Annotated in this window: 53 protein-coding genes and 1 pseudogene (1 of these 54 cut by a window edge); 25 read left to right on the top strand and 29 right to left on the bottom strand. The window is 70.1% G+C overall.

Annotation, left to right across the window (positions count from 1 at the left end):
* Positions 1–196: 196 nt before the first annotated feature.
* A complete protein-coding gene (locus ACFYTQ_RS35155; RefSeq protein WP_387370241.1) occupies positions 197–982 on the top strand; it encodes a phosphotransferase in 786 nt (261 codons plus the stop codon).
* An 897-nt stretch (positions 983–1,879) separates the two neighbouring features.
* Here the strand turns inward: ACFYTQ_RS35155 and ACFYTQ_RS35150 are convergent.
* Positions 1,880–2,386, bottom strand: coding sequence for a DUF2599 domain-containing protein (locus ACFYTQ_RS35150; RefSeq protein ID WP_387370238.1), 507 nt, complete (start codon positions 2,384–2,386; stop codon positions 1,880–1,882).
* Positions 2,387–2,527: 141 nt separating this feature from the next.
* Between ACFYTQ_RS35150 and ACFYTQ_RS35145 the strand changes: the two genes are divergently transcribed.
* Together ACFYTQ_RS35145 and ACFYTQ_RS35140 are read left to right on the top strand one after the other, a co-directional pair.
* Entirely contained in the window at positions 2,528–3,619 is a 1,092-nt protein-coding gene (locus ACFYTQ_RS35145) for a TerD family protein (RefSeq protein ID WP_387370236.1), read from the top strand.
* A 161-nt stretch (positions 3,620–3,780) separates the two neighbouring features.
* Entirely contained in the window at positions 3,781–4,260 is a 480-nt protein-coding gene (locus tag ACFYTQ_RS35140; protein WP_387370234.1) for a hypothetical protein, read from the top strand.
* 261 nt (positions 4,261–4,521) lie between these two features.
* Here ACFYTQ_RS35140 and ACFYTQ_RS35135 read toward each other — a convergent pair whose 3' ends face one another.
* From ACFYTQ_RS35135 to ACFYTQ_RS35125, 3 genes are all read right to left on the bottom strand, one after another.
* Complete coding sequence (locus tag ACFYTQ_RS35135; RefSeq protein WP_387370232.1) at positions 4,522–5,019, bottom strand: HAD domain-containing protein; 498 nt, start codon at positions 5,017–5,019, stop codon at positions 4,522–4,524.
* Positions 5,020–5,374: 355 nt separating this feature from the next.
* A complete protein-coding gene (locus tag ACFYTQ_RS35130; protein ID WP_387370229.1) occupies positions 5,375–7,090 on the bottom strand; it encodes a GMC oxidoreductase in 1,716 nt (571 codons plus the stop codon).
* A 79-nt stretch (positions 7,091–7,169) separates the two neighbouring features.
* Positions 7,170–9,191, bottom strand: a complete 2,022-nt coding sequence (locus ACFYTQ_RS35125; RefSeq protein ID WP_387370248.1) for a CocE/NonD family hydrolase — start codon at positions 9,189–9,191, stop codon at positions 7,170–7,172.
* 158 nt (positions 9,192–9,349) lie between these two features.
* On the opposite strand from ACFYTQ_RS35125, the gene ACFYTQ_RS35120 reads away from it, so the two are divergent.
* From ACFYTQ_RS35120 to ACFYTQ_RS35105, 4 genes are all read left to right on the top strand, one after another.
* Complete coding sequence (locus ACFYTQ_RS35120) at positions 9,350–10,063, top strand: TetR/AcrR family transcriptional regulator (protein WP_387370226.1); 714 nt, start codon at positions 9,350–9,352, stop codon at positions 10,061–10,063.
* Positions 10,064–10,793: 730 nt separating this feature from the next.
* Positions 10,794–12,344 (top strand): LCP family protein, encoded by a 1,551-nt coding sequence (locus ACFYTQ_RS35115; protein ID WP_387370223.1) that lies wholly within the window; start codon positions 10,794–10,796, stop codon positions 12,342–12,344.
* A gap of 48 nt (positions 12,345–12,392) precedes the next feature.
* The gene (gene lexA / locus ACFYTQ_RS35110; protein WP_387370221.1) at positions 12,393–13,049 is read left to right on the top strand and encodes a transcriptional repressor LexA; all 657 of its coding nucleotides are present in this window, start codon (positions 12,393–12,395) and stop codon (positions 13,047–13,049) included.
* 68 nt (positions 13,050–13,117) lie between these two features.
* The gene (locus ACFYTQ_RS35105; RefSeq protein ID WP_387370219.1) at positions 13,118–13,675 is read left to right on the top strand and encodes a hypothetical protein; all 558 of its coding nucleotides are present in this window, start codon (positions 13,118–13,120) and stop codon (positions 13,673–13,675) included.
* 113 nt (positions 13,676–13,788) lie between these two features.
* Here the strand turns inward: ACFYTQ_RS35105 and ACFYTQ_RS35100 are convergent, their stop codons facing one another.
* Positions 13,789–14,574, bottom strand: a complete 786-nt coding sequence (locus ACFYTQ_RS35100) for a class I SAM-dependent methyltransferase (protein ID WP_387370217.1) — start codon at positions 14,572–14,574, stop codon at positions 13,789–13,791.
* Between the two features lie 66 nt (positions 14,575–14,640).
* Here ACFYTQ_RS35100 and ACFYTQ_RS35095 point away from each other — a divergent pair, with 66 nt between their 5' ends.
* Entirely contained in the window at positions 14,641–15,228 is a 588-nt protein-coding gene (locus ACFYTQ_RS35095) for a TetR family transcriptional regulator (protein WP_387370214.1), read from the top strand.
* 449 nt (positions 15,229–15,677) lie between these two features.
* Here ACFYTQ_RS35095 and pip read toward each other — a convergent pair whose 3' ends face one another.
* On the bottom strand, positions 15,678–16,667 hold the full coding sequence (gene pip / locus ACFYTQ_RS35090; protein WP_387370212.1) for a prolyl aminopeptidase: 990 nt from the start codon (positions 16,665–16,667) through the stop codon (positions 15,678–15,680).
* Here pip and ACFYTQ_RS35085 point away from each other — a divergent pair.
* Together ACFYTQ_RS35085 and ACFYTQ_RS35080 are read left to right on the top strand one after the other, a co-directional pair.
* A complete protein-coding gene (locus ACFYTQ_RS35085; RefSeq protein WP_387370209.1) occupies positions 16,657–16,845 on the top strand; it encodes a hypothetical protein in 189 nt (62 codons plus the stop codon). The genes pip and ACFYTQ_RS35085 overlap by 11 nt on opposite strands.
* 213 nt (positions 16,846–17,058) lie before the next feature.
* Positions 17,059–17,370, top strand: coding sequence for an EthD family reductase (locus ACFYTQ_RS35080; protein WP_387370206.1), 312 nt, complete (start codon positions 17,059–17,061; stop codon positions 17,368–17,370).
* A gap of 8 nt (positions 17,371–17,378) precedes the next feature.
* Here ACFYTQ_RS35080 and ligD read toward each other — a convergent pair whose 3' ends face one another.
* The 5 genes from ligD to ACFYTQ_RS35055 all read right to left on the bottom strand — a co-directional run bounded on the left by ligD (position 17,379) and on the right by ACFYTQ_RS35055 (position 23,337).
* A complete protein-coding gene (ligD, locus tag ACFYTQ_RS35075; RefSeq protein ID WP_387370245.1) occupies positions 17,379–18,323 on the bottom strand; it encodes a non-homologous end-joining DNA ligase in 945 nt (314 codons plus the stop codon).
* 28 nt (positions 18,324–18,351) lie between these two features.
* Positions 18,352–19,680, bottom strand: coding sequence for a family 1 glycosylhydrolase (locus ACFYTQ_RS35070; protein ID WP_387370205.1), 1,329 nt, complete (start codon positions 19,678–19,680; stop codon positions 18,352–18,354).
* 258 nt (positions 19,681–19,938) lie between these two features.
* On the bottom strand, positions 19,939–20,790 hold the full coding sequence (locus ACFYTQ_RS35065) for an AraC family transcriptional regulator (protein WP_387370202.1): 852 nt from the start codon (positions 20,788–20,790) through the stop codon (positions 19,939–19,941).
* Positions 20,791–20,835: 45 nt separating this feature from the next.
* Positions 20,836–22,821 carry an ArnT family glycosyltransferase gene (locus ACFYTQ_RS35060; RefSeq protein WP_387370200.1) on the bottom strand — a complete coding sequence of 662 codons (1,986 nt, stop codon included), beginning with the start codon at positions 22,819–22,821 and terminating at the stop codon, positions 20,836–20,838.
* A gap of 69 nt (positions 22,822–22,890) precedes the next feature.
* Positions 22,891–23,337, bottom strand: coding sequence for a hypothetical protein (locus tag ACFYTQ_RS35055; protein ID WP_387370197.1), 447 nt, complete (start codon positions 23,335–23,337; stop codon positions 22,891–22,893).
* A gap of 156 nt (positions 23,338–23,493) precedes the next feature.
* Between ACFYTQ_RS35055 and ACFYTQ_RS35050 the strand changes: the two genes are divergently transcribed.
* Entirely contained in the window at positions 23,494–25,725 is a 2,232-nt protein-coding gene (locus ACFYTQ_RS35050; protein ID WP_387370195.1) for an MMPL family transporter, read from the top strand.
* Positions 25,726–25,998: 273 nt separating this feature from the next.
* A complete protein-coding gene (locus ACFYTQ_RS35045) occupies positions 25,999–26,271 on the top strand; it encodes a hypothetical protein (RefSeq protein WP_387370193.1) in 273 nt (90 codons plus the stop codon).
* 1 nt (position 26,272) lies between these two features.
* Here the strand turns inward: ACFYTQ_RS35045 and ACFYTQ_RS35040 are convergent.
* A pseudogene (locus ACFYTQ_RS35040) lies at positions 26,273–26,899 on the bottom strand (UdgX family uracil-DNA binding protein); the annotation flags it as partial.
* A 97-nt stretch (positions 26,900–26,996) separates the two neighbouring features.
* Here ACFYTQ_RS35040 and ACFYTQ_RS35035 point away from each other — a divergent pair.
* The 4 genes from ACFYTQ_RS35035 to ACFYTQ_RS35020 all read left to right on the top strand — a co-directional run bounded on the left by ACFYTQ_RS35035 (position 26,997) and on the right by ACFYTQ_RS35020 (position 29,544).
* Positions 26,997–27,560, top strand: a complete 564-nt coding sequence (locus ACFYTQ_RS35035) for a type 1 glutamine amidotransferase domain-containing protein (RefSeq protein WP_387370190.1) — start codon at positions 26,997–26,999, stop codon at positions 27,558–27,560.
* A gap of 115 nt (positions 27,561–27,675) precedes the next feature.
* Positions 27,676–28,113 carry a MarR family winged helix-turn-helix transcriptional regulator gene (locus tag ACFYTQ_RS35030; RefSeq protein ID WP_387370188.1) on the top strand — a complete coding sequence of 146 codons (438 nt, stop codon included), beginning with the start codon at positions 27,676–27,678 and terminating at the stop codon, positions 28,111–28,113.
* Between the two features lie 10 nt (positions 28,114–28,123).
* Positions 28,124–28,546, top strand: a complete 423-nt coding sequence (locus ACFYTQ_RS35025) for an organic hydroperoxide resistance protein (RefSeq protein ID WP_387370186.1) — start codon at positions 28,124–28,126, stop codon at positions 28,544–28,546.
* A gap of 5 nt (positions 28,547–28,551) precedes the next feature.
* Complete coding sequence (locus ACFYTQ_RS35020) at positions 28,552–29,544, top strand: zinc-binding dehydrogenase (RefSeq protein WP_387370183.1); 993 nt, start codon at positions 28,552–28,554, stop codon at positions 29,542–29,544.
* A gap of 5 nt (positions 29,545–29,549) precedes the next feature.
* Here ACFYTQ_RS35020 and ACFYTQ_RS35015 read toward each other — a convergent pair whose 3' ends face one another.
* Complete coding sequence (locus ACFYTQ_RS35015) at positions 29,550–30,320, bottom strand: VOC family protein (RefSeq protein WP_387370181.1); 771 nt, start codon at positions 30,318–30,320, stop codon at positions 29,550–29,552.
* A gap of 148 nt (positions 30,321–30,468) precedes the next feature.
* Between ACFYTQ_RS35015 and ACFYTQ_RS35010 the strand changes: the two genes are divergently transcribed.
* Positions 30,469–31,662 carry an NADH:flavin oxidoreductase gene (locus ACFYTQ_RS35010; RefSeq protein ID WP_387370179.1) on the top strand — a complete coding sequence of 398 codons (1,194 nt, stop codon included), beginning with the start codon at positions 30,469–30,471 and terminating at the stop codon, positions 31,660–31,662.
* Positions 31,663–31,705: 43 nt separating this feature from the next.
* On the opposite strand, the gene ACFYTQ_RS35005 is transcribed toward ACFYTQ_RS35010, so the two are convergent.
* The 3 genes from ACFYTQ_RS35005 to ACFYTQ_RS34995 form a co-directional block, all read right to left on the bottom strand.
* Positions 31,706–33,031, bottom strand: coding sequence for a bifunctional o-acetylhomoserine/o-acetylserine sulfhydrylase (locus ACFYTQ_RS35005; RefSeq protein WP_387370177.1), 1,326 nt, complete (start codon positions 33,029–33,031; stop codon positions 31,706–31,708).
* A gap of 170 nt (positions 33,032–33,201) precedes the next feature.
* Positions 33,202–33,744, bottom strand: coding sequence for a TerD family protein (locus ACFYTQ_RS35000; RefSeq protein ID WP_387370175.1), 543 nt, complete (start codon positions 33,742–33,744; stop codon positions 33,202–33,204).
* Positions 33,745–33,934: 190 nt separating this feature from the next.
* The gene (locus ACFYTQ_RS34995; protein WP_387370172.1) at positions 33,935–35,257 is read right to left on the bottom strand and encodes a glycoside hydrolase family 1 protein; all 1,323 of its coding nucleotides are present in this window, start codon (positions 35,255–35,257) and stop codon (positions 33,935–33,937) included.
* 129 nt (positions 35,258–35,386) lie between these two features.
* On the opposite strand from ACFYTQ_RS34995, the gene ACFYTQ_RS34990 reads away from it, so the two are divergent.
* The gene (locus ACFYTQ_RS34990; protein ID WP_387370170.1) at positions 35,387–36,847 is read left to right on the top strand and encodes an AMP nucleosidase; all 1,461 of its coding nucleotides are present in this window, start codon (positions 35,387–35,389) and stop codon (positions 36,845–36,847) included.
* A 12-nt stretch (positions 36,848–36,859) separates the two neighbouring features.
* Here the strand turns inward: ACFYTQ_RS34990 and ACFYTQ_RS34985 are convergent, their stop codons facing one another.
* Complete coding sequence (locus ACFYTQ_RS34985; RefSeq protein WP_387370168.1) at positions 36,860–37,810, bottom strand: GlxA family transcriptional regulator; 951 nt, start codon at positions 37,808–37,810, stop codon at positions 36,860–36,862.
* A 185-nt stretch (positions 37,811–37,995) separates the two neighbouring features.
* Between ACFYTQ_RS34985 and ACFYTQ_RS34980 the strand changes: the two genes are divergently transcribed.
* The 4 genes from ACFYTQ_RS34980 (at position 37,996) to ACFYTQ_RS34965 (ending at position 40,499) form a co-directional block, all read left to right on the top strand.
* Entirely contained in the window at positions 37,996–38,460 is a 465-nt protein-coding gene (locus ACFYTQ_RS34980; protein WP_387370166.1) for a hypothetical protein, read from the top strand.
* A gap of 3 nt (positions 38,461–38,463) precedes the next feature.
* The gene (locus ACFYTQ_RS34975) at positions 38,464–38,736 is read left to right on the top strand and encodes a hypothetical protein (RefSeq protein ID WP_387370164.1); all 273 of its coding nucleotides are present in this window, start codon (positions 38,464–38,466) and stop codon (positions 38,734–38,736) included.
* Between the two features lie 8 nt (positions 38,737–38,744).
* Complete coding sequence (locus ACFYTQ_RS34970) at positions 38,745–39,407, top strand: GNAT family N-acetyltransferase (protein WP_387370163.1); 663 nt, start codon at positions 38,745–38,747, stop codon at positions 39,405–39,407.
* 99 nt (positions 39,408–39,506) lie between these two features.
* Positions 39,507–40,499 (top strand): fused (3R)-hydroxyacyl-ACP dehydratase subunits HadA/HadB, encoded by a 993-nt coding sequence (locus ACFYTQ_RS34965; protein ID WP_387370243.1) that lies wholly within the window; start codon positions 39,507–39,509, stop codon positions 40,497–40,499.
* A gap of 9 nt (positions 40,500–40,508) precedes the next feature.
* On the opposite strand, the gene ACFYTQ_RS34960 is transcribed toward ACFYTQ_RS34965, so the two are convergent.
* From ACFYTQ_RS34960 to ACFYTQ_RS34915, 10 genes are all read right to left on the bottom strand, one after another.
* Positions 40,509–41,711 (bottom strand): site-specific integrase, encoded by a 1,203-nt coding sequence (locus ACFYTQ_RS34960; RefSeq protein ID WP_387370161.1) that lies wholly within the window; start codon positions 41,709–41,711, stop codon positions 40,509–40,511.
* Between the two features lie 85 nt (positions 41,712–41,796).
* Positions 41,797–42,699 (bottom strand): pentapeptide repeat-containing protein, encoded by a 903-nt coding sequence (locus ACFYTQ_RS34955; RefSeq protein ID WP_387370159.1) that lies wholly within the window; start codon positions 42,697–42,699, stop codon positions 41,797–41,799.
* 28 nt (positions 42,700–42,727) lie between these two features.
* Positions 42,728–43,210, bottom strand: coding sequence for a hypothetical protein (locus ACFYTQ_RS34950; protein ID WP_387370157.1), 483 nt, complete (start codon positions 43,208–43,210; stop codon positions 42,728–42,730).
* A gap of 384 nt (positions 43,211–43,594) precedes the next feature.
* The gene (locus ACFYTQ_RS34945) at positions 43,595–43,981 is read right to left on the bottom strand and encodes a peptidase inhibitor family I36 protein (protein WP_387370155.1); all 387 of its coding nucleotides are present in this window, start codon (positions 43,979–43,981) and stop codon (positions 43,595–43,597) included.
* Positions 43,982–44,444: 463 nt separating this feature from the next.
* Positions 44,445–47,201 carry an ATP-binding protein gene (locus ACFYTQ_RS34940; protein ID WP_387370153.1) on the bottom strand — a complete coding sequence of 919 codons (2,757 nt, stop codon included), beginning with the start codon at positions 47,199–47,201 and terminating at the stop codon, positions 44,445–44,447.
* Positions 47,202–47,641: 440 nt separating this feature from the next.
* Entirely contained in the window at positions 47,642–47,929 is a 288-nt protein-coding gene (locus tag ACFYTQ_RS34935) for a hypothetical protein (RefSeq protein WP_387370151.1), read from the bottom strand.
* A 116-nt stretch (positions 47,930–48,045) separates the two neighbouring features.
* Positions 48,046–48,666, bottom strand: coding sequence for a hypothetical protein (locus ACFYTQ_RS34930; protein WP_387370149.1), 621 nt, complete (start codon positions 48,664–48,666; stop codon positions 48,046–48,048).
* Positions 48,667–48,781: 115 nt separating this feature from the next.
* On the bottom strand, positions 48,782–49,231 hold the full coding sequence (locus ACFYTQ_RS34925; protein WP_387370148.1) for a DUF4440 domain-containing protein: 450 nt from the start codon (positions 49,229–49,231) through the stop codon (positions 48,782–48,784).
* A gap of 43 nt (positions 49,232–49,274) precedes the next feature.
* Positions 49,275–50,384 (bottom strand): NADH:flavin oxidoreductase, encoded by a 1,110-nt coding sequence (locus ACFYTQ_RS34920; RefSeq protein ID WP_387370146.1) that lies wholly within the window; start codon positions 50,382–50,384, stop codon positions 49,275–49,277.
* Positions 50,385–50,425: 41 nt separating this feature from the next.
* A complete protein-coding gene (locus tag ACFYTQ_RS34915; protein ID WP_387370144.1) occupies positions 50,426–51,025 on the bottom strand; it encodes an NADPH-dependent FMN reductase in 600 nt (199 codons plus the stop codon).
* A gap of 116 nt (positions 51,026–51,141) precedes the next feature.
* Between ACFYTQ_RS34915 and ACFYTQ_RS34910 the strand changes: the two genes are divergently transcribed.
* The gene (locus ACFYTQ_RS34910) at positions 51,142–51,915 is read left to right on the top strand and encodes a TetR/AcrR family transcriptional regulator (protein WP_387370142.1); all 774 of its coding nucleotides are present in this window, start codon (positions 51,142–51,144) and stop codon (positions 51,913–51,915) included.
* On the opposite strand, the gene ACFYTQ_RS34905 is transcribed toward ACFYTQ_RS34910, so the two are convergent.
* The gene (locus ACFYTQ_RS34905) at positions 51,905–53,371 is read right to left on the bottom strand and encodes a carboxylesterase/lipase family protein (protein ID WP_387370139.1); all 1,467 of its coding nucleotides are present in this window, start codon (positions 53,369–53,371) and stop codon (positions 51,905–51,907) included. The genes ACFYTQ_RS34910 and ACFYTQ_RS34905 overlap by 11 nt on opposite strands.
* Positions 53,372–53,628: 257 nt before the next feature.
* On the opposite strand from ACFYTQ_RS34905, the gene ACFYTQ_RS34900 reads away from it, so the two are divergent.
* Entirely contained in the window at positions 53,629–54,735 is a 1,107-nt protein-coding gene (locus tag ACFYTQ_RS34900; protein WP_387370136.1) for a hypothetical protein, read from the top strand.
* 68 nt (positions 54,736–54,803) lie between these two features.
* Positions 54,804–55,400, top strand: coding sequence for a dihydrofolate reductase family protein (locus ACFYTQ_RS34895; protein ID WP_387370134.1), 597 nt, complete (start codon positions 54,804–54,806; stop codon positions 55,398–55,400).
* Here the strand turns inward: ACFYTQ_RS34895 and ACFYTQ_RS34890 are convergent.
* Positions 55,373–55,840, bottom strand: partial view of a MerR family transcriptional regulator gene (locus ACFYTQ_RS34890; RefSeq protein ID WP_387370131.1) — the 3' portion only. The gene runs 291 nt beyond the window's last position; the window shows 468 of its 759 coding nt (coding positions 292–759); the start codon falls outside the window, past its right edge; it ends in the stop codon at positions 55,373–55,375. The two genes, ACFYTQ_RS34895 and ACFYTQ_RS34890, sit on opposite strands and share 28 nt — an antisense overlap.

The following is a 55,840-nucleotide window of genomic DNA, read 5'->3' as shown; positions in this document are numbered from 1 at the left end:
CCTCGACTCCTCCGACACGATGATCCCTTCCGCTGAGACAAACCGCCCCAGCTTCTCCGATCACCATCCGACCCACAAGATCTCAGACAGTCCCGGGCTGGTGCGCCTGGGGTTTGGTGTGCCTTGAGATTGGGTGGCGTGGTGTGCGGGGTTGCGTGGTGTGCCGGGGGTGGGATTCGGGGGATAACGTTCAGGGGTGGAGGTTGCGCAGGGGTGGGACAGTGTTGCGACGATTGCGGAGGGGTGGGTGTGGCGGCGGCCTCGGCGGGTGGAGGTGGGGGAGCAGTTGCGGCGGGAGAGCTTGTTCTTGCCTTGGTTGGTTTCGCGGGTGTCGGTGGCGGTGCCCGTTCCCGAGGTGGTGGGGGAGGAGCCGATCGTCGTGCGGCATCGGATGATCGTGGGGGAGGCCGTGATTGAGCCGCGGGTGGCGCATGGGGTGGCATTGGGTGCGTTTCTGCGTGAGCTGCATGATTGCTCGGTGGGCGAGGCGGAGCGGCACGGCCTTTCGGGCGCTGGGCGGACCGCGGTGGATCGGGCGGCGGCCGTGGGGCGGTTCCGGGAGGAGGTGTTGCCCTTGTTGCCCGCGGAATCGAGGTCGGCTGCCGAAGAATTGCTCGACGCGATCCCGGGGCTTCCGGCGGACACCGTGGTGCACGGCGATCTCGGGCCCGATCATGTCCTGGTCGAGGGCGACCGGCTCACCGGCGTCATCGATTTCGGGGACGCCCACGTCGGCGATTCGGCCATCGATCTGGCCTGGGCCCTGTACGGCACCCCGGCCCCGTTTCGTCACGCGCTCGCCGAGAGCTACGGCGTCACCCTCGAGGAACGCGAGCGGGCACTCCTGTGGCATCGGCTGGGTCCGTGGTTCGAGGTCGTCCACGGCCGAATGACGGCCGACGACAACCTGATTCGCGGCGGCCTCGCCGGCGTCCTCGCCCGCCTCACCACGACACGTTCAGCTCGGCGGAGTACGGAATAGCTGGGGCGCAGTGGAATTGGTCGCCGTGCTCCGCTTCCCGTGCCCGGATCGCCGTGTTGCTGCTCCGCTGGTCGCACCTCGTGCGGTGGTGCCGGTGCTTCGCTGGTCGTGCCCTGACCGCAGTGCCTGTGATTCACTGTCCGCGCCCGGACCGCGGTGTCGGTCCTCTACTGTTCATGCCTCGGATCGTGGCGCAGGTGGTCTGTAGTTCGTGCCCCGGATCGGTGCCAGTGGTCTGCTGTTCATCCCCCGGACGGCAGTGCCGGGGATTCACTGCCCGCGCCCGGGCCGCCGTGCCGGTCATTTGCTGGTCGTGCCTCGGGCCGTGGTGCCGGTGGTCTGCTGGGTCGTGCCCTGGAGCGCGGTGCCAGTGGTCTCCTGTTCGTGCCCTGGTGCCAGTGGTCTGCTGTTGCTCCTACCGTAGTGCCGATCTTCTGCTGTTCGTGCTCCGGATCGTGGAGCCGATGCTCCGCTGCCGGTGCCCCCGGACCGTGGTGCTGGTCTTCCGCTGCCTGTACCCCAGACCCGTGGTGCCGGTCCTCTGCTATTCGCGCCCCGGCTCGTAACGCCGGTACTTTGCTGCCCGCACCCCGCACCCCGCACCCCGCACCCCGCGCCCCGTACCCGTGCCGTGGTGCCGGTGCGCTGCTGTTCGTGCCTCGGATCGTGGTGCCGGTGCCCCTACGCTTCGCGCCTCGGATCGTGGTGCCGGTGGTCTGCTGCCTGTACCCCGGATCGCGGTGCCGGTCCCCTGCGCCCGCGCCCGGACCGTGGACCCCGGACCGGCATTGATGTGATCGCGAATGCTTTTGAACAGCACCGGAATTCCCGAATTGTCGACGCGAGCGCCACGATGCATCCCACCAAAGAATCCGGAACGCACAAGGCCCCGCCCCCTCACCCCCCAGCCGGATCCGGCCCACCCGGATTACACAACGCCTGCACCGTCGCCTCATACCCCACCGCGGGCCGCCACGGCTCGAGATTCCAACTCGGCTTGTTCGGCTTCACCAACCGCGCCCACTCCCAATGACACCGGAACTGGTCGTACATCCCGGGTGAGTCGGCGTCCGGGCTCGCCGCGACGACCTCGCCCCACGCCCGATCCAGCGCGGCGGGGAAGGTGTCGGCCCGCCCGGCGGCGGTCGGATAGACATAGAGGCGACGGCCGTCCGCGTCGTCGATCCACTCGGTGTGATCGATCAGCGGAACGTCGGCGTACATGTCCACCGTCGGCAATGCCGCCGCGGGCGTCGGGCTGGATGTCGGCGCGGGCGCGACCGTAATGGTCGGGCTGGGCGGGGCGGCGATCGGTTCGGCGGGGTCGTCCGAACCGCAACCGGCCGTCATCGGCATGAGGATCGCCGACGCCACCACGCCGAATCCCAGGATGCGCAGCCGCACGGAAACCCCTTCTGTCGCGGTCGTCTCGCCCGGCCACGCTACCCGGTCGGCCCGAATGCCGGGAATTCGCTTGTCCGCGAGCGGGCCACCGCGACGCCTGTCTTGACCGATATGCCGCCCGAATCGACGTACAGTAATACCGTGGCCGCTCAGCTGACCAGGGGACAGGTGGACCGACTCACCGTCGACGACGTCGTCGTGGCCGTCCGGCACGCCGAACCGGTCGACATCTCCGCCCTGCTGCTCGACGCTTCCGGGCGCGTGCGCAACGAGGCGGACCTCGTCTTCTACAACAAACCGAACGTCCCGGGCGTGCGCCTGCTGTCGGGGGAGATCCCCACCCTCGCGGTCGGGCTGCGCCAGCTCACCCCCGACATCGAGCATGTGCGCGTCGTGGTCACCCTCGACGACCGGCAGGCCCATTTCGGCGACTACCCGCCGCCCGTGGTGCGCATTGAGGACCCTTCCGGAAACCTGGTCTACGAGTACGTGATCGAGGGCCTCGGCCCCGAATCCACGGTCATCGCCTGCGATCTGGACCGGGTCGGCGCCGAATGGCAGGTGCGCATGCTCGGCCACGGTTACGCTGCGGGATTCGAGGCGTTGGTCAAGGCGCACGGCGTGCCCGTCGGCGGCCCGGCGGCGGAGTGGTCCTATCGCGGTCCGGCGATGCTCGATCCGGGGCAGGAGGTGTCGCTGCACGAGATCCGCAAGGGCGACCTGACCATGCTCAAGCTCGGGCTCGCCTGGGATCCGGTGAAGGTGCACGGCGCGCGCGGCTGGCGCGATCTGGAGATCGACCTGGACGCCTCGGCGCTGCTGTTCGTCGGCCACGCCCTCGCCGATTACGCCTTCTACCACCAACTTTCATCGCGCAACGGGGCCGTGCGGCACTCCGGCGACAACGTGACCGGTGACGGCAAGGGCGACGACGAGGTCATCACCGTGGATCTGGCGCGGCTGCCGCAGCAGGTGAGTTCGGTGGTGTTCGTGGTGACCTCCTACGCCGGGCACACTTTCGAACGGGTTCGCAACGGGTATTGGCGGCTGATCGACGGCGTCACCAATGCCGAACTGGCGCGCGGGAATCTGCGCGCGGGCGGGCAGAACACCGGCATGATCGTGGCCAAGGTTTTCCGCGACGACGCGCACTGGCGGCTGGCCGCGATCGGCGCGCCCATCGTCGCCGGGCATCCGGTGGAGGCCGTGCAGCCGGTGACGCAGTATCTGTGAGCCCTGCCGGTGGCGAGCAAAGGTTTGCCGGGCGCTGGTGTTCGGGGCGCGGTGACCCTACTATGTCCTCCGCAGGGGCGGCCCGGAAATCCGGGTCTTGTTCCGGTCGAGCGGTACCTGAATCGTGGCTGTAGCCGGAAGCGTCGACGGTAGGGGAACTGATGTCGTCACGGGCTGTGAAATGCCTTGTCTGGGAAGTGGACAACACCCTGTGGGACGGGGTCGTCTGCGACTCCAGCAGCGGTGCGCTGCGACCGGACGCGTTGCGCGCGATGCGGACGCTGGCTCGACGCGGCGTCGTGCACGCCGTCGCCAGCCGCGGTGAATGGGCCTGGACGACGGGCAAATTGCGCAAACACGGCCTCGACGAATTGTTTGCCGTGGTCGAGGTCGGGTGGGGCCGCAAATCCGCGGCGATCCACCGCATCGCCCAGCAACTCCGCGTCGACCTCGCCGCCGTCGGCTACATCGACGCCGAACCCCTCGAACGCAGCGAGGTAGCCCACGCCCTGCCCCAGGTCCGCTGCTACGCCGCCCGCCACGTGGACGTCCTCACGGCCCTCCAGGAATTCCGCGCCCCCACCACCTCCGCCCCACCCCCCACCTCGCCGATGGGCTTCTCCCACATAGCCGCCCAGTAGGAGCAGCCGCACCCCTTGTTCACCGTCGCACCCTTTGCAATGAGTGTGACGCCCAATAAAGGGTGCGGCTGAGCTGTGCATGGCAACCCAGCCGCACCCTTTATCGGGATCCGCACCCCCTGCAACGAGTGCGACGCCCAATAAGGGGTGCGGCTGGGCTGTGTTAGGCAACCCAGCCGCACCGCTTGTTCACGAACGCACACCGTGCAAGGAGTGCGGCCCGAACAGAGCAAGCGTCAATTCCTGTGGATCGCAAACGATTCAGATTGTTCGCAACCATTGATCGAGGGCTGTGAAGTCGCCGTCGTCGAGCCCGCGGAAGGACTCGACGTGGCGTAGGAACGCGCGGGCGGGATGGTGTGCGCGGACCCAATCGCGGTCGGCGTCTGTGATCTCGTCGTCGATCCATGCGAACGGGCGGCCGCCCGCCCAGTCCACCAGTGTCCGGGTCTTCCAACACAATCCGAACCATTGGTCCTCGCGTTCGTGCTCGGCGGAGGAGTCGGGCCAGCGCACGACCGGCAGCGGTGGCAGTCCGATCCGGGGCGCGATCTCGGCGTTCGCGTCGTCTTCCCATGTAGTGGCCCAGACCAACTCGCACGGCAGCGCTGCCAGTCGACGCCCCAGCTCGGGGGTGAGCCGCGACAGGCGCGCGTCCGGTACGACATCGCGCGGTCGGTGTCGAGGGTCCTCACCGAACGGGAGAAGCGGCCCATCGACATCGAGGAACAGCAGCGGGCGTTGCGATCGGCCGATCATGCCTGCTCACGTTCGGCGAGAACGCCGCGGTCGAATCGCGCTCTGGCACCTTCGGTAACCATGGTCCTCCAACGCGCTATCGCGAAAGACGATGCAAGCCAGCCGCACCCATTATCGGGATCCGCACTCCTTGCAGAGGGTGCGACGCCCAGCAAAGGGTGCGGCTGAGCTTCGTGCACCAACTCAGTCGCACCCGTTATCGGGATCCGCACCCTTTGCAGGGGGTGCGACGCCCGATAAAGGGTGCGACTGAGCTTCGTGCACCAACCCAGCCGCACCCTTTGTTGGGAGCCGCACACCCTGTAGAGGGTGCGACGGCGAATAAAGGGTGCGGCTGGGTTGGTGGCCCTGTGAATCAGGCGCTGTCGCGGGTGATTTCGACGATGGGGAGGGTGAGGGCAGCGGGGGCCGACGCGGGTACCACCGGGTGGTTCGGGGGGATGGGGGACAGGCGGCGGTAGGCGTGGGTTTGGGGTGGGCGGGTGTCGTTCTCGCCCTTGTTGGGCCAGAGGGCGGCGGCGCGTTCGGCTTGGGCGGTGATCGTGAGGGAGGGGTTGACGCCCAGGTTGGCCGAGACGGCGGCGCCGTCGACGACGCTGAGGGTCGGATAGCCGAAGACGCGGTGGTACGCGTCGATGACGCCGTGCTCGGGGTCCGTGCCGATGGGGGCGCCACCGAGGAAGTGGGCGGTCAGCGGGATATTGAAGACCTCGCCCCAGCTGCCGCCCGCGATACCGCCGATCTGATCGGCCACGCGGCGCGTGACATCGTTGCCCGCCGGAATCCACGTCGGATTCGGTTCGCCGTGGCCCTGTTTCGAGGTCAGCTTGCGCCCGAACAACCCACGCTTGGTGTAGGTGGTGATCGAGTTGTCCAGATGCTGCATGACCAGGCAGATGATGGTGCGCTCGCTCCAGTTCTTCACCGTCAGCATCGACACCAGCTTCACCGGATGCCGCAGCACCTCCAGCACGAACCGCAGCCACCGCGGGATCCGGCCGCCGCCGTCGACCATCAACGTCTGCAACAGGCCCATCGCGTTCGAACCCTTGCCGTAGCGCACCGGCTCGATATGGGTGTCCTCGGTCGGATGGATCGACGAGGTGATCGCCACGCCCCGGGTGAAGTCCCGGCTGGGGTCCACCCGCCGGGTCGCCGCCCCGACGATCGACTCCGAATTGGTGCGGGTGAGCTGACCCAGCCGCGGCGACAACCCGGGCAGAATCCCCTTGTCCCGCATGGCGAACAGCAACTGCTGCGTGCCCCGCGTCCCCGCCGCGAGCACCACGTGCCCGGCCGTGTAGGACTTCGGCGCCTTGCGCACCCACGCCCCGGTGCGCTGGGTGTCGACCTGCCAGCAACCGTCCGGCAGCGGCCGCACCGCATTCACCGTCGTCAACGGAATCACCTGCGCCCCAGCCTTTTCCGCGAGATACAGGTAGTTCTTCACCAGCGTGTTCTTCGCGCCGTGGCGGCAGCCGGTCATGCACTCGCCGCACTCCAGGCAGCCCGTGCGGTCCGGCCCGACGCCACCGAAGTACGGGTCGGCCACGGTTTCGCCGGGCTTTCCGAAGAACACCCCGACCGGAGTTTGCACGAACGTGTCACCCACGCCCATGTCCTCGGCGACCTTGCGGAACACCTCGTCGGCGGGGGTGATATGCGGATTGCGCACCACGCCCAGCATTTTCGTGGCCTGCTCGTAGTAGGGCGTGAGCTCGGCGCGCCAATCGGTGATGTCGCGCCACTGCGCGTCGCGGAAGAACGGCTCCGGCGGCACGTAGAGGGTGTTGGCGTAGTTCAGCGATCCGCCGCCCACGCCGGCCCCGCCGAGGATCAGCACATTGCGCAGCAGATGGATCCGCTGGATGCCGAAGCAGCCCAGCTTCGGCGCCCACAGGAACTTGCGCAGATCCCAGCTCGTCTTCGGCAGCTCGTCGTCGGCGAAGCGGCGGCCCGCCTCCAGCACGCCGACCCGATAACCCTTCTCGACCAGGCGCAGCGCGGTGACGCTGCCCCCGAAACCCGAGCCCACGACGAGGACATCGAAATCGGTGTCGCGCTGGGGCATGGCCACTCCTTGCTCACGGTCTTACTGTGACGTCCGTAACGTTACTACCGGGTAGCGTACCTGTGTCCAGCGGTATCGGTTACCAACCCGGCTGGCCCGCCAGCGGGACGTTCACCCAACTCGGCCGGGCCGGGTCGAGCTGGAGGTGCTGGGGCAGCATCCCGCTCTCGTTCAGCAGCGGCCGCAGCGGCAGGCTGCGCGGAAAGTTCAACGCGTACACGCTGATTCGCAGCCGATGCCCCGGTTGCAGCACCCCGTCGGTGGGGTTGAGCCCGATGTCGAGGGCCGTGGGCTCGCCGGGCGCCACGGGCTGGCGGGTGTCCAGGGTGAGGATCGGGTACGGGTCGGTGTAGTCACCGTTGGGCGAGCGGGTGGCCCGGCGCTCGTCGACCGCGCGCAGCGAGGCGGCCAGTTGTCCGTAGGTCCATTCGGTGGAGGTGCCGTCGGGCGCGACGTCGTTGAGGGTGACCGCCCAGAAGCCGTCGGTCGCGTCGAGCACGGTGTTCAGATGCACGCTGATCGGGCCCGACACCTGCGTCGGCTCGGCGACCGGTGGGCTGGTGAAGGTGAGCGCCCCGGCCTCGGCGGCGCGGGAGTCGATGGTGCATTCGTTCAGCAGCGAGGTAAGACCGGCCGTGCCCGTCGCGGTGTCCTGCGAGCACAGCGTCGCGGTCATACTCGGCGCGACGGTCAGCCGGGCCGGAGCGCCGGGCGCGGTGGTCAGGCTGCCGTCGTGCGCGCTGGCCGCGGTGCCCGTGGGCGCGGCGTCGAGGTACAGCCGCCGGTATTCGCCTCCCGGACGCGGGAATCGGTCCGCGGTCGCCCAGCCGCCGCCCTGCTGCCAGGTGGTCACCGGGGCGAATCCGTCGACGCCGTTGTCGATTCCCTTGAGCCACTTGTCGAACCACGCGCGTTGCAGCACGTCCAGCCGCGGCGGCGCGCCCGCCTCGCCGAGGCCCGAACTCGAGGTGATGTGAAAGGTGTTGCCCATCATCAGCTTCTTCTCGCTGTCGGGCAACGGGATCGCGCGGTAGATCGAGGTCTGGTCGTAGCTGAAGATGTCGTGCCAGCCGCCGTAGAGGAACGTCGGCACCGCGATGTTCTCCGGATGTCCGAGCCACGCCTGCCGGACCGTGCTGTCGTCGGTGACCAGCGTGCGCAGATAGTCCGGGATCGAATTCACGTCCGGGACCGTCATGGCGGCGGTGAGCGCGTCGAAGAAGGTGAACGGGTCGGCCATCCGGTCGGCCAGCCAACGGGTGTCGAACCGGCCGGTGAGCAGCGACTGCACATCGGGCACCAGCTTGGTCACATCGACCAGCGCCAGCCACAGCGGCAGGAAGCCCACCCCCACCCCGCCGCCGGTGGCGACGATATCGCGCAGCAGATCGCTGCCCGGCACCACCGGGAAGATCGCCTTCAGGCCCGCGGGATGCCGTTCGGCCGTTTGCAATTGGTTGATCGCCGAATACGACGCCCCCGACATGCCCACCGCGCCGTTCGAAAACGGTTGGCGCGCGGCCCATTCCACGACCTCCGCGCCGTCGGCCTGCTCGCGCTCGCCGAAGACCTGCCAGGTGCCCTGCGAGAAGCCGGTGCCGCGCACATCGACGACCACCTGCACATACCCCGAGCGGATCAGCTCCGGATCCACGGTGAACGTGCGCGCGAATCCGCCGGTGAGCGCCCCCGCGATATCCCCGCCGTTGAGCCCGAGGCCGGTCTGGTCGAACGCCTTCAGGACGTTCACCAGCGCGTCGCGCAGCGGCGGAATCCCCAGCGCCGCATCGGCGAAGGCGGAGATGAGTTTGGTGTAGGGCGTCAGATTCACCACGACGGGCAGCCGCTCGGCCGCCGGGCCCGACGCGTCCGCCGGGCGGTACACATTGGCCTTCAGGATCGTGCCGTCGCTCATCGTGATCGGCACGTCCCAATCGACGTGCACGCCGGGATACTGCTGCGGGCCGTCGTGCAGCGCGGTCCAGTCGGCGGGGTCGCCCGCGGTCGCGGGCGTGACGGGCGCGAAGGCCAGCGCGCCGAACGTCAGCGACGACACGGTCGCGGTCAGCAGGACTCGAATCCGACGGCGTCGTCGAAACATCATGTCACCCCATGCCTTCGGCGACCGGACCCCGCAGTCCGGTCTTCTACCGACGAGTAACCGTAGTCTGTCGCACATCGGCGCACAAATGTGGCGCATTCCACGGGAAGCGCTGATCTCTGTTGTATGCACTGCTCTCGCTATGGCATGCTGGTCGGATGACGGGGACCACGCCGCGGGCGCGCGCACGCGCCCGGACCATGGAGGACATCGTCCGGATCGGCCGCGAGCATCTGGCCGTGCACGGGGCGGCGGCGCTGTCGCTGCGCGCGGTCGCCCGGGATCTGGGGGTGGTGTCCTCGGCGGTCTACCGCTATGTCCGCAGCCGCGACGAACTGCTGACCCTGCTGGTGGTCGACGGCTACACCGAGCTCGCCGACGCCGTCGACGCGGCGTTGGCCGCCGGGCCGGACGATCCGGCGCAGGGCGTGCGCGTGGTGGGCCGGGCCGTGCGGGAGTGGGCGCTGGCCGAACCCGCCCGCTACGGACTGCTCTTCGGCACGCCGGTTCCGGGTTACGAGGCGCCCGCCGAGCAGACGGTCGCGCCGGGCACGCGGGTGATCTACACGCTGTTGCGCGTGATCGAAAAGGCTTATGCCGCAGGGCTGCTCACCGCGCCGGATCCGGCGCCCGCGCTGGGAGAGCCGCTGACGGGCGATATCGCCCGTATCCGCGCGGAACTCGGCCTGGAGCTGCCGGATTGGCTGATGGCGCGGGCGATTTCGGTGTGGACGGGGTTGTTCGGGGCAGTGACCTTCGACGTGTTCGATCAGTACGGCGCGGACACCTTCGGCGATCGCGCCCAGCTGTTCGAACGGCATCTGGACAATCTGGACGGCATACTGGGGTTGCCGGTCCCGTCGCGGGAGTAGAGCGGACCCACCCGATGTGCATTTGTCGCAGACATCGTGCAGGATGTCACAACTTGTAGGAAAGGCATTCTCAGGTTCCCCTCAGCACGGTGATGTGAGACTGAACGGCGAGATGAACGATCAAACCGAACCGATTCCGGTCGTCCCGGAACCCCGCCCCGGCGGCCGCCGTGCCCGGCACGCGCGACCCGAGGACGAGGCCACGGATCGGTCCGGCGCCCCCGCCGAGCGGCCCGGCCGCGGCGAACCCCCCGGCCCGAGCCGACGGGGGAGAGCCGAATCGGGCGAGGCCGTGCCGCGCGGGGAGCGGGGGAGCGGGGCCGATCCGGTGGGCCGCCGAAGCCGTTCCGCCGCAACGCCTTCCGGGGAGGCGACCGGCCGCCACGGACGGTCGGCGGGGGGACCCGCCGAGGAGTCGGCCGGGCGTCACGGGCGGTCGGCCGCGGCATCGCCGGAGGAGTCGGCGGCGCGTCGCGGGCGGACGGCTGCCGTATCTCCCGAGGAGTCCGCGGGTCCGCGCGGGCGGAGGGCCGCGGTATCTCCGGAGGAGTCGGCCGGGCGGCGGAGCCGGTCTGCCGCAGCGGCTTCCGATGGGGTTTCGGGTCGGCGGAGCCGGGCGGCGGCCGAGGGCGATCGGGCTCGACGTACCCGGAGCATCGATGCCGATCTCGCCGACGCTCCGACCGATCGGTACGAACCGGCGAAGCCGAATCGGGCCACTCGGCGCGCTATGGCCGCGCGGCCGCCCAGCAAGGCGGCTCGTGCCGCGCGGATGGCGGGGCGGCTGGCCGCGGCGGCCACGGCCGTGATCGTGGTGTCGGGCACGGGATTCGCCTACTACACCGAGCGCAGCGTGAACGAGGGCTTCACCCGGTCCAACGTGATCAGCGAGGCCGACGCGGCCGCCCTCGACGGCGATCTGAACATCCTGCTCATCGGCCTGGACACCCGCAAGGACCAGAACGGCAACGACCTGCCCAAGGACATCCTCGACCAGTTGCACGCGGGCGACGGCAGCGAGGGCGGCTACAACGCGAATTCGCTGATCCTGGTGCACATTCCGAAGGATCTGAAGAAGATCACCGCCTTCTCCATCCCGCGCGACGACTACGTCGCGGTGAGCGGCATCCCGGGCTACGACCACGCCAAGATCAAGGAGGCGTACGGCCTGAAGAAGGCCACGGTCGAGCAGAAACTGGAGAACCAGGGCGTCAAGGACAAGGTCGAACTGGAGCGGCAGGGCCGCGAGGCCGGGCGCGAATCCATCGTGCAGACCGTCAAGGCGCTGACGGGGGTGCCGATCAACCGGTTCGCCGAGATCTCGCTGGTCGGGTTCTACGATCTGGCCAATATCCTCGGCGGCGTGGACGTGTGCCTCAACCACGCGGTCAACGACGAGTACTACTCCGGCGCGGTGTTCCCCGCCGGGCGGCAGCATCTGGACGCGGCCAACGCCCTGTCGTTCGTGCGCCAGCGGCACGGCCTGGACAACGGCGACCTCGATCGCACCCACCGCCAGCAGGCGTTCCTCACCTCGGTGGCCAAGCAGCTCAAGGATTCCGGGACGCTGACCAATGTCGGCAAGTTGCAGCAGTTGATCACCGCCGCGCAGAACGACGTGGTGCTCTCCCAGGGCTGGAACCTGCTCGACTTCGCCCAGACCATGGGCAAGGCCGGGTCGATCCCCATCGAGTTCCAGACGCTGCCGGTGAAGGCGTACGACAATGTCGACGGCCAGGACGTCAACGTCGTCGACCCCGCCGAGATCAAGAAGACCGTGCGCGCCGCGTTCGGCGTGCAGGCGCCGCAGCCGACCGCCCCCAAGACCGCGCCGCTGAGCACCGTGGACGTGCGCAATTCGGGCGCGGGCGGGGGCATGGCGGGCAAGGTGCTGAACTTCTTGGCGGGCAAGGGTTTCCATCAGGGCGACGCCGCCAACGCGCAGTACGGCGACGGCTCCAGCTCGGTGGTCTACTACCCGTCCAGCAGTACCGACGCCGACGCCACCCAGGTCGCCGATATGCTCGGCGGGCTGCCCACCGCGCCGTCGAAGAACGTGGAGGCGGGGCATGTGCGCGTCGTGCTGGGCAGCGATTTCAGCCTGCCCGACGATTCGGCGTCCTCCGGTTCGTCGACGAGCACGACGACCACGAGCGGGTCCGCCGCCACCTCCACGTCGAGTTCCGCTGCGGCGCAGGCGAGTTCGGGTATGGACGGCCTGCCCGACTCCGGTAAGCCGGTCACCACGAGCATCGGGTCCGATATTCCCTGTGTGAATTGACGCGCGGCGCGCGCTCGTTCGCGGCGGGTGCACCCGTAGGATGCCCCGGTGACCGGATACGACGACGCGTTCGACCACCTCGACACCTCGGCCCTGCCGCCGCGCCAGCAGCGCATCCTCGCCACCATCCAGGAGTGGGTGGTGCGCCACGGATATCCGCCGTGCACACGGGAATTGGGCGAGGCGGTCGGGCTGCGGTCCACGTCGTCGGTGTCGAAACATCTGAAGGCGTTGGAGGACAAGGGTTTCCTGCGGCGCGGGGAGACGGTGGCGCGGCCGATCGATGTGCGGCTGTTCCTGCGGTCGGCCGCGCCGCGCGAGCGCGACGAGGACGCGGTGGCGGTCCCGGTGGTCGGCGACATCGCGGCGGGCACGCCGATCCTCGCCGAGGAGCACACCGACGACATGCTCACCCTCTCGCGTCAGATGGTCGGGCGCGGAACGGTTTTCGCGCTGCGGGTGCGCGGCGACTCGATGATCGACGCGGCGATCTGCGACGGCGACATCGTGGTGGTCCGCCAGCAGCACGAGGCGCATTCCGGTGACATCGTGGCCGCCATGATCGACGAGGAGGCCACGGTGAAGGTCTATCGGCGGCGCGGCGGGCACGTCTTCCTCGAGCCGCGCAACCCCGCCTACGAGGTCATCGACGGGGATCGGGCGGTGATCCTCGGCCGGGTGGTGTCGGTGATGCGGCGCATGTGATCGTTTGTCTCGATTCGGGCCGGGTACGGAGTCGATATATCCCGGCACACCGAACCGAGGACCAGGTCATGACGACAGCAGCGACGAATCCGGCGGCCATCGAGCAGTGGCCGCAGCCCGCGCGGCAGGCGGCGCGACGTCTGCTCGACACCTACGGCGCCCCGCACGAGGCCACCGACAGCGCCCTGACCTGGCACGGTGTCGGCCCGTGGAAACGCATCACCGCCTCGCGCGCCTACGCCGAGCACAATTTCCCAGCGCCGCACACGGATTCGATCGAGGCCGTGATCGACTATCCCGTCCCGGTCGCCATGTACTCGACCCTGGCCCGGTTCGACGGCAGCCTCACCCTCGACCGCACCACCGGCGAGGTCCGCTCCCGCTGCCACGACGAACCCGCCAACCTGCTCACCCTCAACCTCATGCACGACATCGTCGAGGGCACCCGTTCCCCTGACCAGGCCCGCGCCTACTACACCAAGGAATTCCTCGACGCCCGCCGCGGCAAGCCCACCCCCTACATGACCGCCCTCCGCTTCACCCCCCACTCCGCCCCCGACCCCGACACCCCCCTCATCTCCGACTCCGACCTCACCGCCGCCGAAGCCGAGGCCACCCCCACCTGACCAACCCCAGCCGCACCCTTTGTTCGCATCCGCACCCCCTTCGGGGCTCTGCAACGGGTGCGGATTCGAATAAAGGGTGCGGCTGGGTTGCCTTGCGGGGGTGGGGGTTCGGGTCAGAGGCGGGTGGTGGTGAGGGCCCAGGTGGCGTAGGGGATGGTGAGGGGGGTGTCGGTGAGGGTGGTGTCGAGGGTGGTGAGGATTTCGGTGACCGTGTCGGGTGGGAGGGTGCTCAGGCCGCCGGTGGTCGGGAGCATGTCGAGGAGTTCGGGGCGGGTGTAGGTGCGGTGCCAGTCGTAGCGCCGGATCTCGGGGGCGGTGAAGCCGCCCGTCTCGCGGATGGCGTCGGCGGCCCGGGTGTAGAGGGCGCCGTAGGCGTCGAGCATCGGGCGGTCGGGGGTGAGGGTGAGGGGTGAGTCGGGGGCCGCGCGGCGGAAGGCGGCGGCGAGGGCCTCGGTCAGGGCGGGTGGGAGTTGGTAGACGTGACCGAACGGGGCCAGCACCCCGCCGGGGCGCAGCACCTGGGCGGCCTTGACCGCGCCCGCGACCGGATCCACCCAATGCCAGGCCGTGCCCGAGACGATCGCGTCGAAGACGCGGCCGCCCGCGTCCCACGCTTCGAAGGTGCCGACCTCCACCTCGATCCCGGTGCCGCGCGCGAATTCGGCCATGCGTGAATCGGGTTCGACGCCGAGCACCACGCACCCGGCGTCGCGGAACTGGCGGGCCTCGATACCCGTCCCGCAGCCGACGTCGAGGACGCGCGGGCCGGGCGCGGCCGCGACGATCCGTTCGATCATGGCGACCGGATACGGGGGCCGGGCGCGGTCGTACCGTTCGGCGTCGACTCCGAAGGACTCGGCCATGCGGCGATGCGTGTGCGGAGCGGGAGGAGTGGTCATGCGCCCACTCTAATGGGCGCATGCCCACTGAAGTAATGTGTTCGCTCCGAGTGAAAGGAGGGATGCGTGCCAACCGGTGTGGCGCTACAGGATCCGCGTCGGCAGCTGTTCGCCGCCGCCGAGCGCGTGCTGCTGCGCGACGGGGCCGCGGCTCTCACGAGTCGTGCGGTCACCGCCGAGGCGGGCGTGGCCAAAGGAGTGCTGCACCGCTATTTCGCCGACTTCGACGCCTTCCTCACCGAGCTGGTCCTCGACCGCATCGCCCGCGTCGAACTCCAGCGCGTCGCCCTGCTCGACGCCGCGGGCACGGGCACCGTCCCCGACCTGCTCACCGCCGCCCTCACCAACCTCTTCGACCCCGTCATGGTCGCGATCGTCGTCCTCGTCATCGCCCGCGACGAACTGCGCGCCCGCCTCCGCGCGGCGGGCACCGCCCGCTTCCCTTTGGTCGGCGAGGCCGCCGCCCTGATCGCCGCGTACCTCACGGCCGAGCGCGACCGCGGGCGCCTCGCCGCCGACGCCGATATCGATACGCTCGCACCGACTCTCATCGGGGCGGCGCAGCTTCTGTACACGGATCGCGCCGAGGGGCCGCCGGAACCGGAGGCGATTCGCCGGGTGGTGGTCACGGTGTTGGCGGGCGTGCTGCGCTGACGATCTATCGAGGCCGTTGTGCCGTACCGCGTCGGCGCTCTGAATTCACCTGTGCCGTAACGCTTCCGTAGTGTTGTCCCCGTCTGGATCGACGATGATCTGCTGTCGGAGGGCGCCCATCACAACGGCGCTGGAAAATGGCTTGCCAGCTCTCCGAGCCCGCTGGCACCTCGACCACCACGACTGAACACCGATGACCGCGAAACTCGCGCCGCCACATCAGGATTGCAGTCGCCCCCGCGGGCGCGACCACGAATTCGAACAGGTGCCTGTGTCACCAACGCGAGTCTGCCGATCAACAAGCTGAATCCGAATCAGCGGAACTACGCCTTCGTGGTCCACCACGACACCGCTCCGCACGGGGCTGCGATATATCGAACAGGACCCCTGTGTATCCGGCACCAATCGGGGGCCAGCCAACTGGCAGCGATAGGGTGTCCGTTGGACGGTTAATGTCGCATGCTCCGCTCGGTGTCGATCCTGTCGGCGTGGCGCGTGTTCGCGGCCCGCCACGCCTGGACCATTGCCGGGCCGCCATGGCCTTCGCTCTCGTCGATGATGAGTTCGCTTGCGGGCCAGGCGCGGTGTAGTCGCCAGGCCAGCACGGCGGGGCCGCTGACATCGTGACGGCCGTGGATGAGTGTGGCCGGGATGCCGTGCAGGCAGTCCATGCGGTCGAGGATCGGCGGTGTCAGGAATCCGTCGTGGGCCCAGTAGTGGGTGACCAGGGTCGCGAAGAGTTCTCGGAACTCGTCGTCTTCCCAGCGGGGATTTCGTTGTACGCCACCGGTTCCGATCGCGATGTGGTGGTCTTCCCACTCCGTCCAGGCGCGGGATGCCGCGCTGCGGACCGCCGGATCGGCATGGGTCATCAGCTGGGCGTAAGCCTCGATGAGGCGGCCGTTGCCGCGCCGGTAGCCGATGCCCGCCTGCTCGGCATGGGTGGCCAGGCGGTCCCAGGCTTCGGGATAGACCGCGCCCACCGTTTCGGTTATCCAATCCACGGCGAATCGGTCGGTGGTGGTGACCGCCATCAGCACCATGCCGTGGACCCGCTCGGGATGAGCCTGTGCGTAGGCCAGTGCCAGGGTCGAACCCCACGAGACGCCGTTGACCAGCCACCGATCGATGTGGAGGTGTTCGCGAATCCGCTCGATGTCCTCGATGAGATGGGGTGTCGTGTTCTGGTCCAGGTTGTAGTCCGGGGTGGTCGCGCGCGGCGTCGATCGCCCGCAGCCGCGCTGGTCGAAGCCGATGATGCGGAACCGCGCCGGGGCGAACTTGTTTCGGTAGGCACCGGTCCCGAGGCCGCCGCCCGGACCACCGTGCAGGTACACGGCGGGGATACCGTCGGGGTTTCCCGACTCCTCCCAGTAGATCTCGTGATCGTCGCCGACTGTCAACAGTCCGGCGGCCCGCACTTCCACGTTGTCGACCACGCTTCGTGACGTTACCGAAGACGACGGCGTATCCCGCGACGGCGCCCAGATCCACCTCGCCGACTTCTTCGGATACGCGCGAGGCTGGAATGCCCACATGGACTGGACGAGGACACCGGAGGCGTTCGAGGCGCTCGCCGCGCGAACCGTGCGTGGTAAGGCGGTGCTGACGATCTGACGCGACCGCCGCGTCGGTGCGCTGAACCAGCCCGGTCCGTACCGCCGCGGCAACGCCTCGGCGGCGAGGGTGGTTGCCGAGATTCTCTGTGCTACAACGGATCTCGTGTATCAAGCAAGCGTCGGGTGTGGCCGGAGATCGGGTCGTTCGTAAGATGCTTGATCTTGGTGTGGGGCTGATCTACTGTCCACCTCACGCTGAACGGAGGTTGTCGTGCACAAGTTGGTGGTTCTGTATCCCGAGCCCGCCGATCCCGACCACTTCCGCGAGTACTACGTGAACACCCATCTTCCGCTGGTCGCGCGGATGCCCGGACTGCTCGCGTGGCGCTACAGCTTCGAGGTGGCGGCTACGGAGGGGGAGACGCCGTACTTCGCGGTCTTCGAGGCCGAGTTCGCCGATGCCGCCGCTATGACCGCGGCGCGGGAGTCGCCGGAGGGGCGGCGGGTGGCCGCGGATGTCGCCAACTATGCCACCGGTGGGGCGGTCGTCATCCACTATCCGGTGCGGAACGGCACGCCCTGAGCGTGGCTCTAGGAAGGCACCGTCACCTCGCTCGGTGACTTGTCGTCCCGCAACCCCCGCCAACTCGGATGGCGCAGCCCATCCCCCGCGTACTCGCGATACTCGATATCCGCGACCAGTACCGGCTCGACCCAGTGCGCCACCGCGGTGACCGTGCGGGGCGGCGGGATGTCGAACGGTGTTGTCGGGCGGGCCAATTCGTCGAGGGTGCGGCGTAGGACCCGCCGGTCGGCGACCGTGAAACCGGTGCCGACATTGCCGATGTGCAGTAACTGCCCCTCTGCGTCGTGTGCGCCGAGGATCAGGGAACCGAAGGTTGGGTGGAATCGGCCGCTGCCGGGGCTCCAGCCGGCCACCACGGCCTCGGTTGTGCGGCGCAGGGGTGTCTTGATCCACGCGGGGGAGCGGCGTCCGGGTTCGTAGATCGATGTGAGGCGTTTGCACACAATGCCTTCCAGGGCGTGGTCGGCGGCCAGCTTCAGCATCGTGTCCGCGTCGACGTCGATCCAGTACGGCGGCACCTGCACCGACGGGCCGGACAGGGCGAGTTTGTCGAGGCGGGCGCGTCGCTCGGTGTAGGGCAGCCGTAGCAGCGAGGTTCCCTCGGAGGCGAGCAGGTCGAACACGAAGAACTGCACCGGATAGTCCGCGATGAGCGCCGGGCCGGGGCGGACCACGTGCATGCGGTGTTGCAGCCGCGCGAACGAGGGCGCGCCCGTCGCGGGGTCCAGGGCCACGATCTCCCCGTCCACGAGCAGGTCGCGCCGGCCCGCCACCGCCGCGACCGCCTCGGCCAGTTCCGGATACGCGCGGGTGACATCGCGTCCGTTGCGGCTGGTGAATTGGCAGCTGCCGCCGCCGCAGCGGGTCACCGAACGCACGCCGTCCCATTTCATCTCGATCGCCCAGTCCCGCCCCGCGCCCTCCGGCGGCCGTCCCGCGACGGCGAGCATGGGCGCCGGAACCGGGGGCACGGCGCGGCTACCGTTCCACCGGATCGACCGGTTCGGTGCAGCTGTCGGGCGGATCGACCTGCGAGCACGACACCGGCGGGCGGGTCGGATGATAGTTCGCGGGCACCCCGCCGTCGCGGGCCAGCGTGGCGTACACCTCCACCGCGTCGGTCGGATGGCGCACGAGCTGGGGATCGTCCACCACGTTCACGGTGTAGAGCCCGAAACGTGGTGTGTAGGAACCCCATTCGTAGTTGTCGGTGAGGCTCCAGTAGTTGTAGCCGATGACGTTCATGCCGTCGGCCTTGGCCCGCTGCAACCAGTAGATCGTGTCGCGCAGGTGGTCGGCGCGGGTGTAGTGGTCCGGGCGCGGCTCGTTGTTCTCCGTCGGCATCCCGTTCTCGACCACGTACAGGGGTTTGCCGGGAAACTGCCGGGCGTAGTGCCGCAGCGCGTAATAGATGCCATCGGTTTGCAGGGGCAGATTCCACATCTCCGGCGCCCCCGCCGCGGTGGCCCCGTCCCGTGGTCCGGGGTCGGGGCCGAAGTAGTAGTCGACGCCGATGAAGTCGAGTTTGTCGCGCACCTTGTCGACGAACGGCTGATTCACCTCGGTCTCCGCGCCCGGCACGAAACCGATGTTGCTGGTGACCCAGGCGCCGGGCTGGAGGCGATGGATGTCGTCGTAGATGGCGTTGTGCGCCTGCGCCAGCCGGTCCATCGCCGCGGGCCACTGCTCGTCGGTGAGCGCGCCGATCCGCCGCTCGGTGCCCAGGTAGGCGCCCGGCTCGTTGATCGTCACCCAGATCGGATCGCGGGCGGCGAAGTGCTCCACCACCTTGCGGGCGTTGGCCAGCCACGCGTCGACCATGCCCGGATCGCGCCAGCCGCCGCGATCGGCGGCCCAGGCCGGATACACCCAGTGATCGAGGGTGAGCATCGGGCGCATCCCGGCGGCGATGATCGCGTTGACCATCGCGTCGTAGCGGGCGAAGGCGGCGTCGTCCCAGCCGTCCGGATCCGGTTGCACCCGAGCCCATTCCACGCTGATGCGGAAGACCTTCGCGCCCAGCCGCGCGGCGCGGTCGATGTCGGCGGCGTATCGATCGAGGAACCGCACCGAATCCTGGTACGGCTCGACCGCGCCGGAGGCGATGTACCGGGTCCAATTGCTTTCGGGCGCGGCGCCTTCGGACTGGAAGCCCGACGCGGCCACACCCCAGAGGAAATCCTCGCCCAAGGACGGCAGCGCGCCCGCGCCCGGTGCGGGGGCGGCGGCCGCCACCACGCCGGTCGTCAGCAGGGAAGCCAGCGCGACCCCCGCCGCCACGAGCCGCCGATGCGTTGACTGTCGCATTCCAGCAACAGTAGCTACGCGATAGCTTCTTGCTGTGTCGCGCTTCGGCGTGTCGCGCGCTCAGGCCGGGCCACGCACCCCGGATCGGGCTCGGCGCGCAGCGTTCCGTGCCGGACGCCCGCCTCGACCGCTCGAGCGAGAACAGTCCCGAGAACGTGCTCTCGACGCGCATCGGCCGCTACGTGACGCTCGCCCCATCACGCCGTCGTGAGCGCGTCGGTTCGCCGGGAGTGGACATGGCCGGACCCAATCGGCCGATCAGCAGATCCGGTCCTGCGGATGCAGGCTGCGCGGCGGCCTGCCGTGGTGGCGGCGGAAGGCGGTGCTGAACGCGAAGGGATTGGTGTAGCCGACCTTCCGCGCGACCGCGGCCACCGGTTCGCCGCCCGCCAGCAGCCCGGCGGCGAGGGTCATCCGCCGACTGGTCAGATACGACAGCGGCGACTCCCCGAACAGGGCGATGAAGCGGCGATACAGCGTCGCGCGCGACACCGCCGCGTGCGCGGCCAGCGATTCGGCCGTCCACGGATGACCCGGACTGGAGTGGATCGCGTAGAGGATGCGCGCCACCACCGGATCCCCCAGCGCCGCATGCCATCCCGGCGAATCCGGCTCCGCGCCCGCCAGCCACGCCCGCAGCGTGTGCGCGAGCAGCGACACCAGCAGCCGGTCCCGCACCACCTGCCGGGCCGGGCCGATGGTGTCGATCTCCTCGTCCAGCAATGCCAGCGCGGGCGAGGTGCCGGATTCCGCTGTGACACAGACATATTCGGGCAAGGCGTCGAGCAGCCTGCGGCCGGCGAGATCGGTGCTGCCGTAGGTTCCGGCAATGACCACCGCGCGCGGGCCGTGGCCCGGCGCGGGCGCGCGCAATGTCGCGCAGTGCCCGTGCGCGTGGTCCGCGCCGCCGCGGATGAGGGCGATATCGCCCGCGCGCAACTCGTCGGCATCGGCGCCGCGGCTGAGCGACGCGTGGCCGTGCAACACCGCGTAGAGGGTCAGCGGCGCGGACCGATCCGCCAGCCACGACCACGGTGACTGGCGATCGGCCCGCCACAGCAACGATCCCTCCGCGCGGATCCCCTGCAGCATCTCCGCGAGCACATCCACGGCTACGACGCTACCGAGTGTGGCGGGCGACACGCCCGCAACCGCTCAGTGCGCGGGCGTGGTGAGGTCGTAGACCGCGAGTCCCGGCAGGTGCTGGACCGGGTAGTGCGCCGCCACCCAGTCGTAGATGGCCTTGTTCCCCACCGGTCGCCACCACCCGGCGTCCGGATCCGCTTGCGCGGGCGCCGGATTCGCGTGGTTCGGCACGCGCCAGGAATCGGGCAACCGCACCTCGGGCGCGAGATAGTAGGTGATCTCGTGGTCGCGCACCATGTCCTGGAATCGCGGCAGGGTCGGCACCGGATCCTCGGAGGTGAATCCGCCGATGGCCAGCACCGGTGTGCGACTGGCCAGTTCGAGTCCGGCGGCGGGGGAGGAGCGGTCGATGGCCGCCGACCACCGGGTGCGGGTCGCGCGCAACATGTCCACCAGCCTCGGATCGACCGCGCCGGTGCCGGTGAACAGCGCGATCTCCTGCCGGAATCCTCCCAGGGCTCCCGGCCGCTCGGGTCGCGCCGGACCCACCGTCGGGCTGCCGCCGGTATGCGCCTGCGGCAGTGTGGCTCCCGCGTACGCGGTCGACCCCGCGAGCCCGGCCAGGAGCCCCACGACGAGCGCCACCCCGGACAGTCGCCGCGGCCACGCCGACACCAGCGCGCCCAACAACCACACCGCCGCGACCACCGACACGGCGAGCACCGTCCATCGCAACCACGGCTGCCACCCCGCGTTCCGGCCGAGCACCACGAAACCCCAACCGCCACAACACAGTACGAGCCCCGCCGCCCCGAGACGACCCAGCGCGGTCGCGCGCAGCCGCCACATCTCGTGCACCCCGAGCGCGAAGGATCCGGCCACCGCCGGGGCGATGGCGAGGGTGTAGTAGGCGTGCATCCCGCCCTTCATCGCCGAGAACGCGATGCCGTCGATGAGCAGCCACAGCCCGAACACCAGCGCCGCGCCCCGCACCAGGTCGGTGCGCCCGCGACTGCGCCGCGCGACGAGCACGAGGACGAACGCCAGCGCCGCGGCCGGGAGCAGCCACGAGATCTCGAACCCGATCTCCCCGGTGAACAGGCGCGTCGGGCCGGAACCGAAACCGCCGAACCCGCCGCCGCCCGGCCCCTGCTGCGGGAACCGATATCCCTCCGGCAACTGAAAAGGGTTGTGCCCCCGATGATTCTGACCGAGATACCGGGCGAACCCGTTGTAGCCGAGCACCAGATCCATGAACGTGTTGTCCTTCGACCCGGCCAGATACGGTCGCGACGACTCCGGCCACACGATGGTCAGCACCACGTACCACCCGGCCGAGACCACCAGCGCCCCCGCCGCGGCCAGCAGGTGCAGGATCCGCTTGCCGAACGTGGTCGGCGCGACGATCAGATAGGCCAGTGCCAGCGCGGGCAGCGCCATCAGACCCTCGAGCATCTTGGCCAGGAACGCGAAACCCAGTGCGGCACCGGCCAGGACGAGCCAGCCCGGGGCCGCGGCGGCCAGCGCCCGGACGGTGCAGTACGCGCCCGCGGTCATCAGCAGCACCATGACCGCGTCCGGATTGTCGAACCGGAACATCAATGCCACCACCGGCGTCGCGGCGAGCGCGAATCCGGCGAGCAGGCCCGCGCCGCGACTGCCGGTCGCCCGGGTCACGGTCGCGTACAGCAACGCCACCGCCGCCACCGCCATGAGCGCCTGCGGCACCAGCATGCTCGCGCTGCCGAAGCCGAACAGCTGCCCCGACAGACCCATGATCCATTGCGACAGCGGCGGTTTGTCGACGGTGATGAAATTGCCGGGATCCAGCGATCCGAACAGCAGCGCCTTCCAGTCCCGCGAGCCCGCCCAGGTCGCGGCCGCGTAGAAGGAGTTGCCCATCCCGTTGACGGTGATGTTCCACAGGTAGGCGCCTGCCGTCGCGAGCAGCAGCACCGCCAGGCCGACCCGTTCGGCGGGCCGGGCGGACGGTAGGCCGCTCGCGCGGGAATCGGGCGATTCGGATGGCGTGGTTTCGGCGATGGTCGCTGTCACCGCGGGAGCGTCGCACGCCAGCCGGTGAGCGCGCTGACCGTCGGCTGGGAAAACGCTGAGAACGCGAACCTATTCGCCGCGCACGTACCGCAACGATTCGCGGATGGCCGCCATATCGATGCGCAGACTCGGATCGCGTTGCTGCGCTTCCTCGAACTCGTACATGAGATCGTCGATCGTGCTGCGGCGCGCAATCGCGACCAGTTCGGCGTGCACGTGATCGCTCAGCGTCACCCCCGCCGCGGCGGCCCGGCGCGCGAGCACGGTCCACGCCTCGGCGGGCAGCTCGTAGGTCTCGATCAATGCCGCCGCGGCCGAATCGGGTTGCGCCGCAAGGTCGTCGGGCCGCTCCGCCGCCAGGAACTCGACCACCGCGTCGATCGGCACGCGACGACCGGCGAGCGCGATCAGTTCGCGGCGAACGTAATCGACCGGCGCGAGACCCGCCGCGCGGGCACGGCGGCGGAGCACGTCGACGGTGCGGGCGGGCAGATCTTCGATCTCGATGAGCGCCATAGCGGACACCGTAATGGATGAGTCGGGCGAGAACGCTCCTACCAAGGTATCGGTTTCGACTCGGACCGCGGTATGTCGTCCGCGCGCACGGAGCCGGGTAGGGTCCGACGCGGGGAGCGAATCCGGTTGCGGCACGGGTTCATAGGCGGAGGCGACATGAGCGTGATCGAGGCGGTCGAGCGGCCGACGGGGCCCGCGGCGCGGTGGGGCGAGTTCGTCGCGCGGCATCGGCGGGCGGTGCTCGCGGTGTGGGTGGTGCTGCTCGCGGCGTGCGCGGTGGCCTATCCCGCGCTCGAATCCCGCGTGCGGGCACCGGATTTCAATCCCGACCACGCCGAGTACCTGCGCGCGGGTGAGCTTGTGCGCCAACACTTTCCGAATCTGGGCGACGAACAGGATCTGATCGTGTTCGATTCGGCCACGCTGCCCGCGTCCGATCCGGGCTACCGCGCGACCGTCGACGCCGCGCTCGCCACGCTGCGCGGGACCGACGGGATCACCGGTGTCCTCGGACCGTACGACAGCGGCGGCCAGATCTCCGCCGACGGGCACACCGCCCTCGCGCTCATCGGAATGTCCGGGCCGCCGCGCGAGCGGGCCGCGCGGGTGGCCGAGATCCAGGACCGGCTGGCTCGCTCCGCGCCGCCCGGCATCGATGTCGCGGCCACGGGGTATCTGCCGTTGCAGAACGATCTCGCGGCGGTCGAACGCGGCGACCTGACCCGCGCGGAGACGATCGGTCTGCCCGTGGCCCTGTTGGTGATGGTCGTGGCGCTGGGCGCGCTGGTGGCCGCGGCGGTGCCGGTGGGTGTGGGCCTGGCGGGGATTCTGCTGGTCAACGGCGTGATGTTCCTGCTGTCCTTCGGGACGGGCATCGACGTGCTGATGAATTCGATGGCGTCGATGATCGGGCTCGGCATCGGGATCGACTACGCGATGTTCGTGGTCAGCCGCTACCGCGAGGAACTCGCACGGGCCGGGGTGAGCCGCCGCGACGATCCGGGCGTGGCGCGGGCCGTCGGCATCGCCATGAACACCGCCGGGCGGACGGTCCTCGCGTCCGGGGTGATCGTGGCCGTCTCGGTGATCGCGCTGACCGTCATTCGCGCGTCGACGTTCCGTGGGTTGGCCCTGGCGGTGTCGGTCGCGGTGCTCGGCACGCTCGCCGTCGCCATGGTGTTGCTGCCCGCGCTGCTCGCCGAACTGGGCCCGGCCGTCAACCGCGGCGCGCTGCCCGCCCGCCTGCGACCCGCGGCGGTCTCCGCGGAAAGCGCCGCGCGGCACGGCAATTGGTATCGCTGGGCGCGGGTGGTGATGCGTCGTCCGGTGGTGTTCGGCCTGGCGGCGACGGCGGTGCTGGTGGTCGCGGCGCTGCCCCTGCTGCGGATCGACTACGGGTTGAACATGGGTATCGGGAGTCTGGCGGATCGCCGCGCGGGGGTGGCCGCGCAGACGGTCGCGGCGAAGTTCCCGCCGGGCACGATGGCCCCGATCGAGGTCGTGGCGACCGGGCCGGGGGATACGGACCTGGGTCGCGAGGGCGCGGCGCAACTGGATCGGCTCGTGGCCGGATTCCGCGGCGACGATCGGGTGGCGACCTCGATTCAGCAGCGGGCGAACGGGCGTGCGCTGGTGATCGTCGTGCCCACGGCCGCCCTCGACGATCCGCGCGCCGACAGCCTGGTGCGCGATCTGCGGGACCGGGCGCGGGAACTGCCCGCGATCGATGTCGCGGTCGGCGGGACGAACGCGGGTCTGGCGGACTTCTCCGTCCAGATCACTCGCGGGCTGCCGTGGGTGATCGCCTTCGTCCTCGTCGTGTCGTTCGCCTTCCTGGTCGTGGCGTTCCGCAGTATCGTGTTGCCGCTCAAGGCGATAGCGATGAATCTGCTGGCCACCGGTGCGGCCCTGGGCCTCACCGTCGCGGTCTTCCAATGGGGGTGGGGCGAGTCGTTGCTGCGCTTCCACAGCCCCGGCTATCTTCAGGTGTTCCTGCCCTGCACGGTCTTCGTCATCCTGTTCGGACTGTCGATGGATTACGAGGTGTTCCTCATCCGCCGGATGAAGGAGCGCTGGGACGCCGCGGGGGAGAGCGGCTCCGAGGCCAATCAGGCCGCGGTGGCCGAGGGCATCGAGCACACGGCGCGTCCCATTACCGCGGCGGCGGCCATCATGGTCGTCATCTTCGGCAGCTTCGTGAGCGCGAATGTGTTGGAGCTGAAGGAGATCGGCTTCGCCCTCGCCGTCGCGGTCACCGTGGACGCCGTGGTGGTGCGGATGGTTCTCGTGCCCGCCTTCATGCGGCTGTTGGGGGAGTGGAACTGGTGGCTGCCGGGTTTCTGGAGTAGGGGAGAGTCGACGAAAAACCAAGTGGCCGTGCGGAACTGATGGTTGCGGCTAGAGCAAACAGGCTGCGGCGGTAGTAAATTCAATACCGGTACTCACATATGCGAATCTAAACATGAAAATTCGTAGCGTGTCGGGCGGACGCGACACCCGAACCAAGACACCTCATCAAAAACCGCAATGAGGAGAAGACCCTGAGCCGAGCCGTGGACGGAATTCTGAATGCTGTCCGTTTGCTGCTCGCGCGTAGGTGGAATCCTCCTGGGAGTACCCGGCGACACGCCGGGGCCGGGCGGTCGGAAGGGCGGGCCCGACATGAGTCTCAGCGCAGTGCAGGACGCGGTGTTGGCGCAGTTGCCGGATCCCGAGCCGGAGGCGCCGCCCGGATCAGAGACGTCCACCGCCTTGTTGCGGTATCTGGTGTGGATTCACGTCGCGGGGACGGCGGTGGCGCTGGCGTGGTGTGTGTCGGTGGCGCGGCGGTCCGAGGGGAATCGGCGGCGGGCCTCGATCGCGGCGGCGGGGGTGTTGGCGGTGGGGTTGGTGACGACCGTGGTCGGGGTGATGATGGGGACCGCGCTGGAATAGGTCAGTGCAGGGCCATGGCGTCGTGGGCGACGCGGAGGTCGGCGGCGAACTGCCGGTAGGCGTCCTCGCGGTCGGGGGAGCGCAGCACGGCCGAGGGGTGCACGGTGGCGATTGCCCGGTGATCGTCGAGCGAAATGACCTGTCCGCGTTGGCGACTCACGCGGAAGGAGGGGCCGAGGACCGCTCGGGCGGCGATCGCGCCGAGGCAGACGACGAGTTCCGGGCGGATGGCGGTGAGTTCGGCGGACAGCCAGGGGGCGCAGGCGGTGATCTCGCCGCGGGCCGGTTGCTGATGGATGCGTCGCTTGCCGCGTTCGGTGAATTTGAAGTGTTTGACCGCGTTGGTGAGGTAGACGGTGTCGCGGTCGATGCCGACCTCGTCGAGAGCGCGGTCGAGCAGGCGGCCCGCGGGTCCGACGAAGGGGTGTCCGGCGAGGTCCTCGCGGTCGCCGGGTTGTTCACCGACGAAGACGACGTGCGCGTCGCGGGGGCCTTCCCCGAAGACGGTCTGGGTCGCGCCGCGATAGAGGTCGCAGCCGCGGCAGCCGTCGGCGGCCTCGGCCAGGGCGGCGAGGTCGGTGGTGTCGGGAACGAATTCGGCGGCGCTCACGGCGGTTCCTCCTTCTGGTCGACGTGGCTCGTGTACCCGGGCCGGACCTGGTGAAACGCCGTTTGGCCCGGTGCGGGCCGGGTAGTGCGGGGGTGGTTCACGAAAGGAGAAGCTCATGGCCGCAGAACTTCAGGGCAAGCGGGTCCTGATCGTGACGTCCAATACCGGTGTCGAGCACGACGAACTCGTGGTGCCGCGGGACCGGTTGCGTGAGCGTGGGGCCGAGGTGACCCATGCCGCGGTGAAGCAGGAGCAGGTTCAGACCTTCCAGCACGACACCGAGCCCGATACGACCGAACAGCCGCAGGCCGCGTTGGACGGCGTGCACGCGAGCGATTTCGACATCCTGGTGATCCCGGGCGGGACGGTGAACGCGGACAAGCTCCGCATTGCCGAGGGTGCGACGGCGCTGGTGCGCGAGTTCACCGACGCGGGTAAGCCGATCGCGGCGATCTGCCACGGCCCGTGGGCGTTGGTGGAGGCGGGTGTGCTGCCGGGGAAGACGCTGACGTCGTATCCGTCGTTGCGTACGGACATCGTCAACGCGGGGGCGGAGTGGGTGGACGAGTCTGCGTGTCGCTCGAACGGGAGCGGGTGGGCGTTGATCACCTCGCGTAATCCCGATGATCTGCCCGACTTCGTGGACGCCATCACGCAGGAGTTGACCGGTAGGTCGTGACAATCGGTGGGGCCCAACACCTTTCGTGGTGTTGGGCCCTTGTCGTGGGTGGAGGTGGGCTGGGTCACGCGGATTTGTGTTGCGCACAATCCAATTGCGTCATAGATTGTTGCTCGTGACCGACCCCCTGACCCTCGACCAGCAGGTCTGCTTCCCGCTGTACACCGCCCAGCGGGCGATGACGGCGGTGTATCGGTCGAAGCTCGAGGCGTTGGGGCTGACGTATCCGCAGTATCTGGTGATGTTGGTGCTGTGGGAGCGGGACGAGCGCGGGGTGGGCGAGTTGTGCGCCGCGCTGTCGCTGGATTCGGGCACGTTGTCGCCGTTGTTGAAGCGGTTGGAGGCGGCGGGGTTGGTGGAGCGGAGTCGTTCGGCGGTCGATGAGCGCCGGGTCGAGATCCGGTTGACCGAGCGGGGTGCGGCGTTGCGTGCGGACGCGGCCTGCATTCCGCTGGAGATGCTGACCGCCACCGGCCTGTCCGTCGAGGAGCTGACCGCGCTGCGGGAGACCCTGCGGCGTTTGACGGCGGCCCTCGATTCGCATATTCGATAGGAGAACAGCCATGAACGTCGTGTACACCGCCGAGGCGTTGGCGACCGGGGACGGCCGCAACGGGCACGCGCGCACCACCGACGGGAAAGTCGATGTGGCGCTGGCGATTCCGAAGGAGATGGGTGGTTCGGGCCAGGGCACGAATCCGGAGCAGTTGTTCGCCGCGGGGTATGCGGCGTGTTTCCATTCGGCGTTGCGGTTGGTCGGCACGCAGGCGAAGGCGAATGTCGATGATTCGGCGGTCGGGGCGAAGGTCGGGATCGGCACGCTGGACAACGGTGGTTTCGGGTTGACGGTGACCCTCGAGGTGACGTTGCCGCATGTGTCGCCGGAGCAGGCGCGGGAGTTGACCGAGCGGGCGCATCAGGTGTGTCCGTATTCGAACGCGACGCGCGGCAATATCGATGTCGAGCTCGTGGTGGCCGAGGACTGACGGGGATGGATATGCGGGCGGTGGTTCTGGGCCGGTTCGGGGAGCCGAAGGAGGTGTTGGCCGCGGCGGAGTGGCCGGTGCCGGAGCCGGGTCCGGGGCAGGTGCGGGTGCTGACGTCGTTGTCGCCCATCCACAATCACGATCTGGCGATCGTGCGGGGCGTGTACGGGTATCGGCCGGAGCTGCCGGCGATTCCGGGCACCGAGGCGGTCGGGCGGATCGATGCGGTCGGTCCGGGCGTGTTCGATGTGGAGGTGGGGCAGCGGGTGGCCGTGGCGGGTGCGCAGGGCACCTGGGCGGAGTATTTCCTGGCCGAGGCGGCGGCGGTGGCGCCGGTGCCGGAGTCGGTGGACGACGAGACGGCGAGTCAGTTGGTGTCGATGCCGTTCAGCGCGTTGTTGTTGCTCGAGGATCTGGGGGTCGAGCGCGGGCAGTGGATCGCGGTGAACGCGGCGGGTGGCGCGGTGGGCCGGTTGCTGAATCTGCTGGCGGAGCGGCGTGGGGTGGGGGTGGTGAGTCTGGTGCGGAGCGAGGCGTCGGCGGAGGCGTTGCGGGCGGCGGGTTTCGGGCCGGTGGTGGTGACCGAGCAGGCGGGGTGGCAGGAGCGGGTGGCCGAGGCGACGGGCGGGGAGCCGATCGTGGCGGCGGTCGATCAGGTCGGTGGTGCGGCGGCGGGGGAGTTGATGGAGTTGTTGGCCGAGCGGGGTGAGCTGATCTCGTTCGGGGCGTTGTCGGGGCGGCCGATGCTGATCGGGTCGGGGCCGGTGATCTTCAAACAGGCTGTGGTGAAGGGGTTTTGGGCCGCTCGGCGGGGTGAGGAGATCGGGGCGGAGGCGCGGGGTCGGTTGTTCGCGGAGTTGTTCAATCTGGCCGCGGGCGGGGTGTTGCGGATGGGGATCGAGACGAGTTTTCCGCTGGCCGATATCGGTGAGGCGGTGACGGCGGCCGAGCGGCCGGGGCGCACGGCGAAGGTGGCGTTGTCGCCGCGGGCGGGGTGAGATGGTCAGTCGCGCACGGGTTTCGGTGTGGTGAGGGCGAAGCGGGCGCCGCTGGGGTCGGCGGCGATCGCGATCGGGCCGAGGTAGGCGGCGTCGGTGGCGGGGCGCAGGATGGTGCCGCCGTGGTGTTCGATGGTGGTGAGGGTGGTGTCGACGTCCTCGACCCAGAAGTAGGGCAGCCAGTGGGCGGGTTCGCCCTGGGCGAGTTGTTCGTGGCCGAAGGCGGCCTGTTTCGGGTCGCTGTCGGCGGGGGCGAGCAGGGTGTAACTGGTGCCGGGGACCTCGAATGCCTCGGTGCGCCACTCGAAGACGTCGCGGTAGAAGGCGAAGGCGGCGGCGTCGCAGCTGGACAGTTGGACCCAGCAGAGGGCGGCGGGGGCGCCGACCTTGTCGAGGCCGCCGTGGTCGTCGGCGGGTCGTAGGACGGCGAAGCGGGCGCCTTGGGGGTCGGTGAGGGCGGCGATGCGGCCGCCGCCGGGGAGGTCGGTGGGGGCGAGGCGGATCTCGCCGTCGGCGTGTTCGGCGGCGGTGGCGATGCCGTCGGGGTCGTCGGTGTGGAAGTAGACGGTCCAGGCGGGGTCGGCGTCGTCCTCGGTGAGGGGGCCGAGGGCGGCAACGATGGCGTCGTCGTGGGTGAAGTAGGTGTAGCCGCCGGGGTCCGCGTCGCGGGTGTCCCAGCCGAACACCTCGCGGTAGAACGTGGCGGCGGTGTCGGGGTCGGGGCTGCCCAGGTCGAGCCAATTGGGTACGCCTGCAATGTATTTCGTGGTGAGCACGGGATTGTCCTTCGTCGAGCGGGGCCCGGTGTCGCGGTGGGCCACACCACGGGGGTAACACCGGATCGGCGGGATAATCCAGGAATTTGCTCGGTGGCGCGTCCTGCGGACGATTGCCACCTGAAATGAAACGTGTTTCACTTTCGGGGTGACCGAGCAGAACCGGGAGGTGTTCGCTCCCGCGCGTCTGGGGCCGATCACCTTGCGTAACAGGGTGATCAAGGCGGCGACGTTCGAGGGCCGGACGCCGCGCGCGTTGGTGACCGACGAGCTGATCGCGTTCCATCGGGAGATGGCCGCGGGCGGGGTCGCGATGACCACGGTGGCGTATTGCGCGGTCGCGCCGGGCGGGCGGACCGATCGGCATCAGATCTGGATGCGGCCGGAGGCGGTGGCGGGGTTGCGGCGGCTCACCGACGCGGTGCACGCGGCGGGCGCGGCGGCCAACGCGCAGATCGGGCACGCGGGTCCGGTGGCGAACGCGGCGTCGAACCGGGCCCCGGCGTTGGCGCCGAGCCGGTTGTTCAGTCCGCTGGGGATGCGCCCGATGCACGTGCCGGACGAGGCGGCGGTGGCCGAGGTGATCACCCAGCACGCCGACGCGGCGCGGCTGGCCGAGCAGGCCGGATTCGACGCGGTGGAGATCCATTTCGGGCACAGCTATCTGGTGAGCTCGTTTCTGAGCCCGCTGCTGAATCGCCGCAAGGACCGGTACGGCGGCAGTCTCGCCAATCGGGCGCGGCTGGCGCGGGAGATCGCGCGGGCGGTGCGGGACGCGGTGGGCGACCGGCTCGCGGTGACGGCGAAACTCAATATGGAGGACGGTTTCCGCGGCGGCCTCACCGTCCCGGAGTCCTTGCGGGTGGCCGCGTGGCTCGAGGCGGACGGCACGCTCGACGCCCTCGAATTGACCGCGGGCAGTTCACTGCTCAACCCGATGCTGTACTTCCACGGCGACGCCCCCCGCCGCGAGTTCGCCAAGACGCTGCCGGTGCCCGCCCGCTGGGGGATGCGCGCGGTCGGCCGCTTCTTCCTCCGCGAATACCCGTATCACGAGGCGTATCTGCTCGACCGGGCCCGTCAGTTCCGCCGCGAGCTGTCGATGCCGCTGATCCTGTTGGGCGGAATCACCAACCGCGACACCATGAATCGCGCGATGGCCGAGGGTTTCGATTTCGTCGCGATGGGCCGGGCGTTGCTGCGCGAACCCGACCTGGTGAACCGCATCCAGGCCGACGCGGCGACCCCGTCGGCGTGTGTGCACTGCAATCTGTGTATGCCGACCATCTACACCGGGACGCGGTGTGTGTATCGGCTGGACCCGGTGGCGCCGGGTTCGTGATCGGTGGGTCGTGGGGCGCCCGCGCCGGGCGCCCCACGAAACATCAACTGGCGGCGGCGAATCCGGCGCGCAGGTCGGTGAGGATGTCGTCGATGCCCTCGATGCCGACGGCGAGGCGGACCAGGCCGGGGGTGACGCCCGCGTTGAGTTGTTCGTCGGGGGTGAGTTGGGAGTGGGTGGTGGAGGCGGGGTGGATGACCAGGGAGCGGACGTCGCCGATGTTGGCGACGTGGCTGTGCAGGGTCAGGGCCTCGACGAACCGTTTGCCCGCGTCGACGCCGCCGGACAGCTCGAAGCCGACGATGGCGCCGACGCCCTTGGGGGCCAACGTCTTTCCGCGTTCGTACCAGGGGGAGGATTCCAGGCCCGCGTAGTAGACCTTCTCCACGCCGGGCTGTTCGGTGAGGAACCTGGCAACGGCCTCGGCGTTGGCGACGTGGCGTTCGATGCGCAGGCTCAGCGTCTCGAGGCCCTGGCTGATGAGCCAGGCGTTGAACGGGGCGATGGCCGAGCCGAGGTCGCGCAGCAGTTGCACGCGGGCCTTGAGCGCGTAGGCGGGCGCGCCGAGGTCGGCGAACACCGCGCCGTGGTAGCTGGGGTCGGGTTCGGTGAAGCCGGGGAAGCGCGGGTTGCCGTCGGCGTCGCGGACGGTCCAGTCGAAGCGGCCGCCGTCGATGAGCACGCCCGCGATGGCCGCGCCGTGCCCGCCGAGGTACTTGGTCGCCGAGTGCACGACGATGTCGGCGCCGTGGGCCAGCGGCTGGATCAGGTACGGGGTGGCGACGGTGTTGTCGACGATGAGCGGGACGCCCGCGGCGTGGGCGACCTCGGCGATGCCGGGGATGTCGAGGATGTGGTTCTGCGGGTTGGAGATCGTCTCGCCGTAGAACGCCTTGGTGTTGGGGCGCACCGCGGCCCGCCACTGGTCGAGGTCGTCGGGGTCGTCGACGAAGCTGACCTCGATGCCCAGCTTGGGCAGCGTGTAGTGGAACAGGTTGTAGGTGCCGCCGTACAGGCGCGGGCTGGACACCAGGTGGTCGCCGGCGGCGGCGAGGTTGAGGATCGCGAAGGTCTCCGCGGCCTGTCCCGACGACAGCAGCAGCGCCGCGACCCCGCCCTCGAGGGCGGCCAGGCGCTGTTCGACGGCGTCCTGGGTGGGGTTCATGATGCGGGTGTAGATGTTGCCGGGTTCGGCCAGCCCGAACAGCGCCGCGGCGTGGCTGGTGTCGCGGAAGGTGTAGGAGGTGGTCTGGTAGATCGGCAGCGCGCGGGCGTTGGTGGTGCCGTCGGGCAGCTGGCCGACGTGGATCTGCTTGGTCTCGAAGCTCCAGTCGGCGGTGGGGTCGGCGGGCAGGGCAGAATCGGTCATCGGTGCTGATTCTCCAGTCGGCGTGGGATGGGTCGAGTGTGCCTCCGCACGGTAGGAACCGGCGCGGTGTGAGGCGAGTATTCCGCTCGGCTCGATCCGAATTCACGGCGCGGCGCGGGCGGCACACCGAGTCATACGGGCGGCGGGTCGCCCGGGGTTCACTCGGGGTGTCACAGCAGGTATCGCTCGAGCTGGGGCACGACGTCGACGGGGTGCCGTGCCGACAGCGGGCTGGCGATCTGCTGGAACTGCCACGGGTGCGCGCGCACGAGCGCGCCCATCAGCAGTCCCGGATGCGTGCGGTCGTGCATCGGGTAGCGCAGCAGTTCGGCATTGGAGGCTCCGTCGAGCAGGCGGCAGTAGGCGTCGCGCAGGTCGGTGGCCTCGCCGGTGGAGCAGGTGACCGCGAGGAACACGCGGGTGATGTCGGGGGCGAGACGGCCGGGTTCGATCGAGATGACCTCGTCGTCGCCGGGTCCCTCCCCGGTGAGGTTGTCGCCGTGCAGGCGGACCGCGCCGTCGCTGGAGGTCATCTGCTCGTGGTAGACCACCTCGGCCAGCGACGCCCCGCGGTACAGCAGCGCCACCGCGTTGAGGTCCACGCGGGCGGTGCGCTTGGACAACAGCTTCCAGCGTGTCACCGGCGTCCAGCCCACCCCGAGGAGCAGGAAGTCGATGGCGCTGCCGTCGGTGCGCTGCAAGGCGATCGCCATCCGCTGTCCCCTTCGTCACCGCCGCGACCCGCCCGCGCCGTCGGCGTCCACTCTAGGCCCCGCCGGGGACGGGCAGCGGGCGGGCCGCGAGTTCGGCCCGGGGGCGACGGAATCGGTTGCGGCGCATGCGGCATCCGGGACGGTCGCGTGGGCGGCCGACGAAACCGGGCGGCCGCCAACGGAATCCGGGTCAGGGGACGGTCACCGGGTCGGTGCAGCTGTCCGGCGCGTCGACCAGGGAGCAGGTGGCGGGGGCGCGGGTGGGGCGGTAGTCGGCGGGGACGCCGCGCGCGGCGATGATGTCGCGGTAGGCCGCGACGGCGTCGGTGGGGCGGCGGGTCAAGGTCGGGTCGGTGCGCACGTCGACGGTGTAGAGGCCGAAACGTGGTGTGTAGCTGCCCCATTCGTAGTTGTCGGTGATCGACCAGTAGTTGTAGCCGAGGACCGGGATGCCGTCGGCGAGCGCGCGCTGGATCCAGTACACGGTGTCGCGCAGGTCGTCGGCGCGGGTGTAGCCGTCGGCGCGGGGTTCCCCGTCGCGGGTGGGCATGCCGTTCTCCACGATGTAGAGCGGGGTGCCGGGAAAGCGGCGCGCGTAATGGTCGAGCGCGTAGTAGATGCCCTCCGGCTGCAACGGCAGCGTCCACAGCTGTTTCATCGCGTCGGGGGACAGCTGCGCGATCGACTGCGGGCTGAACCCGTAGTAGTAGTCGATGCCGACGTAGTCCAGGCGCGCGGCGATCGCGTCGATCATCGGGCCGTTGACCACCGGCTCGGCCGTGCCCGCGATGTAGGCGAGGTTGCTGGTGACCAGCGCGCCCGGCTGCGCGGCGTGGATGTGGTCGTAGATGTCGTTGTGCGCGCGCACCAGCGCCTGCTGCATCACCGGCACCGCCGCGGCGGGCAGCCCGCCGTTGGTGGTCTCGTTGAGCAGATACGCCGCGGGCTCGTTGAAGGTGACCCACAGCGGATCGCGAGAGGCGTAGCGGTCCACGACCTTTCGCGCGTGGGCGAGCCAATCGGTGACCATCGCCGGATGCGCCCAGCCGCCGCGCTCGGCCGCCCAGCCCGGATACACCCAGTGGTCGAGGGTCAGCATCGGGCGCATCCCGGCGGCGGTGATCGCGTCGATGACCGCGTCGTAGAAGGCGAAGCCCGCCTCGTCCCATTCCCCCGGCCGGGGCTGCACCCGCGCCCACTCCACGCTGATCCGGTACACTCCCGCGCCCAGCCCGGCGGCCAGACCCACATCGTCGCGGTAGCGGTGGAAGAAGTCGACCGCGTCGCCGTACCGGTCGTAGCTCGGGGTGGCGTCGACGTAACGGCGCCAATTGCTGTCGGGCGCGGAGCCTTCGCACTGGAATCCGGCGCTGGCCACTCCCCACAGGAACCCCGGGCCGACCGGGGCGACGGTCGGCGCCGGGGCGGGACGGGCCCCGGCGCGGGCCGGAACGGTCAGGGCCGCAACGGCTCCGGTGGCCAGGGCCAGGGCGTGACGGCGACTCAACGGCATCGAGGCTTTCCCCTTCTCGCGGAACGGACGGTCGGCGGCCACGGTAACCCGGCGCGGTGCCAGAGTACGGGTGACGCCGCCGCACCCGCACCGAATTGGTCAATTGTCCACGTCACTAGGATGGTGCTCATGCCGGACCGCCGCACCGCCAGCGACCCGACCATCGAGCGCGCCCTCGACGAACTCGAGGCCCGCTACGACAGCGCCGTGACCGCGTTGCGCGCCGCTGTCGCCGCGTTCGTCGACCGCGGCGTCGTCCCCGACGCGGTGGCCCGCGAGGCGGGCGCGTTCGTGTACCCGGAGCTGCGGGTCACCTGGGACGGGAAAGCCGCCGCGCACAACAGGTCTCGCGCGTGGGGGCGGCTGACTCGGCCCGGGGTGTACCGCACCACCGTGACCCGCCCGGCGTTGCGGCGCGCCTATCTCGCCGAACAGCTCGACACCATCGCCCGCGACCACGACATCCGCGTGGAGGTGGGGCCGTCGCAGCAGGAGATCCCGTTCCCGTACGTCATCGACGGCGCGGATCTGGGGTTGGATCGGTCGATGAGCGCGGATCTGGCCGCGCACTTCCCGACCACCGAGCTGTCGCGCATCGGCGACGAGATCGCCGACGGCGTCGTGGACCCGGGCGAGCCGCTGCCGTTGAGTCATTTCGACGCGTTGCGCACCGATTTCTCCCTGGCCCGGTTGCGGCACTACACCGGCACCCCGGTCGAGCATTTCCAGCCGTTCGTGCTGTTCACCAACTACAGCCGATACGTCGACGAGTTCGTGCGGTGGGCGGTGGAACGCATCGCCGACCCCGACAGCGAATTCGACGGATTGTCCTGTGCGGGTGGGGCTTTGATCACCGCGGACACTCGGGACCGGGATGCGGCGATCTCGGATCTGGCGTGGAAGCGGCATCAGATGCCGGCCTGGCATCTGCTCTCGGCGCGCGGGCCGGGCATCACGCTGGTCAATATCGGGGTCGGCCCGGCGAACGCGAAGAACATCTGTGACCATCTGGCGGTGCTGCGTCCGCACGCCTGGTTGATGATCGGGCACTGCGGCGGTCTGCGCGAGAGTCAGGACATCGGCGATTACGTGCTCGCCCACGCCTATCTGCGCGACGATCACGTCCTCGACGCGGTGTTGCCGCCCGATATCCCGATTCCCAGCATCGCCGAGGTGCAGCGCGCCCTCTACGACGCCACCAAGGCGGTCAGCGGGATGCCCGGTGAGGACGTCAAACAGCGGTTGCGCACCGGCACCGTCGTCACCACCGACGACCGCAACTGGGAGCTGCGGTACGCGGCGTCGGCGCAGCGGTTCAACCAGGGGCGCGCGATCGCGGTCGATATGGAGAGCGCCACCATCGCCGCGCAGGGGTATCGACTGCGGGTGCCCTACGGGACGTTGCTGTGCGTGTCGGACAAGCCGGTGCACGGGGAGATCAAACTGCCCGGGCAGGCCAACCGCTTCTACGAGGGCACCATCTCCGAACATCTGCGGATCGGGATCCGGGCGGTGGAACTGCTGCGCGCCGAGGGCGACCGGCTGCACTCGCGCAAGCTGCGTACCTTCGACGAACCGCCGTTCCGCTGACCGGGTTTCGGGTCAGTTCTGGTCGCGGCGGGCCCGGAACGCGGCGCGGTAGCCGGTGGGGGTGACCCCGGCCAGGTCGCGGAAGGTGTCGCGGAAGGTGGTCATCGAGGTGAACCCGACCTCGCGGGCGACGCGTTCCACGGGCAGGCCGGTGTGTTCGAGCAGTTCCTTGGCCTTGCGCACGCGCAGGGTGCGCAGATAGGTGATCGGGGTGGCGCCGACCTGCTCGGTGAACCGCCGGTTCAGGGTGCGGGTGCTGACCCCGGCGTGCGCGGCGATATCGGTGAGGGTCAGCTCGCGACGGTAGTTGTCGCGCAACCACATCAGGGTGTCGGCGAACGGTTGGCGGTCGTCGACCTCGGTGAGGTGGTTGATGAACTGCGCCTGCCCGCCCTCGCGTCGCAGCGGCACCACCGCCAGCCGGGCCGCGTCGGCCGCGGCGGCGGCACCGTAGTCCAGGTTCACCAGGTGCAGGCACAGGTCCAAGCCCGCCGCCGCGCCCGCGGAGGTCAGCACCGATCCCTCGTCGATGAACAGCGGCCGCGGGTCCACCCGCACCCTCGGGTAGCGGGCGGCGAGCAGATCCGCGCCGATCCAATGGGTGGTCGCGCGTTTGCCGTCGAGCAGGCCGGTCGCGGCGAGGGTGAACGCGCCCACGCAGATCGAGGCGATCCGCGCGCCGCGCGCGGCGGCGGCGCGCAGGGCGTCGAGCACGAATTCCGGTGGGGGGTCGATGTTCTCCGAGCCCGGCACGACGATGGTGTCGGCGTCGGCGAGCAGGTCGAGCGGGCCGAGGTCGGCGAGGGTGAACCGGCCCGCCGACACCGACGGACGCGGGCCGCACACGGTGACCTCGTATCCGGGGGAGCCGTCGGCGAAGCGGGCGCGGGAGAACACCTCGAGCGGGGCGCTGAGGTCGAAGGGGATCACGCCCTCGGTGGCCAGGATCGCGACCTTGTGCATGGCTGGATTCTAGCGGTCACCGGGCGGGTTTCCGAGCTCGAGCGGGGAATGTGAGCTGGTCGTAGGCGATTCGAGGGGGTTGGCAAGATTCCGTTGGAGGTTGGCGCTCTCGCCAGTGGTGCGGGTGGGGCGCGGGTTCCTAGCGTGTGCCGCATGGCAATTCCGTTCCCCGCCGTGGCGCGCGCATGACCGCGGTGTTCCTGAGCCTGCACGTGATCGTCGCGATCGTCGCGATCGGCCCGATCACCGTGGCGGGCAGCATGTTTCCCCGCGCGGTGCGCGCCCTGGCCGCCGACCCCGCCGACGCGAGCGCCCGCACCACCGCGGCCCTGCTGCACCGCGTCTGCCGCGGCTACGCGGCGCTCGGGGTGTTTCTGCCAGTGTTCGGCATCATCACCGCCGTCCGTATGGGAGTGCTCGGCGACGTCTGGGTGCTGGTGTCCCTCGCCCTCACCGCCCTCGCCGCGGCGCTGCTCGCGCTGCTGATCCTGCCGCGTCAGCGGGCCGTGCTCGCGTTGGCGGGCGAAAACCGTTCCGTCCCAGCGAGTTCCGCGGCCCGGCTCGGGATGCTCGTCGGGATCTTCAACACCCTCTGGGCGGTGGTGACCGTTCTGATGATCGTGCGCCCCGGCTCGACGACGGGAGTCTGACCGATGCGCCTCGCCCTGCGCCTGACCGCCCTCGCCGAAGCGGTCACCCTCGCGATCATGCTGATCAACCTCGCCACCGTGCACGTCGCCGCCGTCGGGAGCGCCCTCGGACCGCTGCACGGCACGGCCTACGTGGCGATCATCGTGCTCACCGTCCTGCTCAGCGACCGCGGTTCGCGCGCCCGGCCGCTGTCGTTCGTGCCCGGGATCGGTGGGCTGCTCGCGCTGCGCGTGCTCGACCGACCCGGGACCACCGCGCAACGCCGTCGGGAATGATGGCGGGTATGAGTTTGCCGTCGCACTGGCCGCTGTTCGGATTGCGGCTCCGCACACCGGGTTTGGAACTGCGGCTGCCCGACCCCGACGACCTCGCCGCGCTCGCCGACCTCGCCGCCGCGGGCATCCACGACCCCGCCGTCCAACCCTTCGTCGTCCCCTGGACCGACGCCGAACCCGCCGAGCGCGCCCGACGTGTCCTGCGCTGGCACTGGCGCGGATGGGCCGACTGGGCACCCGAGGCGTGGGCTCTCAACCTCGTCGTGTTCCGCGACGGGCGAGTCGTCGGCACCCAAACCGTCTCCGCGACGGAGTTCGCGATCCGTGCCGAGGTCGCCACCGGATCCTGGCTCGGCCGCGCCCATCACGGCCAGGGCATCGGCACCGAAATGCGCGCCGCCGTCCTGGATCTGGCCTTCGCCCACCTCGGCGCCCACGCGGCCCTGTCCGGAGCGTTCGAGGACAACGCCGCCTCCTACGGCGTCTCCCGCACCCTCGGCTACGAACACGACGGCATCGACACCCGCAGCGTGCGAGGCGAACCCGCCGTGATGCGGCGGCTGCGGCTGACCCGGGCGCGGTGGGAAGCGCATCGACGGGTGCCGGTGGAAGTGAGCGGGCTCGCGCCGTGCCTGGCGATGTTCGGGATCGAATCGCCGCCCGAAATGTGAGAAGGTGAGATTTCGCTCGTGAATGCCGTTCCCGCGGCGCGAATTCGGGCGTGACAGGCATGGAGGACCTTGGTGGGCGCGGCGTTCGATGTGGCCGGGATGGTGGGCTACCGCTATCGCGTGGACGACTACTACGAGGTCGGGCGGGAGAAGATCCGCGAATACGCGCGGGCGGTGCAGGACTTCCATCCCGCGCACTGGAGTGAGGCCGCCGCCGCCGACCTCGGGTACGACGGGCTGATCGCCCCGACCACCTTCCTGTCCACCGTCGCCATGCTCGCCAATCGGCGGCTGCTCGAGACCGTCATGGCCGGGTACGACATGTTCGTGCAGACCGATCAGGTCTTCGAGATGTACCAGCCGGTGCGCACCGGTGCGCGGCTGATCAGCGATGTCGAACTCACCGGCGCGCGCCGCGTCGCGGGGAAGGACCTGCTCACCATCACCAACACGTTCACCGACCGGGCCGGGGAGGTCGTGCAGATCATGCACACCACCGTCGTCGGCATCACCGGCGACGACGTCGACTCCGGGATCGCGGAGATGATCGACCGGGTGATCATGAGCGGGTTCGGCGCCGCCAGCACCATGGTCGACGCCTCCTCGCCGGACACGAAACCGACTGTGGCCCCGCGTCTTTCGGACTACTCGCGGACACGCACCCCGCGCACGTCCCTGCGCTTCGCCGATGTCGCCCCCGGGACCGAACTGCCCGCGCGGACTGTGAAGCTGACGCGCGGAGACCTGGTGAACTACGCCGGAGTGTCCGGCGACGCCAACCCGATCCACTGGCACGCCGGGATCGCCGCCCGCGCGGGGCTGCCCGATGTGATCGCGCACGGCATGTTGACCATGGGATTGGGTGCGGGGTTCGTCACCGGATGGCTCGGTGATCCCGGCGCGCTGACCCGGTACGGGGTGCGGCTGTCGAACTACACCGTCATCGACGCGGCCGCCAGCGGGAGCGTCGAGTTCAGTGGGCGGATCAAGTCGGTGGACCCCGACACCCGATCGGCGGTGGTGGTCATCGTCGCGAAATCCGCCGGGCGCAAGATCTTCGGGCTCGCCACCGCGGACGTGCGGCTGGCGTAGGGCGGGACCTCACAAGCCGAGTTTCGTTACCGCGTTGTCCTCCAACGGGTTCGCGGTGCGGATGTAGCCGTGGACGGTGCGGGGGTTGGACCAGCGGCCCTGGCGCATGATCTCGCGGTCGCTCGCCCCGCCGAGGGCGGCCTGGGTGGCGAAACCGGCGCGCAGGGAGTGGCCGGAGAACAGGGCGGGGTCCAGGCCCGCGCGGGCGGCGTAGCGTTTGATCAATTCGGCGACGGCGCGGCCGGAGACGGGGGTGGCGCCGATATTGCCGTGGCGGTCGACCGCCGGGAACAGGGGGAGGGCGGGGTCGGTGAGGATCGTGCCGGGGAAGGCGTGGCAGCGGTGGATCGCGGGATCGGGGATCTCGACGTCGGGGGCGGCCGCGCGGAACACGGCCTCGCGCAGGCGGATCCAGTCGGCGAACGCGCACACCGGGCAGGTGTGCGGGCGGGAGCCGCGCGGCAGGGCCACGCGGTGGGCGGCGGCGCCGGTGGGGTCGGTCTTCGTGGCGGGCAGCCGCACCAGCAGGATCGGTTCGCCGGTGGCGTGATCCACGTCGACACCGACATCGGCGATCCGCAGGCCCGCCAGCTCACTGCGCCGCAACGCGCCCGCGAAACCGACCAACAGCATCAGCGCGTCGCGGCGGCGCGCCGGTTCCCGCGGCCAGCCCGGTTCCGGCAGACCTGTCAACAGCTGTTCGAGGGTGTTCAGCAGCACCGGGCGTTTGCGGCGCGGCTGGGCGCGGCGGGTGCGGCGGATACCCCGCAACGTCAACCGGACCACATCGCTGCGCGTCGGTGAGGGCAATCCGTTGGCCGCGTGCACCGCCGCGATCGCCGCGCTCTTGCGTTCCAGCGTCGCCGCCGAGAACGCCCATCCCCCAGCGGCTTTGCGCGCGTCGGCCGCCGCGGCGAGATAGACCGCCACGTCCAGGGGATCCGCGGGCAACGCCTGCCGCCCCTCCGCCGCGCACCACCCCGACCAGCCGATCCAATCCGACCGATACGCCCGCACCGTGTTCGGTGACTGCGACGCCTCCAGATACCGGCGCAACGCCCCGGCCTGCTCGTCGTCGAACCGCTCCCGCACCAGCCGCAACGCCGCCGCGTCCACCAGCACGCTGCGCACCCCGTGCCGCAATCGGGTGGCCACGGCATCGGGCACGGCCACCACCGCGCGGGTGTCGTCGTTGTCGGCTGCGCTGGTCATCGCCGGTCACGTTACCCGGTGGCGGCACGGAGATGGGGGAGGACGCGGCCGAAACGCGCACGGGCGCAGAATGTTCCGCGTGCGGTCACGGGGCCGGGCGGCTGGGCACCGACGGTGTGAAGCCCAGCGGCCAGCGAGTGTCCTTGTCGTAGTAGGGGAGTTGGTTCTCGACGTACTCGTTGGGATCCAACGCGTGAGTTCCCAAGTTGTCGGAGGAGAAGAGGTTCGCTCCGGCGAGATCGGCCCCGGCGTATCCGCCGTCGCCGAGCTTGCACGCGTGCATCTGGACCTTGGTGAGGTTGGCGTCCCACATGGTGACGGCGCTCAGCTGGGAGTCGTTGAACACCGTGCCGGTGAGGTCGGCGCGCTGGAACACGGCGAGCTCGAAGGTCACCTCGCTGAAGGTGCTTCGCGCCAGCACGGCGTCGGAGAACTGTATCCAGCCCAGATTCCCGGATTCCACGGTGGCACCGACCAGACAGGTCCGGCTGAGATCGATCCGCGACCCGGGTCGCGCGTCGGGATGCTCCCGGCGGGCCAGCACGGTCAGTGCCGCCTGGTGGTCGATGGCCAGGTGCGCGGGCTCCGACGGCGGCGGTATCCGGCAGTCCGCGGCGGGGGCGTGCGCGCGCAGGAACGCCGCCAGCACCTCCACTATCGTGTCGCGATCCCCGGGAGAGTCCTTGGCGAGTCGTTCGAGCAGGTAGATACCGGCAACGCGCTGATCGATCCGGTCCGACGCGAGCTGCTCGACGGCCTTCTGGAAACGATCCGACACGGCGACCTGCTGGGCCAGTCCGTACTGATTGTCGGTCGCGCGCAACGACTGCGCGGTGAACCACAGCGCGCCGATCGCCGCGATCGCCGTCGCCAACGCCGCCACACCGGTCCAGCCCGACCAGGTGACCACGCCGAGCAGCCCCCGAACCAGCCGCGCGCGGCGGGGCGGCCGCGCGGTCGGATCGGGCGTCCGGTCCGGGGTTGTCATGCGAGCCCTCACTCGATGGTCGTGTCTGTCAATGTCTTTCGCAGAACACCAGGCACCCCGGCGACAGCGGGGACCCTGGGCGCGGCACCTCCCGGCCGGGTGCGTCTTGGCGCGCGGGGGCGGCCGGGGACTCGCAGAACAACAGGCAGCCGGGCGGCAGGCCCGAACCCGGGCTGGGGTAGTCCGGGCCGGGTGCGGAGCGGGGTGGTGGGGCGGCGGGGGAGTCGCAGAACAGCACGCAGCCCGGGGGGAGGCCCGAGCCGGGGCTCGGATAGGCGGGGCCGGGGGATTCGCGTGGCGGGGGGCTGGCGGGGGAGTCGCAGAACAGGACGCAGCCGGGCGGCAGACCGTTGCCGGGGCTGGGCATGTCGGGACCGTAAGCGCCCGAGGCGGTTTCGCAGAGGGTCGCGCAGCCGGGATGGGCGCTCGCGGCGTCCCCGGCGTATCCGAGGCTCACCGCGGCCGCCGACGCCACCGCCGCTATCATCACACCGATCGCACCGACCATCACCCGGCCGTCCTTTCACCCCTCCGACGTCGATTGTCCTCGCCGGAAGGCGTTGGGGACACGCGAATGTCGATTGTCCTCGCTGGAGGACCGTGGGGACAGATGAACGTCGACCGTCCTCACCGGAAGACCGTGGGGACAGCCGACAGTCGACCGTCCCCGCCCGGAAGACTATGAGGACAGACGAACATCGACCGTCCCCGCCGGAAAGCCATGGGGACAAGCGACCGTCGATCGTCCCCGCCGGAAGACCATGGGGACAGGCGACCGTCGATCGTCCCCGCCGGAAGACCATGGGGACAGGCGACCGTCGATCGTCTCCGCTGGAAGACGTGGAGACAAGCGAACGTCGATCGCCTGGCCGAAAGGCCATGGGGACAAGGGAACTCAGCCGCACACCCACACCGCGTCGGCGATATTGTCGGCCCAGGGGGGCAGTGTGCCGCGGGTGTTGTCGGCGGTCGAGGCCAGCAACTGCCATTCCTCGCCGGTCCAGTTGTAGATGCCGACGGTCTTGCCGGTGCGGTTCCAGTACGAGGTCAACCGGTCCCCGACACCGCCGTTGCCGATGTCGTGCAGCGCGCAGATCGACTCGACCTGCACGATCATCGGACCGGTGCCGTCGGGACCGTCCCAGCCGCAGAACATTCCGCCCGGGCAGTCGTAGCCGGGGGAGGCCGAGACGGTGGCCGCGGGCAGCGCGGCGGCGGCGAGGGCGCCCACCGCGACGGCGGCGGCGAGCAGCGGGGTGCGGACACGCGAGACAACGGACATGACAGTTCCCTTCGGTTCGGATCCGGCCGAGGCGAATGCGTTGCCGCACTGAGGAATCCCCCCAACTCGACCGTCTGATCACGGTATCGGCCCCGCGACCGAGCCCGAATCCGCCGAACTACTCAACACCGCTACTCACCGCGGCCCGCCCCGGCCGCGTTCTGCGCACACCGCTACTCAGGGCCCCCGCCCGCTGCGCCAGGCCGCGGTCGGGGCACACCGCTAATCGGCAGTCCTCTTCCACCGCGCGCGGGCCGCGATCTGGGCACACCACTACCAGCGCTCCGCGTCCGCTGCACCCCTGCGCGTCAGCACACCGCTACTCAGCACCCCCGTCCGCTGCACCCCCCGCGCGTTCTGCGCACACCGCTACTCAAGGCCCCCGCCCGCTGCGCCCAGGCGCGATCCGACACACCGCTACTCGGCACTCCCCACAGCGCCCGGGCCGTGATCAGGCACACCGCTACTCAGCGTCCCCCGTCCGCTGGGCCCAGGCCGCGATCTGCGCGCGTTTGGTGAATCCGAGCTTGGTGAGGATGTGTTGCACATGGTTCTGGGCGGTCCGCTCGGACAACACCAGGGCCGCCGCGATCTCTCGATTGCTCAGCCCCTGCGCGACCAACCGTGCCACCTCCCGCTCCCGCCGCGACAACCCGTCGCGCTCCTGTGCGGCGGTGTGGAGCTGTTCCAGTCGTCGCACCCATGGCGACATCCCGCGCGCCCGCGCCCCGGGCAGCGCCGCTCGCACCTGGGCGAGCGCCCCGTCGCGATCCCCCTCGCCCAGCAGTACCCCGGCCAGCTCGCAGCGCGCCTCCACCGCGAACCCGGCCGCGCCGCTCCCCTCGCACGCCGCGACCGCCGTCGCGAACAACTCTCGTGCTTCCTTCGAATCCCCCAGCGCCGCAACGCATTTCCCGAGCCACAATTCGACCGGGCCGTGATAGGTGGCGGTGCCGCCGCTGACGCACACATGCGCCCCGCGCCAGGCGGCCAACCGGTCGGCGAAGTATTCGACGTCCTCACGCGCCCCCACGGCCACCGCGATCGCCGCGCCGATCGCCACCGCGACGGTCAGGAAATACGGCGGAATGTCCCACCGCTCGGGCGGCCCCAATCCGCGGTACACGCTCGCCGCCTCCTCGAGCCGCCCGGACTCGGCCAACGGGAACGCGGTGCCCAGTCCGGTGAACAACCGGTTGCGCACCTCCCCGCGCAGCTGCGCGGGCGGCAGTTCCAACGTCTGCGGGAAATGGCCGATGTGGTGGCCGACCATCGTCAGCAGCGACCGATACGCCCCGTATCCGGCGGGCATCGCGACGGTCTCGGCGAGCGCGCGGGCCCGCTCGGCCGTGCGCACCGCCTCGGTCGTCTCGCCGAGCGACTGGGCGTGGGCGGCCTCGGCGACCAGCAGATGCCACCGCGGCAGCGGGCCGCCGGTCCGCTCCACACACCAGCGCAGCCGCGCCAACTCCGCGCCGACCGCGTCGAGGCGGCCGTGCTCGAACAGGCTGTCCACCGTCCACAACCGCCCCCACATCTCGGTGGCCGGACTGCGCGCCGCCGTCCCCGTCTCGGTCATCCGCCGCGCCAGCTCCACCCGCGTCTGCCGGAATTCCGGTGCGGTACAGGCCAATTGACGCGCCCGCAGGGCCGCCACCAACGTCTCGGTATCCCCGGCGTCCTCGACCAGCGCCAAGGCCCGCCGACTCGACTCCTCGACCCCGGTGAGGCGACCCAGATACACCGCCGCCTCCGTGGACCGCGCCAGCAGCCGCGACCGCAACGCATCCGACAACTCGGGGGCGCGCAACGCCTCCGCGCAGCCGTCGTGAATGTCGCGGTCCCACACCAGATCCCCGATCGGTTCGAGCACCAGCATGCTCTCGGCGAGCACCTCCGGCGCGGCGGCCGCGCGCGCCGATCCGGCGGCGGCCACGCAATCGGCGCGCGCGCCGTGCCGATCCCCCGCGGCCAGCCGCGCCCGCGCCCGCGCCAGCAGCAACCGGCCCCGGTCGGTCGCGGCGAGGTCGGCGGCGTGCTCCAACGCCACCCCGTACCAGCGCACCGCCTCCTCGAACGCCGCCTCGCGCCACGCGATGTCCCCGGCCGTGCGCGCCCACCGCACCGCCGGTTCGCGCTGCCCCACCACCGCGGCCTGCGCGTAATGACGCGCCAGCGCCGCCGCGTGCGCGGCCGTCGCCTCCGGGTACAGGTCCTCGATCGCGTGAGCGGCCTTGGTGTGCAACAGGATTCGCTCCCGCAACGGCAGCCCGTCCAGCAACGCCGCGCGCACCAGGGCGTGTCCGAATCGCACCTCGCCCGCCGTGTCGGTGAGTTCGAGCAGGCCCGCGTCGACCGCCTCGTCCACCGCGGCCAGGCAGTCCAGGGCCGGTCGGTCGATCAGCCGCGCGGCCACGGCGATCGCGAACTGGCCGCCCAGGATCGACGCCGCCCGCAGGAACTGTTGCGCGCGCGGCGACAATGTCGCGGTGCGGCCCGCGACCACCGCGCGCAAGGTCGCGGGCACGGTGAGCTCGTCGGAGTTCGTCGCGCGCAGCGCGCGGCCCAACTCCCGCAGATAGAACGGATTGCCCGCCGTCATCTCGTGCGCGCGGGCGGTGAGCGGGTCGGGGATCGGGCGCTCGGCCTCCCCGCGCAGGTACGCCGCCGACTCCGCCGCTGCCAGGCCGTGCAGGGTGAGGGTGTAGGCGTTCGGTTCGGCGAGCAGTTTCGGCTTGATCGCCCGCCAGCCCGGCGCGGCCTCGCCCGGCGCGGCACGTTCGGTGGCGCACACCATGATCGGGCGATCGCGCAGTCGCCGCAGCGCGTGCACCAGCGCCAGCAGCGACGGTTCGTCGGCCCAGTGGATGTCGTCGACGACCAGCAGCACCGCCGTGTCGGCGGGGACGAGCCGATCGGCGAACCGGTCGAACAACGCCACCCGGCCCAACACCGGATCGACGGCATCCAGGTCGTCGAGGTCCACGATCTGGCGGCACAGCCAGAACGGCGGCACATCGGGCAGTTCCGCGGCGCGCGCCCACACCGTGCGCATCCCCCGCCGCCGCGCCCGCTCGGCGAGTTCGCTCGCCAGCCGCGTCTTGCCGATACCCGCCTCGCCCGCGCACACCACCAGCTGCGCCGCCCCGCCGACCGCCAGCTCCAGACGGGCTGCGAGATCGGCGAATTCGCGTGCGCGCCCGATCAACGGCCCCGACACCGATCACCTCCTGCTCCCCACCAGGACGCTACCGGGACGGGTGATCAAACGGCGACCCTCGGAGCGCTGGGTCGCGGCCCGAGCCGTCGGAGCCGGACCGGTGATCGCTTGCGGCCGCCGGGACCACCCGAGCCCCCACTGCCGCCCCGGCGCGGCGGCGGACCGGACGGGGGCGCACCGCGACCCTCGCAGCGCTGGGGCCGCGGTCCGAGCCGTCGGGCGGGACCGGCCATCTCATTGCGGCCCTCGGAGCGCTACGGTCGTCGGCTCGACCGGTCGCGGCGGGACTGGTGATCGCACCGCGACCCTTGGGACGCTTTGGTCGTCGGCCCGATCGGTCGGGGGGTGACCGGTGAGCGCACCGCGACCTGGGGGACGATGCGGTCACGGCTCGAGTGGTCGGGGCGCAAACGGATCACCCGGGCGGGTGGGACAGGTCGTCATCGCGGTAGCTGGTCCACGACGAGCTGCGCCTCGAAGGCGGTGACGGTGTCGTGTGGGCCCGGGGTGATGCCGGTGCGTTCGAATGCCGGGAACAGGCGTTCGGCCGCGAATCGGTCTGCGGCCGTGGCGGATTCCCACACGTCGACCACGTGCAGCGCGCCGTCGCGTTCGCCGACGAGGCTGAGCAGGTTTCCCGCGATCGGTTCCGGTCCCATCGCCTCCTGCACGGCGCGGTACTCGCGCAATCCGATTCCGGGACTGTGGGTGATGTGGATGTAGGGCATGAGCGTTTCCTCTCCGCGCGCCTGACCGATGATCGGGTCAGCGTAGGAGCGGGCGGGCGTGGCGCACGTCCGCCGGAGTACTCACGCGCCCTACTCATTTCGGCCGGAGCGGTGGTTCACGTCGTCGGGTTGACCACCGACCACAGCGGGCCGCCCTCTCCGGAGTCGTCGTCGCAGTCCGCCTTGAACCGATGCAGCCACGGGCTTCCCGAGCCCAGGACGAGCGGGTGCAGGGTGCGGGCGTCCTCGAGGGTCGTGTACTGGACCGAGATCGAATCCATGTTCCAGTTGTCCGGGGTGCTGAAGATATCGGGCTGCCCGGAGGACGAGGCGAGTTCGATCGCGCGGATGTCCAGTGGGCTGACCAGGGTGTCGATGGCGTCCGGGCGCGACCCGAGCGAGATCCGCCCGGTGAAGGTGGAGTTGTTCGGGTGCGGGTCGGAGGTCAACACACCGCTCGCCCGCTGGTCCGACCGGCTGAGCAGGGTCCGGAACGTCACGGTCCCGGAAACGCCGGTGCCCGAACGGATATCGTCACCGCCGACATCGATGGTGACGAAGAGGGTGTCCACGTGGGAGGTGTCGGTCGAGGACAGGGCCTGCCAATCGACGCTGTCGAAATGCCTCCCGCAGTGCGTCGTCGGGGTCGATATCGCCCGCGCGGGACCGGCCGCGACGACCGCGCACGCGCAGACCGACAGGGCGACGAGCGTTTTCTCGATGACGTGACTCGACATGGGGCGACCCTCGTTTCGGTGGACAACCCTCCCCTTCGATGGCGCTGATTCTAGTCCTCGGACACCTCGCTGGACAGCGAAAGGCCAAGGGCGGCAAGCACTTCCATCCGGTTTATTACTCCTGACCGGTCTGTTCGGGCGTCGCGTCGCGGCGCGGTGGATCCGTGATCGGCGTGTTCTGGGCCCCCGCGAGCCACCAGCTGCCGTCCTTCTCGATCAGGAAATACATGGCGATCTCGGAGAACCCGCCCGGCTCGGTGGCGAGCCTGCGGATCTGGGTCAGCACGACCCCGGGCGCGGGCGACGTCGCGCCGACGACGTCGAAGTGTGACGCCGGGGCGACCTGGGCCTTCATCAAGCGGCGGTGGATGGCGTTCAATTCGGCGTAGCCGGTCACCGACGCGCCATAGGGGCTGCCCCACACCACATCTGCCGCGAACGCTGCGTCGTAGCCGTCCGCGTCGCCCGCCGCGCCCGCCTGTTGCAGCCCGGCGGCGAACCGCGCGGCCACCTCGTGTGCCGTGGTAGCGCGCGAGGGATCACCGAGAGTCGGTCGAGTACGCATGCTGTCTTGCTCCCATCGTTGAAAAAGGTCGGTGGCTCCGCGGTCAGTGCAGACTGCCGAGGACGCCGCCGTGGAAAGGGGTGAGTTCGTCGATCCGCCCGGCGAGGACCTTCGCCAGCCATTCGGGATCTCCCAGCAGTGCCCTGCCGATGGCCACGAGGTCGAACTCGTCGCGTTCCATGCGGTCGAGCAGCGCGCCGATGTCGGTGGCCGCGGCCGGGGACATCTGGGGAAATTCGGTGTCGAGGCCCACCGAGCCGACGCTGATGGCGGGTTTGCCGGAAAGCTTCTTGGCCCAGCCCGCCAGGTTGAGGTCGGATCCCTCGAACTCGGGCAGGTGAAAACGCCGGGTGGAGCAGTGGAACGCGTCGGCGCCCGCGTCGGCCAACAGGCCGAGCATGATGTCCAGTTCCTCCGGTGTGTCGGCTATCCGCGCCTGGTAGTGGTTCACCTTCCACTGCGACAACCGGAACGAGATCGGGAAATCGCCGGAGACGCTGTCCCGGCAGGCGGCCACGATTTGGGCGGCGAAACGGGTGCAGCCCACGATGTCGCCGCCGTAGGCGTCGGTGCGCCGGTTGGTGTGGGCCCACAGGAACTGGTCGATGAGATAGCCGTGGCCGCCGTGGATCTCGACGCCGTCGAAGCCCAATGCCTCGGCGGTCGCCGCTGCCGTGCCGTACGCGGCGATCACCTCATCGATCTCCGCGTGGGTCATCTCGCGGCCGGAGTGCGTGCCGTCCAGGGCGAGGCCGGAGGGGCCGAACCGGGGGGCGTCGGGGACCGGCGGATCACCGGCCGAGCGCTCCATGCCGACATGCCACAGCTGCGGCATGATCCGGCCTCCCGCTCGATGGACCGCGTCGGCCACCGCCGACCAGCCCGCCAGCGCGTCCTCGCCGTAGAAGTGCGGGACCCGGGCGCTGTTGCCCGCCGAGTCGTGGCCGATATAGGTGCCTTCGGTGATGATCAGGCCGATACCGGCGGCCGCCCGCCGGGCGTAGTACCGGGCCACGTCGGGGCCCGGCACGCCTCCGGGGGAGAACTCGCGGGTCATCGGCGCCATCACGACGCGGTTGGGCAGCGTGAGGCGGCCCAGGGACAACGGTCGGACCAGGACATCCCTGGCACGGTCGAAAGGGTTGGGGGGCATGGGTTTTCGCTTTCGATTCGGACGGTTCGGGAGTGGCGAGGTCAGACGGCGTACGGGTGGACGCGTCTGGCCTCGCGCAGCGACCGCCCCCACCAGCTGAGCTGATCGAGCATGGCCTTCGCCGCGACATCGCATCCGGGGTCGGACGGCGTGCCGTCGGCACCGAAGACCTCGCCGTAGTTGTGGAAGCTGACGGTGTTGCGGATCGTGACCGCGTGCAGTTCGGCGAGCACCACACGCAGATGCTCGACCGCCCGCAACCCGCCGGCGAGGCCGCCGTAGGAGACGAAGCCGACCGGCTTGGCGTGCCACTGCTCCTGGTGCCAGTCGAGGGCGTTCTTCAACGACGCGGGGAAGCTGTGGTTGTACTCGGGCGTGACGATCACGAAGGCATCGGCCTGGGCCAGCCGCGGCGACACCGCGCCCAGTTGTGCCATGGCCTCCTCGGACAGCGCCTGCCCGAACGCGGGGAAAACGGTCGGCAGGGGCGTCCGGACGAGGTCGATCAGGTCGGCCGTCATGTCCTCGCGCCGAGCGATGTGTCCGGCGATCCAGTCGGCGGCGACCGGACCGAACCGTCCGTCCCGGGTGCTGCCGATGATCACCGCGGTCCGTAGGACGGTGGTCGTCGCGTCAGTCACGACAACCCCTCGGCTGTGTACGTTGTATCCATGAGATACACCGTACACATGGCTGTGTACGGTGTCTACTGGAGTTACGCTGTACACACCAGCCCGCGACGGAAGGAATTCGAGCGATGGCCTCCCAGGAGAGACAGTCGGCGAGCGAGGACCCGGTCTCGCTGTGGGAGCGCATCGAACGGCCCACGCCCGCTCCCCGCGCGACCCTCACCCCCCGACGGATCGCCGAGGTCGCCGTCGCTCTCGCCGATGCCGAGGGACTCGACGCGGTCACCATGCGCCGCCTGGCCACCGAACTCGGCGTCGCCCCCATGGCCGCCTACCGCTACGTCACCGGCAAGGACGAGCTGCTCGAGCTGATGGTCGACTTCGTGTACGGGGAGCTGGATCTGCCCGACGGCACGGACGGCTGGCGCGCGGCCCTACGGTCGGTCGCCCTGCGCGTCAGGGAGGTTCTGCTGGCGCACTCCTGGGCGACGCGGGTGGCGTGCGGCGCGCCGACGCCCAACCAGTTGGCCGTGACGGAGGCGGCCCTCGTGGCGCTCGACGGCCTCGGGCTCGATGTGGACACCGCCATGGCGGTCTACAGCACCGTCACCGCTTACGTGCACGGCGCGGTCGACTCGGAGGTCAGGCTGAGTCGGATGCTCCACGCGCGCGGCTGGTCCACCCGTGAAGAGGCCCGCGCGGGGCTGTCCGCACAGATGACCTGGCTGGTGAACACCGACCGTTACCCGAGGTACGCGCGGTATATCCAGCACGCCGACCGGAAGGACGACGTGCAATGGCAGTTCGAGGTCGGTCTGGACTCGGTTCTCGACGGTATCGCGGCACGGCTGGGTGATTCGACGACCTCGCGGGGATCGGGCGGCGCGGAGGCTACCGCCTGAATCCCTTGTCCTGCACGCCGAATCGGTGCGCGAACCAGATCCGCCGCGACGCCTCCTCCGGGTACGGCCGGGTGACCGGTTCGGCGGCGTAGACGCGCGTCGTGCGCGCCCGCCCGTACGGCGGCCAGCCCGGGTCGCCGGTGGCGGCGAAGGTCAGCCAGTCGGCGCGCATGCGGCGACCGAGGGGAACCGCTTCCCGCTCGGCGCCCGGCAGCGCCGCGCGATGCGCGCGAATCCGCTCGGCGCTCAGCGTGTCGAAGACGAGCAGCACGTCGAGGCTGTGGGAGGCGCCCTCGTCCCGGTTGAACGCCCAGGTGAGCTCGTACAGCCAGGCGCGACCACCGCCCGCGTTCCGGGCGGCGGCCAGATGCAGGCTGGGCATGCGAAACAACCAGTCGGCGTGGATGATTCGCGACAGCTCGGCGGGGGATGTGGTGGGGAACGAAGCCCGATAGCGGTCGCCGCTCTCGGGGGCGAGCAAGGTCACGGCCGCGTCGACGTCGGCCTCGGTGACCTCATGATCCGGGCGGTGGGTGAACAGGCTGAATTCGTCGCGGGTGTGACCGACGAGCAGATCGACGTCACGTGACGAACCGGAAGCCAGTGCCCGCCAGGGGGGTTCGGGGAGGAGTTCGCCGTCCACGATCGGCGAGAACGGTGTTGGAGTCACCGTGAGCGGCCCCCACCGGTCGGCGTACGACGGCAGGGTTCGGATGAGCGCGGTCGTCGCGTCGATGAAGGCGCGAGGCGGTACGTCGGCGCAGTCGCGGACGGTCGCGGCGCGGCCGAGTCGTCCCGCGATCGTGGCGGAGATGTCGGCGGCGAGTGCGGGGGTGAAGAACGTGCCCGGCACGCTCTGCGCGATGGCGCGCCGAAACAGGCCCGCCGCCTTCGGCATCGCGAGCAGGGCCGCGATACAGCCCGCGCCCGCCGACTGACCGAACACCGTGACGCGGCCGGGGTCGCCGCCGAATTCGGCGATATTGTCCCGCACCCAGGTGAGGGCGGCGATCTGGTCGAGGATGCCGCGATTGTCGGGGGCGCCGTCGAGGTGGGCGAAACCCTCCCAGCCGACGCGGTAGTCGATGCTCACCAGCACGACACCGGAGGCGGCGAGGGCGGTGCCGTCGTGGTCGGGGTTGGCCGAGCCGCCCTCGAGGTAGGCGCCGCCGTGGATCCACACCATGACCGGGAGGTCGGCGGTGAGGTCGGGAGTCCAGACGGTCAGGGTGAGGCAATCCGGGTGCGGGACATCGGGTTCGGGGGCTTGGGGGACGGGCGGGGCGAAGCGGGTGGCGTCGCGGATACCGGGCCAGGGGAGCGGCGGGGTCGGAGCGCGGAAGCGGTGCGGGCCGAAGGGGGGACGGGCGTAGGGGATGCCGCGGAAGACGGCGAGGGTGTTCTCCCTGTGGCCGCGGACGGTTCCGGCGGTGGTGGGGGCTGTGGGTGGCGTCATGGGTCCCTATTCGTCTGCGGCGGAGGCTGATTGGTACGGCTGTACCAGCGAGCCCAGTTTCCACCTAGTTTCGTCGCCGTATCGTTTCGTGTGCGGTGACGAAACGAAACGTAACCGAATCACCGGTCGGAGGGGAGATCTCGCAGACCTGACCGCCGATAAGGTTCACTTATCGGCGGTCAGAAGCGCACGGCGACAACCGCTTTCGTTTCGTGTCATTGCGTTGGAATTGACGAAATCAACGCTACGATTCTCCGGTGTCCACCGTTTGCAACTACCCCGGCTGCACCCGACCGATCACGCGCGGCGGCGGCCCCGGGCGGCCCTCGGAATACTGTGACCACCCCGACCACACGCGCTGGCGGGCCTGGCGGGAACGGCAACGGCGGCAGCAGGAGGAGGCCGAGACACCCGCCGCGAACGTCACTGTGACGCAACAGGGTCCGGTGACCGCGGCGCGGGTTCGCGCCGATGAGCTGCTGATCCAGTTCCGCGCCCTCGCCGAGAACCTCGGTTCCACGCTCACCGCCGCCGTGGCCGAGCTGTCCACCCTCGCCGACCCGTCGGTCGCCGAAGCCCAGGTCCAGGCCGTGCAAGCCGACGCCGCGCGGCGCATCGCCGAGGCCGAGATGACCGCCGTGGCCGCCGAACAGGCCCGCCGCGACGCCGAACAGGCCCGCGCCGCCGCCGAATCCGCCGCCGAGGACGCGGCCGCGGCCGCCGACGCGGCCGAGGCCCGCATCGCCGCCGCCCTGCACGACCGCGAGCAGGCGATGGCCGAGGTGGAACGCATCAGCAAACAGGCCGCCGACGACGTGTTCGCCGCCCGCTCCGAGGCCGAGGCCGAGATCCGCACCCTGCGCCGCGAGACCGCCGAGACCATCGAGCGCGCCCGTGAACAGGCCGCCGAGGAGATCGCCCTCGCCCGCCAGAAGGCCACCGCCGACATCGAACGCGCCAAACGCGAAGCGGCCCAACAGATCACCGCCGCGGCCGCCGAACGCGACCTCGCCGTCCAACGCGCCGCCGACGCCGAACGCGCCATCGAACGCGCCGAAACCGCCGTCACCGAACGCAACCAGGCCGTCGCCGACCTGCGCGCCGAACTCGACCGCACCCGAACCGAACTCACCCGCGCCCACACCGAACTCACCGACACCCGCCGCACCGCCGCGGCCGACCTCACCGCCCTGCGCGCCGAATTCGCCACCACCCTCGCCACCACCCAGAAAGACGCCGCCGACCGCCTCGCCGCCCTCGACGACGCCCGCACCCAAACCCTCGTCCGCGCCGAACGCGCCGAACGCCTCCTCGACGAACTCCTCGCCGAGAACCGCCGCGCCGAACGGCCGGCGGCGCACTAGGTTCGCGTGCTGCCGATGATTTCCGCGCCCGCGCCCCGTCCGAACCCTCGAAGGCGGAAGGAGATTCGATGCGCTCGATCACGGCCATCATGTTCACCACGCTCGACGGGGTCGTTCAAGGGCTCGGGCGACCGGACGAGGACACCCGCGGCGGGTTCACTCACGGTGGGTGGAGGCCGCGGTACAACGACGACATCATGGGGGCGGAGATGGCGCGGGGGATGGCCGCCCCGGGTGACATGTTGCTCGGGCGGCGGACCTGGGAGGACTTCGCGCGGGTGTGGGGCCGCGCGACCGACGGCAACCCGTTCAGCGCGCACATGAACGCCGCCACCAAATACGTTGTCTCACAAACCCTTACGAATGTCGACGACTGGCAGAACTCGATCCTGTTGCGCGGCGACGCCGTGCAGACCGTCGCCGAGCTGAAGGCCCGGCCCGGCGGCGATCTGTCGATCAACGGCAGCGCATCACTGGTGCGCGCCCTGCACGCCGCCGGGCTCATCGACCACTACACGCTGCTGATCCACCCGCTGACCCTCGGCAGCGGGACGAAGCTGTTCGACGGCCCCGCCCCGCTGCGCGAATTCGACCTCACCGGCTGCGTCACCACCGGCACCGGCGTGATCATCGCGAACTACTCGCTCAAACGCGCCCGCGCGTAAACGATCATCGCGCCGCGCTGATACTCGGCCAGCCCCGCGGCGATCGCCTCGTAGTTGGCCTTGAACCGCTCGTCGTCGACATACATCGCCGCGAGCCCCTCGTAGGCGCAGCGGTTCGGCGTCCAGAACCGGCACACACCCCGGTAATGGGCGTCGACCTCGGCCTGCACCGCCGGATCGTCCACCGGCGTTCCGGCGACCATGGATTCGGCCATCCGGATCATCGCCGCGGTCATCTCCCGCTGCATCGCCTCGGTGTCGGCGTCGGTCATCGTCGCCACCACCCGCTGCGCCCGCTCGTAGTCCTCCGGCCAGCGTTCGCGCGCCTCGTCGTCGTAACGCGACTGATCGAAACCCTCGAACAGGTTCTCCGGACGGTTGATCTCGACCGCCATCCCGGTCCTCCCTTCCAACTCGGCGATGGTGCGCGCCACGGTATC

It is taken from the genome of Nocardia sp. NPDC004068 (assembly GCF_042874315.1).
Lineage (GTDB): Bacteria > Actinomycetota > Actinomycetes > Mycobacteriales > Mycobacteriaceae > Nocardia.
Note: the sequence above shows the minus strand (reverse complement) of the source record. Positions and strands in the feature narration are given on the sequence as shown.

Coding starts and splice junctions, on each gene's coding strand:
- ACFYTQ_RS35140 (WP_387370234.1), top strand. CDS start 3,781: ATGTCGTCACGGGCTGTGAAATGCCTTGTCTGGGAAGTGGACAACACC.
- ACFYTQ_RS35135 (WP_387370232.1), bottom strand. CDS start 5,019: ATGATCGGCCGATCGCAACGCCCGCTGCTGTTCCTCGATGTCGATGGG.
- ACFYTQ_RS35130 (WP_387370229.1), bottom strand. CDS start 7,090: ATGCCCCAGCGCGACACCGATTTCGATGTCCTCGTCGTGGGCTCGGGT.
- ACFYTQ_RS35125 (WP_387370248.1), bottom strand. CDS start 9,191: ATGTTTCGACGACGCCGTCGGATTCGAGTCCTGCTGACCGCGACCGTG.
- ACFYTQ_RS35120 (WP_387370226.1), top strand. CDS start 9,350: ATGACGGGGACCACGCCGCGGGCGCGCGCACGCGCCCGGACCATGGAG.
- ACFYTQ_RS35115 (WP_387370223.1), top strand. CDS start 10,794: ATGGCCGCGCGGCCGCCCAGCAAGGCGGCTCGTGCCGCGCGGATGGCG.
- ACFYTQ_RS35105 (WP_387370219.1), top strand. CDS start 13,118: ATGACGACAGCAGCGACGAATCCGGCGGCCATCGAGCAGTGGCCGCAG.
- ACFYTQ_RS35100 (WP_387370217.1), bottom strand. CDS start 14,574: ATGACCACTCCTCCCGCTCCGCACACGCATCGCCGCATGGCCGAGTCC.
- ligD (WP_387370245.1), bottom strand. CDS start 18,323: ATGCTCGCCGTCGCGGGACGGCCGCCGGAGGGCGCGGGGCGGGACTGG.
- ACFYTQ_RS35070 (WP_387370205.1), bottom strand. CDS start 19,680: ATGCGACAGTCAACGCATCGGCGGCTCGTGGCGGCGGGGGTCGCGCTG.
- ACFYTQ_RS35055 (WP_387370197.1), bottom strand. CDS start 23,337: ATGGCGCTCATCGAGATCGAAGATCTGCCCGCCCGCACCGTCGACGTG.
- ACFYTQ_RS35050 (WP_387370195.1), top strand. CDS start 23,494: ATGAGCGTGATCGAGGCGGTCGAGCGGCCGACGGGGCCCGCGGCGCGG.
- ACFYTQ_RS35045 (WP_387370193.1), top strand. CDS start 25,999: ATGAGTCTCAGCGCAGTGCAGGACGCGGTGTTGGCGCAGTTGCCGGAT.
- ACFYTQ_RS35035 (WP_387370190.1), top strand. CDS start 26,997: ATGGCCGCAGAACTTCAGGGCAAGCGGGTCCTGATCGTGACGTCCAAT.
- ACFYTQ_RS35025 (WP_387370186.1), top strand. CDS start 28,124: ATGAACGTCGTGTACACCGCCGAGGCGTTGGCGACCGGGGACGGCCGC.
- ACFYTQ_RS35020 (WP_387370183.1), top strand. CDS start 28,552: ATGGATATGCGGGCGGTGGTTCTGGGCCGGTTCGGGGAGCCGAAGGAG.
- ACFYTQ_RS35005 (WP_387370177.1), bottom strand. CDS start 33,031: ATGACCGATTCTGCCCTGCCCGCCGACCCCACCGCCGACTGGAGCTTC.
- ACFYTQ_RS35000 (WP_387370175.1), bottom strand. CDS start 33,744: ATGGCGATCGCCTTGCAGCGCACCGACGGCAGCGCCATCGACTTCCTG.
- ACFYTQ_RS34995 (WP_387370172.1), bottom strand. CDS start 35,257: ATGCCGTTGAGTCGCCGTCACGCCCTGGCCCTGGCCACCGGAGCCGTT.
- ACFYTQ_RS34990 (WP_387370170.1), top strand. CDS start 35,387: ATGCCGGACCGCCGCACCGCCAGCGACCCGACCATCGAGCGCGCCCTC.
- ACFYTQ_RS34985 (WP_387370168.1), bottom strand. CDS start 37,810: ATGCACAAGGTCGCGATCCTGGCCACCGAGGGCGTGATCCCCTTCGAC.
- ACFYTQ_RS34980 (WP_387370166.1), top strand. CDS start 37,996: ATGACCGCGGTGTTCCTGAGCCTGCACGTGATCGTCGCGATCGTCGCG.
- ACFYTQ_RS34975 (WP_387370164.1), top strand. CDS start 38,464: ATGCGCCTCGCCCTGCGCCTGACCGCCCTCGCCGAAGCGGTCACCCTC.
- ACFYTQ_RS34970 (WP_387370163.1), top strand. CDS start 38,745: ATGAGTTTGCCGTCGCACTGGCCGCTGTTCGGATTGCGGCTCCGCACA.
- ACFYTQ_RS34965 (WP_387370243.1), top strand. CDS start 39,507: ATGGTGGGCTACCGCTATCGCGTGGACGACTACTACGAGGTCGGGCGG.
- ACFYTQ_RS34960 (WP_387370161.1), bottom strand. CDS start 41,711: ATGACCAGCGCAGCCGACAACGACGACACCCGCGCGGTGGTGGCCGTG.
- ACFYTQ_RS34955 (WP_387370159.1), bottom strand. CDS start 42,699: ATGACAACCCCGGACCGGACGCCCGATCCGACCGCGCGGCCGCCCCGC.
- ACFYTQ_RS34945 (WP_387370155.1), bottom strand. CDS start 43,981: ATGTCCGTTGTCTCGCGTGTCCGCACCCCGCTGCTCGCCGCCGCCGTC.
- ACFYTQ_RS34935 (WP_387370151.1), bottom strand. CDS start 47,929: ATGCCCTACATCCACATCACCCACAGTCCCGGAATCGGATTGCGCGAG.
- ACFYTQ_RS34930 (WP_387370149.1), bottom strand. CDS start 48,666: ATGTCGAGTCACGTCATCGAGAAAACGCTCGTCGCCCTGTCGGTCTGC.
- ACFYTQ_RS34925 (WP_387370148.1), bottom strand. CDS start 49,231: ATGCGTACTCGACCGACTCTCGGTGATCCCTCGCGCGCTACCACGGCA.
- ACFYTQ_RS34920 (WP_387370146.1), bottom strand. CDS start 50,384: ATGCCCCCCAACCCTTTCGACCGTGCCAGGGATGTCCTGGTCCGACCG.
- ACFYTQ_RS34910 (WP_387370142.1), top strand. CDS start 51,142: ATGGCCTCCCAGGAGAGACAGTCGGCGAGCGAGGACCCGGTCTCGCTG.
- ACFYTQ_RS34905 (WP_387370139.1), bottom strand. CDS start 53,371: ATGACGCCACCCACAGCCCCCACCACCGCCGGAACCGTCCGCGGCCAC.
- ACFYTQ_RS34895 (WP_387370134.1), top strand. CDS start 54,804: ATGCGCTCGATCACGGCCATCATGTTCACCACGCTCGACGGGGTCGTT.